Below are 56,486 nucleotides of genomic sequence, written 5' to 3' on the forward strand. Positions count from 1 at the left end.
TGCATCCGTAGCTCAGCTGGATAGAGTACTCGGCTACGAACCGAGCGGTCGGAGGTTCGAATCCTCCCGGATGCACCATCTTCTCCTTCTTTGTTTATTCCTTCGACGTTCCGTCAGCAATCACACTCTCAGTCAGCGACAAAAATCGCCTTTTACGATAAAGTAATGCTTTGTTAATCGTTTAGCGAGAGCACGATGTACGCACAGTATGACGGTCTGATCTTCGATATGGATGGCACCATCCTTGATACCGAACCTACGCATCGTCAAGCCTGGACTGACGTTCTGGGCCGCTACGGTATGCGTTTCGACCTTCAGGCGATGATTGCCCTTAACGGATCCCCAACCTGGCGTATTGCACAGGCCGTGATTGAAATGAATCAGGCTGATCTCGACCCGCACCTGCTCGCCCGTGAAAAAACCGATGCAGTAAAAGCCATGCTTTTAGATACTGTACGCCCGCTGCCGCTGATTGATGTCGTGAAAGCGTGGCACGGACGTCGCCCGATGTCGGTGGGGACGGGCAGCGAAAGCGCGATTGCAGAGGCGTTGCTCAATCATCTTGGCCTGCGCCACTATTTTTCTGCCGTTGTTGCTGCCGATCATGTTAAAAATCACAAGCCCGCACCGGACACCTTCCTGCTCTGCGCAGAATTAATGGGCGTCCCGGCGGCAAAATGCGTCGTGTTTGAAGATGCTGATTTCGGTATTCAGGCCGCTCGTGATGCTGGAATGGCCGCGGTGGATGTGCGCTTACTGTGAGTGACGTACTGTCACTTGCTTCATTATTCGCCAGCAGTTTTTTAAGTGCTACGCTCTTACCGGGAAATTCGGAAGTGGTGCTGGTGGCGATGCTGTTGTCCGGCGTGAGTCAGCCCTGGTTGCTCGTGTTAATAGCAACAATGGGTAATAGCCTTGGAGGGCTGACTAACGTTATTCTTGGGCGTTCCTTTCCGCTGCGCGAAAAATCGCGCTGGCAGGAAAAGGCAGTCGGCTGGCTAAAACGCTATGGCGCTGCCACGCTGTTATTAAGCTGGATGCCTGTAATAGGTGATTTACTGTGTCTGCTGGCGGGATGGATGCGCATCTCCTGGGGACCAGTGCTCTTTTTTTTGTGCCTTGGCAAGGCGTTGCGATATGTCCTCGTGGCATGGGCAACTCTGCAGGGTATGACGTGGTGGCACTAATTGGTGGAATGAATACGCGACCTTCAATCGTCAACCATTACAATTATGCTGAGTAACATTACTTTGACAGGCGGGAGGTCAATTTGATCCCGGACGTATCTCAGGCGCTGGCCTGGCTGGAAAACCACCCTCAGGCATTGAAGGGTATTCAGCGTGGTCTTGAGCGTGAAACGCTGCGCGTTAACGCGGACGGCAGTTTAGCGACGACGGGTCACCCGAAGGCGTTAGGCTCGGCGCTGACACATAAATGGATCACAACCGATTTCGCTGAAGCGCTGCTGGAGTTCATCACTCCGGTGGAGGGTGATATTGATCATATGCTGGCGATCTTGCGCGACATTCATCGCTATACCGCGCGCAACCTGGGCGATGAGCGTATGTGGCCCCTCAGCATGCCGTGTTATATCGAGCAAGGTCAGGAGATCGAGCTGGCTCAATATGGCACCTCAAATATTGGCCGGCTCAAAACGCTCTATCGTGAGGGGCTGAAAAACCGCTATGGCGCGTTAATGCAGACCATCTCTGGTGTGCATTACAACTTCTCTTTGCCTATGGCGTTCTGGCAGGCGAAATGTGATGAAACGGATAAGGACGCGATCTCTGCGGGCTACTTCCGCCTGATCCGCAACTATTATCGCTTCGGCTGGGTGATTCCGTACCTGTTTGGTGCGTCGCCTGCCATTTGCTCATCGTTCCTGCAGGGAAAACCGACTACGCTGCCGTTCGAGAAAACCGAGTGCGGGATGTACTATCTGCCGTACGCGACTTCCCTGCGCCTGAGCGATCTTGGTTATACCAATAAATCGCAAAGCAATCTCGGTATTACGTTTAACGAATTGCACGAATATGTGGCAGGATTGAAGCGGGCGATCAAAACCCCGTCGGAAGAGTACGAGAAAATCGGCCTCGAGAAAGACGGCAAGCGTCTGCAAATCAACAGCAATGTGCTGCAGATTGAGAATGAACTGTACGCGCCAATTCGTCCTAAGCGCGTGACGCGTAGCGGTGAAACTCCGTCGGATGCTCTGCAGCGCGGCGGGATCGAATACATTGAAGTGCGCTCGCTGGATATCAACCCGTTCTCACCGATTGGTGTTGATGAGCAGCAGATTCGCTTCCTGGATCTGTTTATGGTCTGGTGCGTTCTGGCTGATGCGCCAGAAATGAGTTCAGACGAGCTGCTTTGTACCCGTACAAACTGGAACCGCGTAATTCTGGAAGGCCGTAAACCGGGTCTGACGCTGGGCATTGGCTGCGAAACAGCACAGTTCCCGCTGACGAAAGTCGGTAAAGATCTGTTCCGTGACCTTAAACGTGTTGCCCGGACAATGGACAGCATCGACGGTGGCGACGCATATCAACAGATCTGCGACCAACTGGTGGAATGTTTTGATAATCCGGAACTGACGTTCTCAGCACGCATTCTGCGCTCAATGATTGATCAAGGTATTGGTGGCACGGGGCGTTCACTCGGAGCAGAATACCGTGAGATGTTGATGCAGGAGCCGTTAGAAGTGCTGAGTGAAGCAGATTTTGCTGCGGAGCGTGATGCGTCTGTTGTGCGTCAGAAAGAGGTTGAAGCGGCGGATACCGAGTCGTTTGAGGCGTTTCTGGCGAAGCAGGCTTAAGCAGAAAAGAAAAAGGCCACATCGCTGTGGCCAAAATATACATCTCTGAATTCAGGGATGATGATAACAAATGCGCGTCTTTCATATACTCAGACGCGCATTCTGTAGAAGAGTTCAGTTTATTTTAAAAAAAATCACTATCGGAGGTGACGTATGCCGTTATTAGATAGCTTTACTGTCGACCATACCCGTATGGAAGCACCTGCTGTACGTGTGGCGAAGACCATGCACACTCCGCACGGCGACACGATCACCGTATTCGATCTGCGTTTCTGCGTGCCAAACAAAGAAGTGATGCCAGAGAAAGGTATTCACACTCTGGAGCATCTGTTCGCTGGTTTTATGCGTGACCACCTGAACGGTAACGGCGTTGAGATCATTGATATCTCTCCGATGGGCTGCCGTACTGGCTTCTACATGAGTCTGATTGGTCAGCCTGAAGAGAAACGCGTCGCAGATGCCTGGAAAGCAGCCATGGAAGATGTGCTGAAGGTAAAAGAGCAGAACCAAATCCCTGAGCTGAACATTTACCAGTGTGGTACTTACCAGATGCACTCTCTGGAGGAAGCACAGGAAATTGCGCGTCACATCATCGAGCGTGATGTTCGTGTGAACAGCAATGAAGAGCTGGCTCTGCCGAAAGAAAAACTGCAGGAACTGCACATCTAGTGCACTTTTTCCCTCTCCCGTTGGGAGAGGGGAGAGTGAGGGTTGTTTAACCCCATGACCACAACCTCAACATTCACCTTTACTCATCGTCCACTCGTTCCTTTTGCCCATGATTATGTTCATGGCGACAGCGAACCCTGGCATGAGCATGACTGCGCGCAACTGCTGCATACTCTGAGCGGGGTGGTGCGGGTTGATACCGCATCCGGCTGTTGGGTGGTTCCTCCTGGCCGCGGCGTCTGGCTGCCAGCGGGGACGCGTCATTCGCTTCGTATCACCGGTAACGTTGCAGCGCGCACGCTGTTTATCGAGCCGCTGGCGCGTGCCGATCTCCCTGCAGCGTGCCAGATCGTGCAGATCTCCCCACTGTTGCGCGAACTGATCCTCGCCTCTCTCTCACTGCCTGAATCTTACTCACCAGGGAGTCGTGATGAGCGCGTGTATGAACTCATTCTGGATGAAATTCGCATCATGCCTGTGCTGCCATTTCATCTGCCTGAGCCGGAGAGCGCCCCGTTACGCCACCTGTGCCAGCAGATCCGTCAGACGCCAGGGGATCGCTGGAACAGCCTTCAGGCCGCGAGTTCGCTTGGAATGAGCGAGCGCACGATGAACCGGCATTTTCAGCAGCAGACAGGATTACGCTACGTTGAGTGGCTGAGAAGGGCTCGTTTGCTGGAGGCGTTAGTGCGGCTGGCACAGGGCCAGCCGGTGCTACGCGTGGCACTGGAGCTGGGTTACGGCAGTCACAGTGCCTTTACGGCGATGTTTCGTCGGGTGATGGGCGTCTCTCCCAGCGATTACTTTAAAAACGACTGACGGCGTTAAAGAGTGCCTGAAGCGACGCACGCGCCACGTCGCTGTCAATGCCCACGCCCCAGCGGCTGGTGCCGTCCTGGAACAGGCAGCGGATATAGGCCACCGAGCGGCTGTCGCTGCGTTCGCCTAACGTATGCTCGTGATAATCCTTAATTACAAACGGGGCGTTGACCCAGCGGCTTAAGCCCTGAGCGGCGGCGGAGAGCAGACCGTTACCCTGGCCCTCCAGCTGGCGTGTTCCCCCTTGCGTGGCGATGCTTGCCGTTAAGCGCAACTGCCCGTCCTGCTGGCTGTCGCTGCGGTACGATTGCAGAGCAAATTGTGGCGTTGCCACCAGGCCGTAACGGGTACGGAACAGTTGCCACAGTGCATTTTGCGTCATCTCTTTTCCGTGGCGATCCGTTTCCTGCTGTACGTGCTGGCTGAAATCCTGCTGCAGCGCGCGGGGTAATTTCAGACCATGGTTCTGTTCAATAAGCCACGCGCTGCCGCTTTTCCCGGACTGGCTGTTCACACGGATCACCGCTTCGTAGGTGCAGCCGATATCCTGCGGGTCCACTGGCAGGTAAGGCATCTCCCAGCGTTCGCCAGGCTTGCGGGCATCAAAGCCTTTTTTGATCGCGTCCTGATGTGAGCCGGAGAAGGCGGTGTAGGCCAGCCGTCCTGCCCATGGATGGCGCGGGTGCACCGGAAGTTGGTTGCAGGTTTCGACCACTTCCACCACCCGATTCATCTCGCTAAAGTCGAGATTCGGGCTAACGCCCTGACTGTAGAGATTCATCGCCAGCGTCACCAGACAGACGTTCCCCGTACGTTCCCCATTGCCAAACAGACACCCTTCTACCCGGTCGGCACCGGCCATCACGGCCAGCTCGGCGCTGGCGACACCCGTACCGCGGTCGTTATGCGGATGGACGCTGATGCAGACGTCGCTGCGGCGGCTGAAGTGGCGACAGAAATACTCAATCTGATCGGCATAGACGTTCGGCGTGCTGACTTCGACAGTCGCGGGTAAGTTGATCACCATTGGTCGCTCATTGCAGGGCTGCCAGATCTCTGCCACGGCTTCACAAATCTCCAGCGCAAACTCCGGCTCGGTAAAGCAGAAGGTTTCCGGGGAGTATTCGTACTGCCAGCGGGTTTCCGGGGTCTCTTCGCAGAGCTTGCGGATAAGCCGCGTGGAGCGTGTTGCCAGCTCAACGATTTGCGCTTTCTCCATACCAAACACCAGGCGGCGGAACAGCGGGGCGGTCGCGTTATACAGATGGACGGTGGCCCGTTTCGCGCCGCGTAACGATTCAAAGGTGCGGATGATCAGGTCTTCCCGTGCCTGGGTTAACACCTGAATGGTGACGTCATCCGGGATGCGGTTCTCTTCAATCAACTGGCGAACAAAGTTGAAATCCGTCTGCGAGGCGGAAGGGAAGGCGACTTCAATTTCTTTAAACCCGCAGTTCAGCAGCAATTCCCAGAATTGCAGCTTGCGGGGGCTGTCCATGGGCTCGGCCAGGGCCTGGTTACCGTCACGTAAATCGGTGGAAAGCCAGCGTGGCGCACGAGTAATACGTTGCTCCGGCCAGCGACGATCGGGCAGTGAAAGGGTTGGGTAAGGCTGGTATTTGTCGGCGGGTGTATTCAGCATGATGCGCTCCTGTTGTCTTTTCACTATCGTGAATGGATTTCAGGAGCGCTGCTTTATCGAAACTGACAATGACTGTCGCGTTTTGGACAACGCGCTTTAGTGCGCGCCACCGCCTCCACCACCGGCACCAAACGGTGGACGGGCAAACCACACCAGACCCAGCAGGACGAGGAAGATCCCGGCCGACACCCAGAAAATCTCGTTTGCGGAGATAATCAGCCCCTGGCTGGTGATCTGCTGGGCGATCCAGCCGGATGCCTGCTGTTCCGTCATTCCCATTCCCTGAAGCTGGGCATACATCTGCTGAGAATTAGGGTTGAACGGGTTCACCGCTTCAGTGAGCTGAGCGTGGTGCATCGACTCACGGTTAGTCCACAGCGTCGTGGTGATCGACGTCCCGATGGAGCCTGCCAGCGTACGTGTAAAGTTCGACAAGCTCGATGCTGCCGCCATGCGCTCAGGCGGTAAACCGGAAAGCGTGATGGTGGTCAGAGGCATAAAGAAACAGGCCACGGCAAAGCCCTGGATAAACTGCGGCCACGCAGAGGCGCCAAAGTCCATTCCCGGTTCGAACGTATACGCGCGCCAGTAGAAGCACACGGCGTACATGATGAAGCTGAAGGTTACCAGCCTGCGCATGTCGAGCTTGTGGGCGAAACGGCCAATGATTGGCGACAACAGGACCGGAATCAATCCAACTGGCGCAGAGGCAAGACCCGCCCAGGTTGCTGTGTAGCCATATACCTCCTGCAATAGCTGCGGCAGCAGAACAATAGCGCCGAAGTAGAGCATGTAGGCGAGGCTAATACACAGACAGCCTATGGTGAAGTTTCGCGACTTAAACAGCGACAAGTCGACTATCGGGTTATCGTCGGTTAACTCCCAGACAATCAGGAAGCTCAGCGACACCACCGCGACAATCGTCAGGATGATGATCTCCCGGGAGTTGAACCAGTCCAGCTCTTTGCCCTGGTCGAGCATGACCTGCAGGCTACCGATGCCGAGGATCAATAACGCCAGGCCGACGCTGTCAATACGCCGCTGTTCGGTTCGCGTTTCCCTGCCACGTAGCGACTGCAACGTCATCATGACCACCACGGCGCCAATCGGTACGTTGATAAAGAAGATCCAGCCCCAGTGATAGTTGTCGCTGATATAGCCGCCTAAGATCGGCCCGCAAATCGGCGCGACGATCACGGTCATTGACCACAGCGCCAGCGCGATGGAGCGTTTGGCGGGTGGGTAGTTGTTCAGCAGTAAACTCTGTGACAAGGGAATTAACGGCCCGGCCACAATCCCCTGAATGACGCGGAAGAAAATCAGCATCGTCAGGCTGGTGGACATACCACACGCCCAGGAGGCGAGAACAAAGGCGATTGTCGACCACAGGAATAGCTTAACTTCACCGACGCGCTTCGCCAGCCAGCCGGTAATGGGGATTGAGATGGCGTTTGCCACCCCAAACGAGGTAATCACCCAGGTCCCCTGGCTCAGTGACGAGCCAAGGTTACCGGCGATAGTCGGGATCGCCACGTTTGCGATGGTGGAGTCCAGCACCTGCATGAATGTCGCCAGCGACAGCGCAATGGTCATAATGATCAGTTGCGCACCTTCCAGCGGTTTTTGCGGCTTTTGCTGTTGCATAACGCTCACCTTCGGATTAACCAGCGTTTGCCTTCACGATGTCATCGATCAGCTTGTTGACCGGATCGAGGCTAATTTCACGGGCGTTACTTTCATAAGCCGGGCTGCTACGCACCTGGCTTGCCAGGATTTGACCTTCACGGTTGGCGGTATCCACCGTCACCAGCGTCGAGAGGCCGATACGCAGCGGGTGATCTGCGAGCTGTTTTGGATCCAGCTCAATACGTACAGGCAAGCGCTGAACCACTTTGATCCAGTTACCGGTGGCATTCTGTGCTGGCAGCAGGGAGAAGGCACTGCCGGTCCCCATATCCAGACCCACCACTTTCCCGGTGTACTTGACGTCATCGCCGTAAATATCGCTGATAACTGTCGCTGCCTGGCCGATACGCATATGGGCAAGCTGCGTCTCTTTAAAGTTGGCATCGACCCACAGATTGTCTGCCGGAACAACGGCCATCAGCGGCGTGGTTGGGCTAATCTGCGCCCCAGGCTGTACGGAACGGCGGGAGACATAGCCGGTCATCGGGCTGACGATTTTAGTACGCTGCAGGGCAAGCCAGGTGTTACGCACTTCGGTCGCTGCCTGTTGCACGGCAGGCTGGTTTTCCAGGCGGGTCCCCAGCACCATCGCCTGGTTGGCGTTGTACTGTTGAATAGCCACATCCAGCTGTGCCTGAGCACTGGCAACGGCATCGCGTGCGTGTTGCAGCTCTTCACGGCCAATCAGGTTGGCAGTACCGAGCGGAACACGGCGGTTCAGGTCGCTCTGCGCCTGGGCCAGTGCCGTTTTCTGCACGTCAATGTTGGCCTGAAGCTGTTTGCTGTTGATCATCAACTGGCGAGTCTGACGGACACTGGAGGCCAGTGCCGTCTGTGCCTTTTCAAACGCCTGCTGAGCGTCGGTTGGATCCAGCGTGACCAACACATCGCCTTTTTGCACAAAGTCGGTGTTATCAGCCCAGACTTTCGTCACGCTGCCCGACACCTGCGCCATAATCTGTACCTGGTTCCCTGCCACGTAGGCGTCGTCTGTCTCTTCAGCATGACGCAATACTAAAAACCAATAGATCCCATATGCCACGGCAATAATGATAAAGAGCAAGGTCAACAGAAGAAGGGCGCTCTTACGTTTGCCTTTCTTATTGGCCGGTTGCTGCGGGGTAGTGCTCTCCGCATTTGCGCTCATTGTTGTTCTCCACGATCTTCTTATTTTCACATCGGCTGAGCCGACCTGTTGTCAGAAAGGCCAGCAGTGTGACGTGCTGGCCTGTCAGTTTTCATTTTTAAATCTGGATGTTCGAGCGTGTCGTCGCGTTAGCGCAGCGCCTCAAGAATAGCGCCGTCTTCATCCATCTGGTCCAGACGGGTAAGCAGCTTGCGAGTGATGTGCTCAAGCTGGTCACGCTCGGTGGTGCTGAGGGCAGACCAGAGTTTATGCAGGCAATTGTGCTGAGGTGGCAGCACCTCTTGCAGGAACTGGTGACCTTTATCGGTCAGTTGCAGATGCAGGCAGCGGCGATCGTTGTCGCTTTCACGGCGCTCAATCCAGCCGCGTTTTTCCAGCTCATCAGCAATACGGGTCGCATTGGTACGGGAGGAACCCAGTGCGCAGCTCAGCTCGGAAGGCTGAATACTGTGGTTTTCCTGAGACTCCAGAGTAATCAACGCCATAAACAACGTCTCGTTAATCCCTTGAGCTTTCAGCATTTTATTACGGTTTTCCAGTAGCTTACCCTGCATGTGCATGCACAGGCGAGTCAGCAGGATTTCCTGATACGGGAAGTCCTCATGGCGACTGGCGCGGAATTTAAGCATTTGTTCAATGGGCGTAAACGAACTATCCATTTGGGCATAACCTCATTAATTACAGCCGATATAGTAACGATGGTGACAAATAATGTAAATGAATTATTTGTGCGGTTATATCCGCCAAATTTATGTCACCATCAGAAAGCGCCGGGTAAGTCCGTGACCCGGTGAGCACAGAAAGCGTAGGGTGTGAACCCGCTGAAGAGAGGATGTGAGGACGGGGGTCTGAACTATTCATGCCGATTGTAAATATGTCACCCACATTAAAATTTCTGGGATAAATGATTACGTTTACATTAACAGACTGAAGGGCCTCTTTACACCCTAAGAGGCCCAACGCAATGTAAAACTTAGTTAATCGCATCCTGACGATGGTAGCCGCGCCACCATACAAGCAGGTTGAGCGTGGCGACGATGGCCCCAATTCCGCATACGCCTGACCAACCTGCATGCTGCCATGCCGAGGCTGAAATTAATGAACCTGCTGCGCCACCAATAAAGTAGCTGGTCATGTATCCGGCTGTGAGGCGGTTACGTGCCTCTGGTTTCACGCGATAAATCACAGTCTGATTGGTGATGTGAACGCCCTGCACGGTGAGGTCGAGCACCAGAATACCGACGATCAGCGCCAGTACCGAGACGTGTCCATACCAAATCGCCGCCCAGGAGAGCAGAAGTAAAATCAGCCCTGCGGAGGTGGTCAGATGGGATTTGCCCTTGTCGGCGAGCCCGCCAGCGGGACGCGCACCCAGAGCGCCAGCGGCGCCAGCCAGACCGAACAGACCAATCGTCGCTTCAGAATAGTTAAACGGTGGCGCGGCCAGCAGAAAGGCCATCGACGTCCACAAAATACTGAAATTGGCGAAGGTGAAACATCCCAGTAGGGCGCGAGTGCGCAGGAGTTTATCCTGCGTAAACAGACTGAAAACAGAGGCCAGAAGCTGCGGATAATTCAGGTGGTTCTCCTGCTTCACCTTCGGCAGGCCGCGCCACAGCGCCAGCGCCATCACGACCATCAATACGCTCGCCACCCAGTAAACAGTGCGCCAGCCACCAAGGCTTGCCAGCAACCCTGCAACGGTACGTGCCAGTAAAATCCCCAGCAGCAAGCCACTCATGATGGTGCCCACCACTTTGCCACGCTTTTCGGGGGAGGCAAGAGTAGCAGCGAGCGGGACCAGAATTTGTGCCACGACAGAAAACAGCCCCGTGAGCGCGGTGCCGATAATCATCATTGTTAATGACTGGCTACTGGCGGTGATTAGCATCCCACCGGCGGCCAGCAGGGTCATGGAGACAATCAACATCCGGCGCTCAAACATATCCCCCAGCGGTACCAGGAATAGCAGCCCGGCGGCATAGCCGAGTTGTGCAGCGGTGACGATAAAGCCTGCAGAGCTGGCAGAGAGATTGAACGCACGGGCGATGGTATCCAGCAGAGGTTGTGCGTAATAGTTGCTGGCGACAGCCAGACCCGTTGCCACGGACATTAAAAGGATGAGTGCGGGGCTAAGCCCTTGAGTTGTTTTGGTCATTGGTTTCAGGAATCATTAGTTGAGTGATTATTTTTCCGGAAACCATCATACCCAATGATTGTGAAAGTTGGGGGAGTGTTGGGTGTTGTATTGTGCGGTTTAGGTTCCCTCTCCGGGTGGAGAGGGAATTCGGAATATTACTTCTGCGCCTCGAGCGCCTCTTTCACCCAGCCGTCGAACTGCTGCTGGTGGGCTTTGATCCAGCCGTCCACATGACCTTTGATATCAGCCTCTGACGATTTACCTGCATGCATCATGGCATTCTGGGCGTTGATGTCAGCCAGCGGCAGTTTCATCACTGCGAACAGCTTCGCTGCCGCCGGGTTTTTCTCCGCCCAGGCTTTGTTGGCAACGATATGCATGGTGTTCACCGGGAAGCCGTAGTTCATACCATTCGGCAGTTTAGTGTCGATATCTTTCTGCTCACCCGGCAGGGAGGAGAACGGTACCTGCAGCCACACCACGTCTTTACCCGGTTTCAGCACGTCACTGACCCAGTACGGGGTCCAGGTGTAGTAGATAACCGGCTTGCCCTCTTTGAAACGGGCAATAGTGTCGGCCATCATCGCCGAGTAGTTACCGTGGCTCACATCGACCGTTTTTGCCAGATCATAGGCTTTGTTCTGGTGGTTAATGACCGCTTCACAACCCCAGCCCGGTGAGCAGCCCATCATGTCGGCTTTGCCGTCACCGTTGGTGTCGAACAGTTTGGCGATCTTCGGATCTTTCAGCTGTTCAATGTTGGTGATGTGATACTTATCGGCGGTTTTCTTGTCGATCAGATAACCCTGTGCCGCACCGGTCACCAAGGTGCCCTCGCGGTAAAATTTCTTGTCACCTCCGGCGGCGGCATACATATCATCATGCAGTGGCTGCCAGTTGACGGCGGTAAAGGTGGCATCGCCGGAGGCGATCGAGGTGTAGCCAACGTTGTAATCCACTTCGCTGGCGGTATTCACCGTATAGCCCAGTTTCTCCAGCGCACGGCTGACAATCTGGGTCTGGAAGGACTCTTCCGAAATGGTGCTCTGAACCGGTTGCACGGTAATGCCTTTGCCCGGCAGGTCGGCCGCATAGGTGCCGGTGGAGACAAGGGTGGCAAACGCTGTGGCAAAAAGTACGCTATGTCGCATCGTTGTTCCTTATTTTATGAATGGGCGGGTGAGTAACCCGACAGGGCCGGTGGTATACCAGCGACGGTTGCCGCGACTGCGTGAATCACGACCGACAGCCTGCGTCAGGCGGTCAAGAATAATGGCGAGGATCACAATCCCGACACCGCCGACAGTCGCCAGCCCCATATCGAGACGGCCAATACCGCGCAGGACCATCTGCCCCAGACCGCCAACGGCGATCATTGAGGCGATCACTACCATCGACAGGGCCAGCATCAGCGTCTGGTTTACGCCCGCCATGATGGTCGGCATCGCCAGCGGGAGCTGTACTTTAAACAGCATCTGACGCGGGCTGGCGCCGAAAGAGCGTGACGCTTCGATAAGGTCGGCAGGAACCTGATTAATCCCCAGAATGGTCAGACGAATAATCGGCGGCAGGGCGAAGATAATCGTCACCACCACGCCCGGTACGTTACCGATGCCGAACAGCATCACGATAGGCACCAGGTAGACGAACGCAGGTGTCGTCTGCATCGCATCCAGCAGTGGACGAATGATCTTTGCCTCCCGTGGACTGCGCGCCAGCCAGATCCCCATCGGCAAACCGATGACAATGCAGAAGAGCAGGGCGGTCAGCACCAGTGCCAGGGTGATCATCGCCTGCGACCACGCACCGATGGCGCCAATCGCAATCAACGAGATCAGCGTGGCGATCCCCATACCAGCACTACCAAACTGCCAGGCTATCAGGGAAAACAGCACAATCGCCACTGGCGCGGGCATACCCAGCATCAACTGCTGGAAGCCGTTGAGAATGTAATCTACCGGGACGCGGATCCCCTGGAAGAGCGGACGGAAATGGGTGACCACCCAGTCGATCCCTTCCGTCACCCAGCTATCCAGCGGGATCAGCGTCTTGTGGAACGGGTCCATGATGTTGAAGTGTTCTGGCGCCGGTGCCGGCGCGCTATTGAGCCAGTCTGCCGCGCCGCCACCATCAACAGGTGCTGGCGTGGAACCCCACGCATCGGCAGATTGTGCAGCGCTGTCTGCTGCTTCAGTGGTGCCCCACGGGTTTGATTGATCAGCCATTGTTTGCCCCCTCGCGATCTAAAGCCTGCAGCAACATGCGTTTTGAGATGATGCCGACGTACTGTTGTTCTTCACCAATAACCGGCACGGCACACGGTGCCTGGCCGACGTGAGAGAGCAACTCGCTGAGTGGTGTTTCGGCATCGACGGCAAGCGGAGTGTCGATTAACGCCGCATCAATTCCCTGGTTTTCGCTCAGGGCGGTTTTCAGGGAGTCGATGGACACAACGCCGATAAATTTATTGCCGCGTTCAACCAGATAACCGTATTCCCGGTCTTCATCCTGCAACAGCTTCAGTGCGGAGCGTGGGCCGAATCCAGGCGTTTTACGAATAATGCCGTTCGGTGTACGACGGGCAATATCTTTGGCGCTAAAGACCTGGCTAATATCCACACCGCGGAAGAAGGTTCGCACATAATCATTCGCCGGATTATTAAGAATTTCATCCGGTGTGCCGACCTGTACGACTTCGCCATTTTGCATAATGGCAATACGATCGCCAATACGCATTGCTTCATCGAGATCGTGGGAAATAAAGACAATTGTACGTTGATGTTTGGCCTGTAATTTTACCAGCTCATCCTGCATCTCGGTGCGAATTAACGGATCAAGCGCTGAGAAGGCTTCATCCATTAATAATATGTCTGGATTAATGGCTAATGCGCGGGCTAATCCCACGCGCTGACGCATACCGCCGGAGAGTTCATCCGGGTACGCATGAGCATAATTTTCCAGCCCTACCTGACGCAGTGCATCAAGGGCTTTTTCCTGGCGTTCATGGGCGGTCACACCCGCCAGTTCCATGCCAAAGGCGGTATTATCCAGTACCGTCATATGTGGCATCAGCGCGAAGGACTGGAATACCATCGCAATCTTCTTTCTGCGCACCTCGCGAAGCTCAGCGTCTGATATTCTGGCGATATCTACGCCGTCAATCAGCACCTGTCCGCGGGTGGGTTCAATCAGGCGATTGAGAAGGCGAACCATAGTGGATTTACCCGAGCCGGATAACCCCATGATGACGAAAATCTCGCCTTCTTCAATGGCCAGACTGGCGTCTTTAACGCCAAGCGATAGCCCTGTTTTTTCCAGAATTTGCTCTTTCGAAAGTCCTTTTTCGATATATTTGAAAGCACGCTGTGGATGCTCGCCAAATACTTTATAAAGATTTTTCACTTCTAATTTAATTGCCATGCAATAGAGAGTGTCCTGTTATTTGTTTATGTCGATATGATTACCATGGTAAATAGTTAACTGGCATAACCCTAACATACTGAGAATCTGAGACAACCCTGGGTTTGCTTATGGCATGAATTTTGCCGTAAGTGAAATGGCTGAATTTCCCATGAGCAAAGGGCTGAGCGTGATTTGAGTTTTTCTTAACTTTTTGTTGCAGCATCGGGGAATTTCGCCTGAACTGGACCTGTTCAGGCGAATATGACATGGACTTTACAGTGTAGTTGCTATGCAAATACTGGGGAGAAAAATGTCTGTTTATATTAAATTAACGAACGTTAGTGGTGATTAAAAATCCCAGTCCTCATCTTCGGTCTCTACTGCTTTACCCATTACATACGAGGAGCCCGATCCGGAAAAGAAATCGTGGTTTTCGTCAGCATTGGGTGACAGCGCGGCCAGGATCGCCGGGTTCACTTCCGCCATCTCTGGTGGGAATAACGCGTCGTAACCAAGATTCATCAGCGCTTTGTTGGCGTTGTAGCAGAGGAACGCTTTCACGTCTTCCTCCCAGCCGGTTCCGGCATACAGTTCCTCGGTATAGCTCAGCTCGTTATCGTACAAATCCATCAGTAAATCGAGCGCGAAGCCTTTGAGTTCCTCGCGCTTTTGCTCGCTGACTTTCTCCAGTCCTTTCTGATACTTGTAGCCAATGTAATACCCATGCACCGCTTCATCGCGGATGATCAGGCGAATCAAATCAGCGGTATTGGTCAGCTTGCCCCGGCTGGACCAGTACATCGGCAGCCAGAAGCCGGAATAGAAAAGAAAAGATTCCAGAAACACACTGGCGATCTTCTTCTTCAGCGGCTCATCAGCCTGATAATACGCCAGCACCAGATTCGCCTTGCGTTGTAATGACTCGCTCTCTTCGCTCCAGGTGTATGCCGCATCCACATCTTTGGTCTGGCACAGCGTGGAGAAAATCGAGCTGTAGGAGCGAGCATGCACCGCCTCCATAAAGCTGATGTTCGACATCACCGCCTCTTCATGTGGCGTCAGCGCGTCGGGCATCAGCGCAGGCGCGCCCACGGTGTTCTGGATAGTGTCCAGCAGCGTGAGCCCGGTAAAGACGCGGATTGTCAGCTGCTGTTCGGCGTGGTTCAGTGTTTGCCAGGCCGGGATATCGTTGGAGAGCGGCACTTTTTCCGGCAGCCAGAAGTTGCTGGTGAGCCGGTTCCACACCTCCAGATCTTTATCGTCCTGAATTTTATTCCAGTTAACGGCACTCACGCGTGATAGTTTCATCCTTTCTCCTTACAGCGCGCAGGATACGCAGCCTTCGATTTCGGTGCCTTCCAGCGCAAGCTGACGCAGGCGAATGTAGTACAGCGTCTTGATGCCTTTCTTCCAGGCATAGATCTGTGCCTTGTTGATATCGCGGGTGGTGGCGGTATCCGGGAAGAAGAGCGTCAGTGACAACCCCTGGTCCACGTGTTTTGTTGCCTCGGCGTAGGTGTCGATAATCTTTTCCGGCCCGATTTCATAGGCGTCCTGGTATAGCGCCAGATTGTCGTTGGTCATAAACGGGGCAGGGTAATAAACGCGCCCGGTTTTGCCTTCTTTGCGGATCTCTATTTTCGACACAATCGGGTGAATACTCGACGTGGCATGGTTGATATAAGAGATCGAGCCGGTCGGTGGCACCGCCTGCATGTTCTGGTTGTAGATGCCGTACCGCATTACGTCATCACGCAGGTGTTGCCACATCGCGCGCGTGGGCAGGGTGATCCCGGAACGGTCAAACAGCTGGCGTACTTTCCCGGTTTTTGGCTGCCAGTCGCCTTCCAGATACTGGCTGAAATACTCGCCACTGGCGTAGCGCGACTGCTCAAAACCAGCGAAGCGCTGGTTGCGCTCGCGCGCCAGCATCATTGAGGTATGCAGCGCATGCCAGGTGACGGTGTAAAAATAGAGGTTGGTGAAATCCAGCCCTTCCGGGCTGCCATAGGCGATGCCTTCCCGTGCCAGATAACCGTGCAGGTTCATCTGCCCAAGACCGATGGCATGCGACGCGGTATTTCCCGCTTCAACAGAAGGCACGCTGCGGATGTGGCTCATGTCCGACACCGCCGTCAGCCCGCGAATGGCGGTTTCAACCGTGCGGCCAAAATCCGGGGAATCCATGGTGTGGGCAATATTCAGCGACCCGAGATTGCAGGAGATATCTTTGCCGATATCCACGTAGTCCAGGTTTTCATCGTAGGCCGACGCGCTGTTGACCTGCAAAATCTCCGAGCACAGGTTGCTCATGTTAATGCGACCGGCAATCGGGTTGGCGCGGTTCACCGTGTCTTCATACATGATGTACGGATAGCCGGACTCAAACTGGATCTCCGCCAGCGTCTGGAAGAAATCGCGGGCGTTGATGTAGGTTTTACGAATGCGCTCATCGGCCACCAGGTCGTCATACAGCGCACTGATAGCGACATCACCGAACGCTTTCCCGTAGATACGTTCGATATCGTAAGGTGAGAACAGCGCCATGTTGGCATTCGCTTTGGCGAGGGCGAAGGTGATATCCGGGATCACCACGCCGAGCGACAGCGTTTTGATGCGGATTTTTTCATCGGCGTTTTCGCGTTTGGTGTCGAGAAAACGCAGAATATCCGGATGGTGCGCGTGCAGATACACCGCGCCTGCCCCCTGGCGTGCGCCAAGCTGGTTGGCATAGGAGAAGGCATCTTCCAGCATTTTCATCACCGGGATCACGCCGGAGGACTGGTTTTCAATGCGCTTAATTGGCGCACCGGCTTCACGCAGGTTAGAGAGTAAAAACGCCACGCCGCCGCCACGTTTGGAAAGTTGCAGCGCCGAATTCACCGCGCGACCAATCGACTCCATATTGTCTTCAATACGCAGCAGGAAGCAGGAAACCAGCTCGCCGCGCTGGGCTTTACCACAGTTAAGGAAGGTCGGCGTGGCGGGCTGGAAGCGGCCGGAGAGGATCTCCGCCATCAGCCGTTCAGCCAGTGCTTCATCGCCCTGGGCCAGCGTCAGCGCTACCATCACCACGCGGTCTTCAAAACTTTCGAGATAGCGTTTACCGTCGAACGTTTTCAGCGTGTAGCTGGTGTAATACTTCCACGCCCCGAGGAAGGTCTGAAAACGAAAACCGCTGGCGTGCGCGCGTTCAAACAACCTCACCACAAAGGCGCGATCGTAGCGGGTGAGGACGCGTTCTTCGTAATAGCCTTCATTGACCAGAAAGTCGAGCCGCGCATTCTGGCTTTCAAACGTTATGCTATTGGGGCGGACGTGGGCGGTGAAAAAGGCGTCCACTGCCTCATGGTCTTTGCCAAACTGGATGCGCCCCTCGCGGTCATAGAGGTTAAGCATCGCGTTTAATGCGTGGTAATCCGGTGTCGCCTGAATTACCCGTTCTGCGGTTGTCGTTGCCAAAATTCCTTCACTCCTTTACGCACGTTCTCTACGTCCTGCTGTGTCCCCATCAGTTCGAAACGATAGAGATACGGCACGCCGCATTTTTGAGAGATAACATCCCCGGCGCGACCAAAGGCGTCGCCGAAATTGCGATTACCCGCCGCGATCACGCCGCGAATATGCTGTCGGTTATGGGGATCGTTAAGAAAGCGGATCACCTGGCGGGGAACTGCCCCCGCCGTACCGCCGCCGCCATAGCTGGGCACCACCAGTATGTAAGGTTCCTCTACCTGGATCCGCTCCCGCTCGTTCAGCGGAATGCGGGTCGCAGGCAGCCCGAGGCGCTCGATAAAGCGGAGCGTGTTTTCCGAGCTGCTGGAGAAGAAGACCAGCCCACTCATGCCCTGACGGCCTGAGCGGCGAGGCGGTTGATCATATCCGGACGGAAACCTGACCAACTGGTTTCCCCGGCAACCACCACCGGGAGCTGGCGAAAACCCTGCGCGCGCAGGATATCGGCTGCTTCTGGCTGCTGGTCGATATTCACCACCTCAAATGCCACCCCGCGGCTTTCCATCGCACGTTTAGTCGCATGGCACTGAACGCAATCGTTACGAGTGTAAATAATAATGCTCATGATTCGTATTTCCATTTAAAATGAGAGCACGGCGCGAATGTACGCGTCAGGACTGTGTGTCTTGCTAAAAGGAATACTAGATGTAGTTATCTTAAGTTTCAACCATACAAGATATGGGAAATTTAGATTGGTTTTGCCCCGATGATGAGCACAACGGGGCAGGGCAGGCTGTGCGGGTTTTTCAGGCGGGGTTACTTACGCAGGTTAAGCAAGGCACCCACAAAGATACCGACGGCGGCTACGGTACCCAGCGTACAGAGCGGTCTTTCACGAACAAAGGTGCTTGCACAGCTGACTGCATCACAGGCCGCCTGAGTCGTACGTGAACGGCCGTTCATCCGCGCGCGGGTTTCACGGAGCAGAGACTGAGCCTTACGTTTTGCGGCATCCGCTTCGTCCTTCGCGTCAGTTCCCCAGGATTTCAGTACCTCTTCCAGTGAGTCAGCTAATTGGCTGACATCATTACGAATATCCTGAGCGTCGTCGTTAATATCGTTTCGGTTCGGTCTGTTAAACATACGATCCTCCGTAATTTTGTGTTCCCGTTTAGTTTAGTTCAGAAATGTAATATCTGAAGTGCATCACGCGTTATCAGGCAGTTTATGGAATATTCTGAAAGCCCTGCTAATGCTGAATACTGTAAGGTTGCCGGGCAGGAAAAGATAACGAGGAAAAGATATGTATTTACGACCTGATGAGGTGGCGCGCGTTCTTGAAAAAGAGGGATTCACCATGGATGAGGTGACATCAAAAGCGTATGGATATCGCCGTGGCGAGAATTATGTTTACGTTAATCGTGAAGCCAGAATGGGACGTACCGCGCTCATTATTCACCCGACACTGAAAGACAGAAGTTTGTCATTTGCTGAGCCAGCCTCGGATATTAAAACCTGCGATCATTATCAGCAATTTCCGCTCTATTTAGGCGGCGAGACGCATGAACATTATGGTATTCCGCATGGCTTCAGTTCGCGTATGGCACTGGAGCGGTTTTTGAAGGGACTGTTTGGCGACGTACAGTAAATCAGCGACTGGCGTGCGCCAGTCGCCTCACATTACGCTTTAGCCTGACTGTACTGGCTGACCTTGAACAGGCGGCGACAGTAGTCGAGAAAATAGCCGTACACCGCACCCATCAGCATTGAAATCACAATATTCGAACTGACCGCCGCGACGATCTGGTGCCAGTCTGCGCCGACTGTCAGCAGAATAGCCACGTAAACCGGGGACTGGAACGTCACATACGCCAGAATGTCAGCCAGGTTTTTGACCCAGCCAGCGGGGCTGATACGGCGTGCAAGGCGCATGACTGCATCGCGGTATAATCCATAAGGCCAGGCAATAATAATGTTAACCGGAATTGCCACCAGACGAGATGAAAGTGACTGCTCGAAGGTCATTCCGGAGAGGAATATTTCAATCAGCATGTTCACGACAGAACAGTAGACAACCATCGCGAAAGTATCCGCTACCGCATGGCGAAGGCGTGATTGCGGTGAGAACATGTCTGAACTCCTTGAGAAGAACACAATAAAAACGATTTTCCCGCAGCGATTAGTGCTTTAGGTTGGTTTGTTTGACGTGTATAGCGTATATCTCTGTGTTTGAACTAACAACTAGTGATTAATTTTTATTTAATCTCGTTTTGTCCACAAAATTCTCTAAAATTGATTGTTTTTTGTTCGGTTCGGTATTTTCTGTCTCTGTGGGTTGTTTTTATATAAAAATCAAATAGTTGATTTTGACATCTCAGATGGGGGAGTCAGTTACTTCTTATGTCGAGTTATATGCTGTGATTTGTTTTAAGGTTGACCATTTGTATTGATTATGTGAATGCAGGCGGGCGTATCCCGTACGCGGCATCGGATATTATTAATGACGTTATCTAAAAATATTTACATTATTGTCAGGAAAGTCCTGTGGGTAGATATTTAGACAGAAATGAATTATTCTGACTGTGATTTCTCTATTTACCCCAAAGAAAAGGTTTTCAAATAATATGTCTTTGACGTTACAGAATCTTAATAATATCCGAACTCTGCGCGCCATGGCGCGTGAATTATCCCTGGACGTTCTTGAGGAAATGCTGGAAAAGGTCAGGGTCGTTGCTGAAGAGAAACGTAATGAGCTGGCGGAATTAGAGTTGCAGCGTACTGAGCAGCAGGAAAAAATTAACGCTCTGCTGGAACTGATGAAAGCCGATGGTATTTCACCGACTGACCTGCTGGGTTCAGATCTGGCGCAGGCAGGAAAGACGGCGAAAAAACGTAAAGCGCGTGAAGCAAAATATCGCTTTATTGACCAGAACGGTGAAGAAAAAACGTGGACTGGCCAGGGCCGTACACCGAAGCCAATTGCCAGTGCACTGGCAAACGGTAAATCACTGGATGATTTTCTGATCTAATCCATGAGCCGGACGGATCACTCCGTCCGGTTGTCTGTTTAGCAGACGCCGAAATCACCGTCTTCGGTATACAGAGTCAGATCGCTGGCTTTCAGGGTATATTTCTCGCCTTGTTCATTGCTGGCCTGTACAGCCACAATGCTTTCACCCTCAACTTCAATGACTTTCAGTTTCGGGCCGCCATTACGCGGTTGCACATAATCACCGACAGAAAACATATTACCTCCTCATCGTTTTAGCGAACTTCACCTTAGCCCACGCGCGCAGCCGGGTACAGTGTAATTCACGGATTACTGCTTATGAGGTACGTCGGTTCCATGGCATCACCTTCAGCAGTCGTGCCATACCGCAAAAACCGGTCAGTCCTGCGAACAGCAGCCCGGCTCCCACAAAACCGCTGAGCAGGAAAAAGCTGCTCGAAACGCTATAGCCCAGCACCACGCCACAGAGAATCAACAGCCCGGCGGCAATTTGCACCTGGCGCATCAGCGGGAGCGGCTGCGATTTGTCCTCGACAGTCAGCAGTCCGGCCTGCTTCCAGCCCTGAATGCCACCCTCGACGACAAATGCCTGAGCGGGGGCAGCAGCCTGTGCAAGGCGGTCAGCATTCCCGGACGTCCGGGCACCGGACTGACAGTGAAAAATCACGGTTTCACCCGCCTGTGTAGTCAGTCCGCCGGGTAAGGTATCCAGCGGTACGCACTGCGCAGCCGGAATATGCTCACGGGCATACTCATCGGCATCACGAATATCAATCAGTTTTGCACCTTCAGCAATGCGCGAATTGGCCTGCTGCGGTGAAAGAAGAGGAAGTGACATAGCGACTCCTTACGGGCAATAAAGGGTTTTCAGGGTGCTGATAAGCTGATGCACAGCATTGTTTTTAATGAAATAGAGAATGCGCTGCGCTTCGCGGCTGCTGTCGATAAGACCTTCTTCACGCATACGCGCCAGATGCTGCGACGTGGCGGAGGGGCTAAGTCCCGTTGCACGAGCCAGTTCCCCCGCACTGGTGCCGGGTGCACCACACAGCGTGCAGAGGATCAGCAGCCGACGCGGGTTGCTCATCGCTTTTAAGAGTCCTGCGGCCTGCTCAGCGCTGGCCTGAAGTTGTTCGAGTTCAGTCATGATATTTTAGCGTTTACTTAATTAAGTAAATGCTAAACTAATTTATCGCTTCGCGCCACAAGAGATCGCTATAGATGTGGGTCAGCACCCCCGCAGGGCCAAATTGTTGTTTGATCCAGCGCGTGACCTGGCCGGTCGCCGCATGCTGCGTGGCGAGCAGCATGCGTGAGTCCTGACGTGGATTATTAATGCGTCGGGTGACCAACAACCCTTCTTCCACCGCCTCGCGGGCCATATATTCGGGTAAGAACCCGATCCCTTCCCCCAGGATCTGACACTGACATTTGGTGTTGAAATCCGGCACCAGAATCGCTTCCTGGCCGTGTAATAGCCAGCCGACCTTCTTGTTAATGGTATGGGCGGTATCTTCCACCATGATGTTGGGGTACAGGCGTAGCTGGCTCTCTGCTATTGGTTCCGGGACGAAGGCCAGCGGATGTTCCGGCGCGATGGCGAATACCCAGCGGATAGCGCCAATCTCGGTGTAATCAATACCACCGCCGTCGAGCAGTGTGTCCGGCGCACCAATGGCAATATTGGCCTGGTTGTTGATGATGGAGTCCCAGACGCCGTTATACACCTCGGTCGTCACGGTTATCTGGCAGGTGGGAAACTGCTTTTTCAGCACCTGCAGCAGCCGCGCGGTATGGCGTGGGGTGTATAAAAGCTGATTGATACAGATGCGTACTCGCGCTTCAATGCCCTGAGAAATGGTGTCTATCCCGCGTTTGATGGCATAAAAATCATTCAGCAGATCAGTGGCTTTGCGATAAAAGTAAAAACCGGACTCGGTCAGCTCAATGCTGCGCGTGTTGCGCACAAACAGCACAACGTCTAAGCCGGTCTCCATCCGCTTGATGGTGTAACTGATGGCCGAGGTGGTGACGCCCAGCTCGGTAGCGGCCTTGCTGAAACTGCCGAAGCGTGCGGCGGTGGTAAAGGCCAGCAGGTTCTCTTCGGTAAAGATAGAATTCATATCACTGCTCCTGTGAGTCATCAGTTTTGAACATATTTTAACAGCGTTGTTACAACGCATTTGAAGCCGATCACAGTTCTGACTTTTTGCTGTAAGTCGCGCAGAGCAAGGCTTTGTCAGGCATAAGCAGAATGCAGCCTTACGCGTTAAAAAGCGCGAAAACATAAGGAAAAGAGTGCACGGCCGCACGTTTTGGTTGAATTGTTGAATTTAACTCAATAATGAATTGACTGTCGATGAATCATTTTTAAGCGGATTCTTTTCTGAAAAGCCTGTTGCTATTCTCAGTTCATCAGCAATACATCATCGGGAGTCTGAATATGTCTGCAAATGAACTGGTTACTGAATTTTTGCTGGCGGCAGAGCAGGGCGATATTGAAGGGTTAAAAAATTGTCTCGCAAATGGGGTGGATATTAACGCCACCAACCGCCAGAAAAGAACCGCCATTATTATTGCCAGCCTGAATAAACACTATGCGTGTGTTGAGTTATTAATTACCGCCGGCGCGGATATTGATAAACAAGACCAGACCTGTTTTAACCCCTTCCTGATTAGCTGCCTGACAAACGATTTAACCCTGCTGCGCATCGTGCTTCCGGCAAATCCGGATCTCGACCGTCTGACGCGTTTCGGTGGTGTGGGCATTACACCCGCCAGCGAAAAAGGGCACGTGGAAATTGTGCGCGAATTGCTGGAGAAAACCGATATTAACGTTAACCACACCAACTTTGTTGGCTGGACACCGCTGCTGGAAGCCATCGTGTTAAACGACGGCGGCGCGAAGCAGCAGGAAATTGTGAAGCTGCTGCTGAATCACGGCGCGAACCCGCATATGACCGATAAATACGGAAAAACGCCGCTCGAACTGGCGCGGGAAAAAGGCTTCAACGCGATCGCTGACCTGCTGATGGCGGCGGGCGCGTAACCTATCCGGCCAGCCTTACCGGCTGGCAACCCTGACATTAAGCATTTTACCGGCGTGCATTTCGCACGACGGCGGCCCCCTTTTATCCTCTTTCAGGAGAAAATAATGCCAACAAAAATCGTCATAAAAAAGAATACCTACTTCGATTCGGTTTCATTAATGTCCGTTTCCACCAAAGCCAATAAATTGCCGGGTGTTGAGCAGGCCTTTGTGGCCATGGCGACGGAGATGAATAAAGGTGTCTTAAAAAATCTCGGATTATTAACGCCGGAATTAGCCGATGCCAAAAACGGCGACCTGATGATCGTTATTAAAGGCGATGCGGCAAATGATGAAACGCTGGCGGCCATTGAAGCTCTGTTCACGCGTAAAGAGAGCGCGGGATCCCATGAAGCGCGCTATGCGACGATTGCCAGCGCCAGCACGCACCGTCCGGATAGCAATCTGGCGGTGATTTCAGTCAATGGTACGTTTGCCGCCCGCGAAGCGCGCCAGGCGCTGGAGAACGATCTCAACGTGATGTTGTTTTCCGATAACGTATCACTCGACGACGAGCTGGCGCTGAAGCAACTGGCGCACCAGAAAGGGCTACTGATGATGGGACCGGACTGCGGCACCGCCATTATCAACGGTGCGGGGTTGTGCTTCGCCAACGCGGTGCGCCGCGGGCCGATTGGTATTGTCGGTGCATCCGGTACCGGCAGCCAGGAGCTGAGCGTGCGCATTCACGAATTCGGCGGCGGTGTGTCACAACTGATTGGCACCGGCGGGCGCGATCTCAGCGAGAAAATCGGTGGCATGATGATGCTCGATGCCATTGAGATGCTGGAAGCGGACGACGCCACGCAGGTGATTGCACTCATCTCCAAACCGCCTGCGCCAGCGGTCGCTGAAAAGGTGTTGGCCCGCGCGCGCGCCTGCCGTAAGCCTGTGGTTGTCTGTTTCCTGGGTCGCAATGACCCACCTGCCGATGAAGACGGGCTGCAGTTTGCCCGTGGCACTAAAGAAGCGGCCCTGAAAGCTGTCCTGCTCACCGGCATCAAAAAAGAGTCGCTTGATCTGCACCCTCTCAACTGGCCGCTGATCGAAGAGGTGCGTGACCGCCTGACTCCACAGCAGAAGTACATTCGCGGCCTGTTCTGCGGCGGCACGCTGTGCGATGAAGCCATGTTTGCCGCGCTGGAGAAATTCGACAACGTCTACAGCAACATTCAGCCGGATCCAACAAAGCGCCTGAGCGACATCAACGTCAGTAAAGCCCACACCTTCCTCGACTTTGGTGACGACGATTTCACCAACGGCAAACCGCACCCGATGATCGACCCAACTAACCGCATCAGCCGTCTGTTGCAGGAAGCGCGCGATCCGGAGGTGGGGGTGATCGTCATGGATTTCGTGCTGGGCTTTGGCGCACACGACGATCCGGTCGGGGTGATGCTCGACGCCATTAAAGAGGCTAAGGCGATGGCGAAAGCCGACAACCGACCGCTGGAAATTCTGGGTTACGTGCTGGGCACTGACCAGGATCCGCAGTCGCTGGCGCAGCAGTGCCAGCTTCTGACCGATGCAGGTGTGATCTGGGCCAGCAGCAGCACCAATACCGGATTACTGGCGCGTGAATTTGTCTGCAAAGGGGAGAAAGCATAATGACGACTTTATTTAACCAGCCGCTGAACGTGATTAACGTCGGTATTGCGATGTTCAGTGACGACCTCAAAAAACAGCACGTGCCCGTCACCCAACTCGACTGGACGCCGCCGGGGCAGGGCAATATGCAGGTGGTGGAAGCGCTGGATCAGCTGGCGAGTAAACCACTGGCGGAAAAAATTGCCGCGGCCAACACCCTCGCCCTCGAGCGCATTATTCAGTCCCATCCGGTGCTGGTGGGTTACGGCCAGGCGATCAACGTCGTACCAGGCATGACCCGCACCACTATTTTGCATGCCGGTCCGCCGGTGACGTGGGAAAACATGTGTGGCGCGATGAAAGGGGCGGTAACCGGCGCGCTGGTGTTTGAAGGGCTGGCAAAAGATATCCGCGACGCCGAGCGCGTGGCGGCTTCCGGAGAAATCACCTTCTCGCCATGCCACGAGCACGACTGCGTGGGCTCCATGGCTGGCGTCACTTCGGCATCGATGTTTATGCACATCGTCGAAAACAAAACCTACGGCAACCGCGCGTTCACTAACCTCAGCGAGCAGATGGCGAAAATCCTGCGCATGGGGGCCAACGACCAGAGCGTGATTGACCGCCTGAACTGGATGCGTGACGTTCTCGGGCCGATGCTGCGCGACGCCATGAACATCATCGGTGAAATCGATCTGCGCTTGATGCTGGCACAGGCACTGCACATGGGCGACGAATGCCACAACCGCAACAACGCGGGCACCACGCTGCTGATCCAGGCGCTGACACCGGGGCTGATCCAGGCGGGCTACCCGGTGGAACAGCAGCGCGAGGTCTTTGAGTTTGTTGCCAGCAGCGACTACTTCTCCGGCCCGACGTGGATGGCAATGTGTAAAGCCGCGCTGGACGCTGCTCACGGCATTGAATACAGCACTGTAGTGACCACCATGGCGCGTAACGGCTATGAATTCGGCCTGCGTATTTCCGGCCTGCCCGGACAATGGTTTACCGGCCCGGCGCAGCAGGTCATTGGCCCGATGTTCGCAGGCTACAAACCGGAAGACTCCGGGCTGGATATCGGCGACAGCGCCATCACCGAAACCTACGGCATTGGCGGCTTTGCGATGGCAACCGCCCCGGCGATTGTGGCGCTGGTGGGCGGTACGGTGGAGGAAGCCATCGACTTCTCTCGCCAGATGCGCGAAATCACCCTTGGTGAAAACCCGAATGTCACCATTCCGCTGCTGTCGTTTATGGGCATTCCTACTGCCATCGACATCACCAGAGTGGCAGGCAGCGGCATTCTGCCGGTGATCAATACCGCGATTGCCCACAAGGACGCCGGTATCGGCATGATTGGGGCGGGCATCGTTCACCCGCCGTTTAGCTGTTTTGAAAAGGCGCTGTTGACCTTCCGCGATCGCTACTTTTTATAAGGCATGCATCCATGAAAAACATGAAACTGGAGTGGAAAAGAGGTGACTGGGCGGCCTATTTCGGGCTCATGACCAACAACCTGACCAATTTGCTGACCATGATGGGGTTGCTCATTTTTGTCGTCGGCATCCCGAAGGAGATTGTTTATGGACGCATCGCGCCAGCCTTCGGGCTGGCGGTACTGGTGGCGAGCGTCTGCTATGCGTGGTTTGGCCTGCAGATGGCCCGCCAGACCGGGCGTACTGACGTCACTGCGCTGCCGTCCGGCCCGAGCGCACCGTCAATTTTTACTGTGACCTTCCTGGTATTAATGCCGGTTTATCAGCAGACCGGTGATGCGGAATTTGCCATCCAGATCGGTCTGGTGTGGTGTTTCGTGGAAGCGATGATCCTGGCGGGTGGTTCATTTTTAGGGGAAACCATCCGCAAGATGATCCCGCGTACCGTGCTGCTGTCGTGTCTGTCTGGTTTAGGGTTGCTGCTGCTGGCGATGAACCCGATGCTGCAGGCATTTGAGGCGCCAACGGTGTCATTCATCGTGCTGCTGCTGATCTTCATCAACTGGTTTGGTAAAAAGCCGATCTTCGCCCGCATCCCGACAGGCCTGTTGCTGTTGGTTGCCGGTACGGCGCTGGCATGGATCTCTGGCCTGCAAAGCCCGGAAGCGATCAAGGCATCGATGTCATCGTTCGGCTTTAACCCGCCGTCCGTGCATATTGAAGGCTTTATGCAGGGCCTGCCACACGCGCTGCCGTACCTTGCCTCGGCGGTTCCTCTGGGGCTGGCAAACTACATCTTTGACCTGGAGAACATCGAAAGTGCTCACGCTGCAGGGGATGAATACCCGACCCGCAAAGTGATGCTGGCAAACGGTCTGGCATCAATGCTTGGTTGCCTGATGGGTAACCCGTTCCCGGTGACTGTCTATGTTGGCCATGCGGGCTGGAAAGCGATGGGGGCCAGCATCGGCTATACGCTGGCGTCGGGTGTGACCATGTTCATCGTGCCACTGTTCGGGCTGGGGGCGTTTATGCTCGCCATCATTCCGATGACCGCCATCGTGCCGATTCTGGTGTTTATCGGCGTGGTGACCGCCAACCAGGTGGTGAGGGAAACGCCCAAAGTGGAAGTGCCCGTGATTTTCATCTGTCTGTTCCCGTGGATCGCCAACTGGGCGCTGACCATGATGAACAGCGTGATGGGGGCGGCGGGCACCAGTGCGGCGAAAATCGGTACCGATGTACTGCACAGCAAAGGCATCTACTACGAAGGGCTGGTGCATCTGGGGAATGGCGCACCGCTTGCCAGCATGCTGTGGGGTTGTATCGCCATCTTCGCCATCATCAATAAACCACTGCGTGGTGCCGTTGCGGCGGCTGTCGGTGCGTTGCTGGCGCTGTTTGGGGTGATCCACGCCCCTGTGGTGGGCTTTGCCGAAGGCAGTTCGCTGATGTTCGTCACGGCGTATCTGATGATGGGTGGCATGTTTGTGGTGAAACACTTCCTTGATAGCCGCGAAGTTGCGAGCGTTGAGTCAGGCACCGTTGCGAAGGAAAACTCATGAAAGAGCTTATGGTCGTTGCCATTGGCGGCAACAGCATTATCAAAGATAACGCCAGCCAGTCGATTGAACATCAGGCGCTGGCGGTCAAAGCAGTGGCAGAGTCGGTGCTGGAGATGCTGGCATCCGACTACGACATTGTGCTCACGCACGGAAACGGCCCTCAGGTGGGGCTGGATCTGCGTCGCGCCGAAATCGCCCACGAGCGGGAAGGGCTGCCCCTGACCCCGCTGGCGAATTGTGTGGCGGATACGCAGGGCGGCATCGGCTACCTGATCCAGCAGGCGCTCAATAACCGCCTGGCCACACGCGGGGAGCAAAAAGCGGTAACAGTCGTCACTCAGGTTGAGGTGGATAAAAATGACCCGGGCTTCACCCATCCAACGAAACCCATCGGTGCATTCTTTAGCGACGCGCAGCGCGATGAGCTGCAACGGGCTCACCCGGACTGGCATTTTATTGAGGACTCTGGCCGGGGGTATCGCCGCGTGGTGGCATCTCCGCAACCGTTACGGATTGTCGAAGCCGATGCCATCAAGACGCTGACGCAGAAAGGCTTTGTGGTGATTGGCGCGGGTGGCGGCGGTATTCCGGTGGTTCGCACACCTGAAGGTGATTATCAGAGCGTCGACGCGGTGATTGATAAGGATCTCTCCACCGCATTGCTGGCACGCGAGATCCACGCTGATGTGCTGGTGATCACCACCGGCGTGGAAAAAGTGTGTATCAACTTCGGTAAGCCAAATCAGCAGGCGCTGGACACCGTCAATGTGGCGCAGATGTCGCGGTACAGGGATGAAGGGCACTTCCCGGCGGGTAGCATGCTCCCCAAAATCATCGCCTCGCTGGAATTTTTAAACCACGGCGGCAAGCGCGTGATCATCACATCGCCGGACAGCCTGCCTGCGGCGCTGCGCGGTGAAACCGGCACCCATATTGTTAATGAAGGAAGATAAGATGAGTGAAAACAAAAGCCGACGCGAGTTTATCAGCCAGAGCGGCAAAATGGTCACCGCCTGCGCGCTGTTTGGTGCGACCGGATCTGTCGCGTATGCTGCGGATACCGCGAAGCCAACCTGCGAGACGGGCAAACCGATGAACATCACCGCAAAACACTATTATCTGGATAATGTGCTACTGGAAGCCGGGTTCAATTTCGACGGTGGCGTGGCGACCAGCACCCGTACCGAGCTGAAAACGCTGGAAATTAAAGACGGGAAGATCGTCACCCTGCGGGCTAACAAAAGCCACGCTGATGCCACGCTGCCGCACTACGATGCGGGCAGCAAACTGATGCTGCCGGCGATGCGCGACATGCACATCCATCTGGATAAAACCTTTTACGGCGGTCCGTGGCGCTCCCTTAACCGCCCGGCGGGCACCACCATTCAGGATATGATCCGCCTTGAGCAGAAGCTGCTGCTGGAGTTACAGCCGTATACGCAGGAGCGGGCCGAAAAGCTGATCGACCTGATCCAGTCGAAAGGCTCGACCATTGCCCGTAGCCACTGCAACATTGAGCCGGTTTCCGGCCTGAAAAACCTGGAAAATTTGCAGGCGGTCTTAGCGCGCCGCAAGCCCGGTTTTGACTGTGAAATCGTCGCCTTCCCGCAACACGGCCTGCTGCTATCGAACTCTGAAAAACTGATGCGCGAGGCGATGCAGGCGGGGGCGCACTACGTAGGTGGACTCGATCCCACCAACGTGGATGGCGCGATGGAGAAATCCCTCGACACTATGTTCCAGATCGCACTGGATTATGACAAAGGGGTGGACATTCACCTGCACGAAACCAGCCCGGCGGGTGTGGCAGCGGTAAATTACATGGTGGAAACCGTGGAGAAAACGCCAGAGCTGAAGGGCAAACTGACCATCAGCCATGCTTTCGCTCTGGCTATGCTCAACGAACAGCAGGTGGATGAGATCGCCACCCGTATGGCAGCGCAGCAGGTGACCATCGCCTCTACCGTGCCGATTGGTACTTTACATATGCCGCTAAAGCAGTTGCGGGATAAAGGCGTGTTTGTGATGACGGGTACCGACAGCGTAATCGACCACTGGTCGCCGTATGGCCTGGGGGACATGCTGGAAAAAGCCAACCTTTACGCTCAGCTTTATATTCGACCAAACGAGCAGACGCTCTCCCGCGCGCTCGGTATTGCCACCGGCGACGTGCTGCCGCTGAACGACAAAGGTGAGCGCGTGTGGCCGAAAGCGCAGGACGACGCCAGCTTTGTGCTGGTAGACGCTTCCTGTTCCGCCGAAGCCGTGGCGCGTATTTCCCCGCGCACCGCGACGTTCCATAATGGCAACCTCGTTTGGGGCTCGGTGGGCTAATGTGGTGCCGGGTGGCGGCTTCGCCTTACCCGGCCTACTGAAACCCTCAAATCGTAGGCCGGGTAAGCGCAGCGCCACCCGGCAATGTTTTATACTGGGAGGCACATTCTTAAAGAGGGATCTGCCATGGCACAAAACATCTACGACAACCCGGCGTTTTTCGAAGGCTACGCCCAGCTTCCGCGCTCGGTGCAGGGGCTGGATGGCGCACCGGAGTGGCCTGCGTTAAAAAGCATGCTGCCGGAGTTAACCGGCAAATCGGTTATTGATCTCGGTTGCGGATACGGCTGGTTCTGCCGCGCGGCGCGTGAGCTGGGCGCGTCTGACGTAATGGGCGTTGATATCTCAGAAAAGATGCTCGCTCGTGCGGCGGAGTTGACCCACGATGACGGGATTCGCTATCAACGCAGCGATCTGGAATCTATCAAGCTCAACGAGAACAGCCTCGATCTGGTCTATAGCTCCCTGGCGCTGCACTACCTGCCAGAGCTGGACACCCTGTTTGCTAAGGTTCAACGCGCGCTCAAACCCGGCGGCAGTCTGGTCTTTTCGATGGAGCACCCCATTTACACCTGCGCCACGCGTCAGGGCTGGCTGACCGACGATAACGGAGAGCGGTTCTGGGGCGTGAACCATTATCAGGACGAGAGCCAGCGCGTCAGCAACTGGCTGGCAGACGGGGTGATTAAATATCACCGCACGCTGGGCACTACGCTTAACGCGTTGATCAAGGCCGGATTAACCATAAACGAAGTCAACGAATGGGGGCCAACGCAGGCACAGATTGATGCCTGGCCTGCACTGGCCGAAGAGGCGGAACGTCCGATGCTGGTACTCATTTCCGCCCGAAAGGCTCAATAACCCACCTTATACACCCGCCCGCTCTGCACGCCTTCCACGCTGCGGCGATAGGCCTGGGCGACGGTCGCGGCGGGCACGCTTTCAAAGCCCGGGAAGAAACCGTCGTAGGTTTCGGCAGATTCGGTGAGAACCGTTGGGCTAATCAGATTGATGCGGATCCCGCGCGGCAGTTCACAGGCTGCGGCGCGAACAAACCCTTCCAGCGCGGCATTTACCGTGGTGGCGTTTACCCCCTGGGCAATCGGCTCGTGCGCTACAATTCCGCTGATTAGCGTAATTGATCCACCTTCGTTCAGGTAATGCTGGCCGGTCAGCGCCAGGCGCACCTGTCCGAGCAGTTTATCCTGCAGACCCTGGTTGAAATCACTGTCTTTCATCGTGGCGAGCGGACCGAAGTACAAACCCCCGCTGGCAGAGACAATGGCATCCACCGGGCCGATTGTCTCAAACAGCGCCTGCACGCTCGCCTGGGAAGTGATATCCACCTGATAGTCACCCTGCGTGCGACCTACGCGGATTACCTCGTGACGACGACTCAACTCTTCCGTTACTGCCCGACCGACTGTACCGCTGGCACCAATAATGACAATTTTCATCGCAGACTCCTTAATGTTGTGAGCCTTCATTCTTTAATAAATAAAAATGCAGATAAACTGGGCTAAAGTTAGAAGATTACTAACCAGGAGTTTGGAATTTGGATAAGCTTCGCAGCATGGAAACCTTTATTGCCGTGGTTGAAAGCGGCAGTTTCACCGGCGCGGCGGCACGGCTGGAGATGTCGGCGGTAATGGTGGGCAAGTATATTGCGCTGCTGGAGTCTCAACTTGGTACGCGTCTTCTGGAGCGTAATACACGACGCCAGAGCCTGACCGACGCAGGACGGGTCTATTTCGACGAGGCGAAGCGGGTACTGGAGCAGGTTGCCATCGCCGAAAGCGCGGTTGAACGCCTGCGTGCGGCACCTGCTGGCACGCTGCGGGTAACGGCCCCCACGTCCTTTGGCGGTTGCGTGATTGCACCGCTCACCGCCACCTTTTTGCAACGCTACCCGGAAGTGCGCGTGGAGCTGGATCTGACCAACCGGATGGTGGATCTGGTGGAGGAGGGTGTCGATCTGGCCATCCGCATTGGCGATATTCGCAACGACGACCTGGTCGCGAAATACCTCTGTCCTTATCGGATGGTGATCTGCGCCGCGCCTGATTATCTGGCGCACTACGGTACGCCACAAACGCCTGCCGATCTGGTGGATCATCTTTGCCTGTCCCACAGCGTGTGGACTGCACGCAATGAATGGCGGCTGCCGGGTGTCGAAGGGGAGGTGCGCTGGAAGCGTGATGCCATCCTAAGATGCAACGACGGCTACGGGCTGCGGATGGCTGCAAGAGCCGGGGCCGGGCTGTTATTACAACCGGAAGTGCTGGTCGCGGAAGAGCTGGAAAGTGGCCGGCTGGTGCGGGTGCTGGAGGATTACATTCCAGAGCCAAGACCGGTGCATTTGTTGTGGCGTCAGGATTTACGTCCGCTTCCTAAGCTAACAGAATTTATCGCCCATATTCTGCTAAGATTGGGCACAATATAATAAAAGAAGGTAAGCAAAGAATGTCTGTGAATAAACTCGCCAGCAGTGCGCAGGGCCTGCAATCATCTGCCATCCGTGAATTATTAAAACATAGCAAAATGGCAGGGGTCATTTCGCTGGGCGGGGGTATTCCTAACCCTGCATTGTTCGATCATGAAGGCCTGAAAATGGCCGCTGATGCCGTATTATCCCAGCATTTTGGCGAAGCTTTCCAGTACGGTCTGACCGAAGGTGTTCCTGGGCTACGTGAAGAAATTCAGCGCATTTGTGAAGGGCGCGGGATCCGCTGTAAGGCGGATGATGTGGTCGTTACCTCTGGTTCACAGCAATCACTTGACGTGCTGGCGCGTGCATTAATTAACCCGGGCGATACCGTCGTCGTCGAGCGTCCAACGTATCTTGCCGCACTGCAGGTATTTGGCCTTGCGCAGGCACATTTTGAATCCGTGGGTACCGATGCTGACGGAATGAAAGTGGATGAGCTCGAAGCGCTGGTGGCCAATAAAACCATTAAAGCGGTTTATATTGTGCCGACATTTGGTAACCCGGGTGGGGTAACGCTTTCTGAACCGCGTCGTAAACAGCTTGTGGAATTATCGAAGCGCTATGACTTCGTCATTATTGAAGACGATCCGTACAGCGAAATTAATTACACCGATGAAGTTTTCCGCCCGTTAATTGCCCACGCCAAAGATATCGGTAACGAAGAGAACGTGGTGTATACCTCAACCTTCTCTAAAATTCTTGCGCCAGGCACCCGCGTGGGTTGGGTGCTGGTACCGGAGTGGCTGAAGCGCGCGGTGGTGAATCTCAAGCAAACCACCGATCTGCACACCAGCACGCTGTCACAGCTGATGACGTACGAATACCTGAAAACCGGTCGTCTTGCCGATCAGATTAAAATGATCCGCGAAGCCTATCGCCAGAAATATCAGACGTTCGCAACAGAACTGGAAACCGAGCTGGGCGATGTGATGTCATTCCACAAGCCGAAGGGCGGCATGTTCCTGTGGGCGACTATGAAAAATGGGAGTAATACCACTCGCTGGCTGGAAAAAACGTTAAGTAACGGCGTAGTATTTGTGCCGGGCGAATTTTTCTACTGCAATGAGCCAGACCATTCGACGCTGCGTATGTCGTTTGTCACGCCAACGGATGAAGAGCTGAAAGAGGCGGTTCAACGCCTGAAAAAATCGCTGTAAAAGACCTGCGCATAATGGCGTTCCTGCCGTTATGCGCAATATACTTGCAGCGCGGCCAGAGCCGCTTTCTTCCATGGTGATCTCCATGTTTGAATTTCTGATCGGTGTCGTTACGCACACGCCCGTCTGGGTGTGGGTGCTTTTTGTCTTTCTCATCTCTCGCGGTATCAAAGCCCGCAAGCCCACCACCGTTACGCTGGAGAGGCTTGCCATCATTCCGGCGATCTTTCTTATCTGGGATATTTACGATCTGGTGGTCTACCGCACGCTGAGCCCAGGAACCGTTGCCTTGTGGATTGCCGGGATCCTTGCCGGATCTGCGCTGGGATATGCCCTGATCAGGCAGACAGTTATCACCCGCGCAGATGCGCCGCGCAGCCTTTTCCGCCAGGCTGATTACACCGCGCTGCCGTTTATGATGCTGGCGTTTGGGGTGAAGTATGTGCTGGGCGTAATGAGCGCGGTCTCTCCGCAGACAATGCAGCAGCCCGCCATGAGCGCGCTGGCGATCGTCTCCGGCGGTGTGTTTGCGGGCGTCTTTATTGGGAAGTTTGCTCACTATGTTGGGGTGTATAACGCCCGGGTTCAGGCCTGAATTTACAGTAGCCCTTTTTGCGTGAAGGTAATGCGCGTGGCTTCGTTGAGATCCAGCGTTTTTAACGATTCCGGATTAACCCAGGCGATCTCCTGAAACTCTTCATTAAACGTGACTTCCCGGTTGGCGCTGATGCAGTCGAAGATCAGATAGATCATGTAAATCTCCTCTGTGGTGCCATCGGCGTAGGTTTTCACCCTGATGTCATCGCGAAAAGCCCATGGCGAGACCGAGACGATCTCCAGTGCGTTGCCCAGCTCTTCGCGGATCTCACGGCGTAATGCCTGTTCCATGGTTTCGCCCGGCTCCATTCCGCCACCGGAGAGAGCCCACTGGCCGGGGAACACGCCGCGATCGTCGGCCATTTTGCACAGCAGGTAGGCCCCGTCGTTCTGGATGATGGGGCAGACAATGGTTCGTTGGCGCATGATTTCTTCCTGAAAAATGAATTTGGGCTACTTTAGCAGATTGGGGGTGAGGGTTATGTTAGAGGTGTTCGATTCTCGCTCCCTGGTTTTCTGCGTTTTGTTGCAGATTCAGCCAGAATTCAATGCTGGTATCGAATGCGTTTGCCAGTCTTAAGGCCAAATCCACGGTGAGTTTGATTTTATTGCTTAACAGCGCGCTGGCAGTGGTGTGATCGGTGTTTATTCTCTCTGCCAGTTCTGAGATGCCGAGACTGAGTGGCTTAAGATAATCGTGCAGCAACACTTCGCCTGGTGTGGTTGAGATGCGTAGTTTTTGCTGATTATTCATAATTAACGTCCTGTTTATAAATATAAAATGAGTGCGGTTTGATGCCCTCACCCCGACCTTGCAGGATCGGTCTCTTCCACCAATGCTTCGCAATAGCGTTGGCAGTTGTCGGCAAGTTCAGTGAAGTCGGTATTGTGGCCAAAGGGGGTCGTGAAAAGTGCGTTACTGGTGGTCATATGACAGTTTCCATTAAGTGATTAAGACCCTGCCAGAGAAATGCCAATTTCCCGGGTGGCAGGACTGAACGGAGTTGGCATTACCGGCCTTAATGGACACCGGCGCGTCTTGCGACGCCCCCGTCCAGCCCACCATTGAAATGTAGCCAGACGCACGGCGCAACAAGAGCTCACGCCGCCATTAAGTTTAACCGGGATGCCAATCCCGACGCCAGATTTTGCTGGCGTGGAAGGAACATACGCCCGATTAACCCTAATAAAAAGCAGGCTACCCAGAAGAAGTTAAATCCTGCGAGGCGGCTTCAGAAAATGATGTAAGGCGTTTCATCACCGCTCTCGCAGCGCCTCTTTTGCGCGGTTAAACGGCTTGATCAGATAATCCAGCACCGTTTTCTCTCCGGTCTTAATGTCCACCGTCGCAATCATCCCCGGTACAATCGAGAAGTGCCTGCCTGCTTTATTCACCAGGTAGTCCTGGCTGGTGCGGATAAACACCCGGTAATAGAACACCTCCGGCTTGGCTTCGTCCTGGATGGTGTCAGGGGAAATGGTCTCCACCACCCCGTGCAGCCCGCCGTAAATGGCGTAATCATAGGCAGTGATTTTGACCAGCGCCTCCTGGTTCGGGTGGATAAAGGCGATATCGCGCGGCGAGAGGCGGGTTTCAATCAGCAGGTGATCGTCCACCGGCACAATCTCCATCAACTCACCGTTGGGCGGGATCACACCGCCGATGGTGGTGACCTTGATGTTTTTCACGATCCCGCGAACCGGGGATTTTACGGTCAGACGGGTGACGGAATCCTGTCGGCCTTTAAGAATGGCGGAGACCATATCCACCTCCGCATTGGCCTTGGATAACGCCTCGCGGGCCTGAACGTAATACTGTGAGCGCACGTCGGTGAGCTTCAGTTCGAGATCGCTTTTCTGCCGCTGCAGCCGTAGCACCTCTACGTGGCTGGCAGCGCCGGTTTTCACCAGACGTTGGGTTATTGCCAGCTCTTTATTCGCCAGGTCTAACGCGGCGCGTAACTCTCGCTGGGTGTCATCCAGTTGTGCGCGGCGGGAGTTGTAGAGTCGTGTTTCATCGGCAATCAGATCCGGCCATTTTGCCAGCGAAGGGGGAAACTTCAGCGGGAGATCGTTCACCTCAGCGTACAGTCGCGCGCTGGAGGCCAGTGAAGCGCGGTAGCGCGCCGCACTTTCGCCGACGTTCGATTCGGAACGCGTCGGATCAAGGCGGGCAAGCACCTGCCCGGCCTGTACCTGATCCCCTTCGTGGACGTTCAGTTCGGTGAGGATCCCGCCGTCCAGCGACTGCAATACCTGCTCGCGCGAGCTGGGGATCACTTTACCCGAGCCGGTTGACACCTCATCCAGCACGCCGAACCACGCCCAGACGCCCAGGACGACAAACATCAGCAGCGAGAAGATCACGATCCGTCGCGCACCGGTGTAGCCGCTTTCGGAGTCGAGGGCGTTATCCAGATCGTCCATTGCCGCCACGTCACGCTGACTGATTTTCATTTTTCCACTCCCGTCCTGTTGCTGCCTGCTGTTGCTGCTGCATACGGCTGTTGTTCAGCGCCTGGGCTTTTGGTGCATCCATCACCAGCATTCCCTCTTTGAGCACCACCACCCGCTCCACCAGTTCCAGCACCGGTACGCGGTGCGTGGCGACGATGAGGGTGCGATGCCCTAGCCAGTCGCCGAGACGCTGGATAAATTCCCGCTCGGTGTGCTCGTCCAGCGACGCGGTGGGTTCATCCATCAGCACAATATTCGGATCGCGCAGGAGCATACGCGCCAGCAAAATCGACTGGCGTTGTCCGCCGGATAATCCCACGCCGTTTTCCATGATCGGGTAATCCAGCCCCTTGGGCAGCTTCTGCACAAAACCTGCTGCACCGGTCAGGTCCAGCGCCTCGAAAATCTCGTCGTCGGTGGCGCGCGGCATGCCGAGGGTGATGTTTTCGCGCAGGGTACCGTAAAACAGCCGCGCGTTCTGGGTCATAAAACCGACGTTGCGACGAACGTCGGCGATGTCGAGATGCGGCAGGCTGAAGTTATCAAGCCGCAGCTCACCAGCCGCCAGGTCCATTCCGCCCGCCATGGCCTGTAGCAGGGTCGATTTACCCGCGCCATTGCGCCCGAGGATCGCCACTTTCTCACCCGGACTGATCTCCAGTCGGTTAATGCGCAGCGCCATGCGCGGATCGTCCGGCTGATAACGGAACTGCGCCTGCTCGAACAAGTAGTGACCGCGCAGCACGTCCTGGCGGATCGGCGTCTCTTCGCGCTGGTTCTCGGTAGGCAACTGCATAATGCTGTCCAGCCCCTCTTTGGCCGCTTTTACCTGCTGCCAGCGGGCCAGCACGCCGCACAGCGTCGCCATGGGGGCGATCATGCGAGAGGCCAGCATAGACGCCGCGACCACGGAACCGGTGGTCAGGGTGCCGTCGATCACCATCGGCGCACCGACCACGATCACCCCGGCGTAGACCAGGCTCTGAATGGTCATCCCCCAGCTGATCAGGTTCTGCGTCAGTTCCCGGGTGCGCAGGCCGGATTCCGCGGTGATCTGGATATAACTGTTCCACTGCTGCAAAAAGCGGTTTTCCGCCTGCATCAGCTTGATGTCCTCCAGCCCTTGCACGCTCTCCACCAGCACCGCATTGCGCAGGGTCGATTCATGGGCCGACTGTTTCGCCAGCTCTGCCAGCTTCTTCTGCAGCAGCAGACCGGGCAGAACCATGATCACCGCCGCCACCGGCGCGATCCACGCCAGTTGCGGGGCGATGATCGCCAGCACCACCACAAACAGTAAGAAGAACGGCAGGTCGACAATCGTAGAAATGGTGGAGGAGGTTACCATCTCGCGGATCTGCTCCAGCTCGCGTAGCTGGGAGATAAAGCTGCCGGTGGAGCGGGGGATCGCGCTGTTGCGCAGTCGCAGGGCGTGGCCGAAGACGCGATCCGAGACACGTAGATCTGAACGCTTGCCCAGCAGATCCATAATGTGTCCGCGCGCCACGCGCAGCACAAAGCCAAACAGGGTGGCGATCAACACCCCAATCGTCAGGACGTAAAGCGTCGGGTAGGACTGGGCGGGGATCACCCGGTCGTAGACCTGCATGGAAAAGACGATCCCGGAGAGCGACAGCACGTTGATAAACAGCGCGGCCAGCATCACCCAGCTGTAGGGGCGCAAGTCGCGCATCACCAGCCGGTAGAGCCAGTCCGGACGGTATTTTGATATATACGCGTCCACGCGGCTGTCCTTCAGCGCGGCGAGTGGACGCAGGGCAATGACGTGACGGATAGCGGGCAGCATCGCCGTCATCGACAGCCGGTTGGTGTAAGTCTCATCGTCGAAAAAGCTGACCTCCAGCGTATCGTCCCCGTCGAAATGCTCGATCACGCCGATCCTGCCGTCATTCATCGCCACCGCCACCGGCAGGCGCCAGCTGTTGATAGCCTCCTGGCCGCCGGTAAGCAACTGAAACGATAGCCCCGCTTCACGGGCCAACTGGGTGAGGGCGGGTACCATCGGTTTTCCTTTCAGCCACGGAGCGCCTGCGATCAGCGCGCCGGGAGAGCAGGCGACACGGTAGCGCGTGGCGACAAAACCAAAGGCCTGCGCCCACTGCGCCAGCGCCTTATCTGTCATCGTTTCGCCCTGCGGGATTTCGCGTTGCTTCATGGCTGGATCTCCACGGTCTGGATGGTGCGGTTATCAAGATCGAACGCGTGACGCAATTGCCCGGTGTTATAGAGGCAGTTGAGCTGCAGTTGATGCAGCTGGCCAAGAGTCTGCTGCTGGGTGAACCGCGCCTGATAGACCTCTTGCTCGGCGTTGAGCACATCAAGCAGCGGGCGTGAGCCGAGATCGAGATATTGCTGCTGGTACAGCTCGCGGGTGCGGGCGCTGAGGGCTTCCTGACGGCCCTGGATTTGCAGCGTGCTTTGCAGGCTCATCACCTGGCTGCGGGCTTCCAGCAGTTTCTGGCGGACATCAAGACGCGTGCGCTGAATGGTAGATTGCGCCGCGTCTACTGCGTGTCCGGCGGCATTACGCCGGGCGGTGAGGCCACCGCCCTGATAGAGCGGCATCTGCACTTTCACCCACGCGGAATACTGGGTGCGATCCCGTGTTTCGCTCCCCGCATAGCGATCGTTCATGTAATGGCGCACTTCTGGCTCCAGCGAGACAGTCGGCGTCATTTGTGCTTCGGCGTAGTCAAGGTTCGCCTGGGCAACGTTAGCCTGTGCCCATGCGGCAAGTACCGCGGGAACCAGACGGTCGTCCGGCTCGGCAATATCGCAGCTCCGACCCAGCTTTTGCGGAAAATCATTGCTGATATCGTTCAGGCTGTTCCAGCCGAGAAAACTCATCAGCGTGGCGCGGGCGCTGTCGAGACTGGCCTGATACTGCATCAACTGGGCGCGCGCACCTTCAATACGCGCATCGGTCTGTACGACGTCAGAGAGCGACGTGGCCCCTTCGTCGTTACGCTGGCGGGTCAGTGTGCCAATGGAGGAGAGAGCCTCAAGCTGCTCTTTCGCGGTGTCGACCATCTGCTGCCAGGTTTGTACCTGCACCATGGCGACAGCGGTATCGTGGGCGATGGTGTCGATGCTGACCAGCACGTTGGCTTGCTGCTGGGCAACTCCGGCATTCTCGGCTCGTACCTGACTTGCCACCTTGCCAAAATCGTAAAGCATTTGTGAGAGGGAGAGCACCATCGATGGCGTAAAGCCGTTCTGGTCGCCGTCATGGGAATAACCGTTGTCCACACCGGCATTAATCTGCGGATAGTATTTTGATTTAGCGACGTCCACCTCTTCGCTCTGTTCATAGAGTTTCCCCACGGCTTCGCTGATGGCCGGGTGCCAGGTGACGGCACGGTTGACGGCTTCGCCAAGCTGCAATGAACCGGGCGCGGCTTTACCGGCCACAGGGGCCACGCGACCATTGAGTGAGGGGAGTTCCTGCGTTTCGCGGAGTTGTCCGGTATTGATGGTTGCCGCCGGGTTCGCGCTGAGAGCGGGCACAGATATCAGGCAGCACGAGAGCCACCAGTAAGGCATCTTCATTCCCATGTCATGTCCCTAATAAAATATGTACAGCTTTATTATTTATGCCCGGGCGCTGTGCGCCCGGGTCATCTCTTGCAGGTGCTATCAGGTAATGATGTGTTGCTGGTTAACAAGCTCGTCGTAGGTGGTCTGCACGTTATCAAGCGTAACGAGTGCAGTATTAGTGTAGGTGGACCCTGCACCATCACGGTCGATGGAGATCACGGTATTGCCATTACTATTAGTGACATGCAGATAATTCCCCAACGAGGCGGTATTGCCGTCCCAGCCCACGAGCAGATCGCCAATGTCGATCTTGTCTCCCTGCGCCAGCGAGAAGCCGGTCCAGTGATCGCCCGCGGTGCTGCTGACGTTGCCTGCCGTGGCATTGCCTGCCGTATTGTCCAGCACCTGATAAATCAGCGTATCGCCGTAGGCCGTACCGGTGATGGCGTCGTTATGTTCCGAGCTGATGAACTGCGGCGCCATATTGATGGTCAGTGTGGCGCTGTCCGTGTTGCCGTTGGCATCGGTCAGGGTGTAGTTGAAGGTCTCCTTCGAGGTCATGGTTGAGAGTGAGATCCCGCTGTTGAGGGTATAGGTGTAATGGCCGTCTGCGCCGATCGCCAGGGTGCCGTGATGACCGGTGATGTTCACCGTGGCGCTGCCGGTATACGGATCCAACGTGGTGGTCACGCCGTTGTAGCCGGTCACGCTCAGGCGGGTATCTACCGAGTGCAGCTGATCCAGCACGCCGCCGGAATCGGTACCGTCGAAGATATTGCCGTTGACGGTGTGGGTGCCGGTGACGTCGAAATCACTCAGCGAGTAGGTGGTGCCATTCACGCTTGGGGTAATGGTGATAGTCCCGACGCTGAGCCCCGGTACGCTGCCGGTATAGCTCAGCGTATAGGTTCCGGCGTTGAGATCCAGCCCGGTCAGTGGGACGTCAATATTGCCGCCCAGCAAAGAGCCACCGCTGAAGGAGCCGGTACGAATAGCGCCCGAGCTGTCACTGAGCGTCCAGTTTACCGTCAGCCCACCCAACGCCAACCCCGAATCGACATGGAAGTGCAGTGACGCGTTGTGCAGCGCGGTGTTCGGGTCTACCACAAAGGTCCCGCTACCCGTGCCCTGGGTTGACGAGAACAACGCTGTCGTCCAGCTGGCGGTGCCCACGGTAGTGTCGGAGTAGGTCGACGTGTGGTGCACCGAGGTGAGATCCATCACGGTGCTGACATCGTTGACCGCATCCATCGCCTGAGCGGTTGGGGTGATGTTAAGCGATGCCGTATCCTTCGAGCCGTCAAGCGCGGTCACAGTGTAGACGAAGGTATCTGGCGTGCTGATATGATCTGCGCCCACACCGGCTCTCAGGGTATAGGTATACTGGCCGGACGAATTAATGGTCAGCGTGCCGTATTCACCCTGAATGTCGGTTGTGCCGCTGCTGTTGACTGCCACGCCGTTCACTTCCGTGACCACCGTGCCTGCCGGCACAGGGTCATTCGCCAGCACATCGCCCGTGGTCGTTTCACTGATGCTCGCCACGCTGTAGACATGATCCTGCAGGACACTCAGCGTGTAGCCTGTCAGGACCGCGATCCCGGATGCGGTATTCAGCAGGAACAGATACTCCCCGGCGGGTAGATTCAGCGTCAACTGAGATGACGTCCCCCCCAGCAGCGGGGCGCGCAGCCAGCCTGGCTCAACGCGGACCTGCTCGAAGGTCTGGGTCGCGTTGTTGAACTTATAGACGTACAGATCAAACACCGACGCCAGGGCCACGCCACCCACGGAGGCCTGGATGGTCATGGTGCGGGTGGTACCTTCCTCGACGTTATAGATAATCGGGTTGGTCATATCGTCCAGCAGATTAAGTCCCAGCGTACTGCCAAGATTTACCCCCACCACGGTAAAACCACCCTGAGACGAAGTCCCGTTATTGATTTCACTCACGGTGGTGTCAAAGGTCAGCGAGGCCGTGTCGTCCACTGCCACAATACCGTTGACGACGGTACCGGCTCCCAGGGACAGCACCAGGTTCGCCGACGCGCTGACGCCGTTATAGGTGATGGTGTAGCTGAAGCTCTCCGTCCGGCCAATGACCGACGCGCTGGTGTCGGTCAGGTTGTAGGTGTAGCTGCCGTCGCGGTTGATGGTCAGCGTACCGTACTGGCCCTGAATCACCGTGCCGTCAGCCGTAACGTTGGTCGTGGTTCCCTGCGCGTTAGTGACGGCCGTGATCGTCGCCCCTGCCGGGGCATTGTCGCTGCCTGCGGTTGGGTCAACGTCGGTGATCACGTTCCCATTCAGGCTGGTGTCGCCCGTCACAGTACCCGGGCCGGTCTCTTTCACCGCCACATCCAGACTGGTGTAAGAGCCGGTTGCCAGCAGGTTGGTGTTATAGCTCAGGACACGATAGTCACCGTCAGCCAGCCCGGTCAGGTTCAGTGATACGCCGGTGGCCCCGAGGGTCAACAGATCGGCAAACTGCGGTTGTCCGGTGTCGACGACGGTGGTCCAGGTGCTGCCGTTCCAGTGTTGAACCACCAGCTCCAGGGTATTCAGTAGCGTAAGTACCGCACCTGTTGCATTAGCGTTCACCACGATATCTGCGCTGCCGCCACTGCCTACGGTGAAGTTCACCTGGGCGGTGTCATTCCCCAGTAATGTCAGGACGTTACCCACGGCGCCAACCAGCAGGAAGCCGTAATCGCTGTACTGACTGTTGGTGACGGTTGCGGTGGTGCTGAGGTTCAGCTCTTCGACGTTATTGCTGGCGGAGAGCGGCACCACCGGCGCAAGGGCTGAGCCCGGCAGTGAGGTGTTACCTGCGACGTCGGTGGCGGTGATCTGCAGCGTCTGGCCTTCGGTCTGTTTGTTAATGAAGGTGTAGCTGTACGTGCCGTTGCTGTCCGCAATGGCGGTCACTGTCGAGCCGTCTGCAAGGCGGATAGCGACGGTGCTGCCAGCTTCCGCATTCCCGGTCAGGACGCTACCGTCGGCGTTAAAGGTCCCTGTCGGTGCCGTTGGGGCGGTTGTATCGACGATAATTGTCGTCACAGCTGAAGCCACGCTGGTGTTGCCCGCCGCATCGGTAGCTGTGGCGGTCAAGTTATGCGTGCCTTGCGCCAGCGTGGTAGTGGTTTGTAGCAGGGTCCAGTTGCCACTGGCATCGGCGGTTACTGTGCCTACCAGGGTGATGCCATCGTAAATTCGAACCGTTGCATTCGCTTCGGCAGTCCCGGTCAGCGCTGGACGCGTGTCGTTGGTCGGATTCGTACCGGTCACCGGACCGGTAACGCTGCCGACATCATCAATCACTGAACTGATGACTGGCGCACCTGGCGCAGCGGTATCGACGTTAATCACATACCCGGCGGTTGGCGCGCTGGCGTTGCCCACCGCATCGGTGGCGGTAAAGGTCAGCGTGTGTGCACCGTTGCTCAGCGCAGGAGATGGCGTAAAGCTCCAGTTCCCACCGGTTGCGGTCACGCTGCCTATCTGTACGCCGTTATCAAAGATTTTCACCGTCGATCCGGCTTCTGCTGTACCGCTGAGTGTGGGTTGCGCGTCGTTGGTGATCCCACCGTTGGCGACTGGCGTCGCTGCATTGCCCACGTCATCCTGGATGCTGGTCAGCACCGGCAGCGCAGGCGGCGTGGTGTCAATTGTCAGGCTGAAACTTGTCGACGAGACGCTGGTGTTGCCAGCCGCATCCGTGGCCTGCGCGGTGAAGCTGTGCGGACCTGCTGTCAATGTGGTGGTGAGCAGGATGCTCCAGTTGCCGCTGGCATCCGCAGTGCCTGTTCCGACAAGTGTCGCGCCTTCAAAGATTTTCACGGTGGCAAACGGTTCGCTGGTTCCGACAAGCCGCGGTACGGTGTCGTCGGTGCTTTGCCCGGACGTGAGCGGGCCGGTGATTGTGCCCACGTCGTCTATCGCCTGGCTGATAACCGGCGCGTTTGGTGCCGCGGTATCAACGATCAGGGTAAAGTCCGGCGAGGTCGGGCTGATGTTGCCCGCCGCATCGGTGACGGTGGCGGTCCAGGTATGGCTTCCGTTGACCAGTGGCGTTGACGGCGTAAAGCTCCATGCGCCGGTACCGTCCGCCAGTGCGGTGCCGACTGGCTGCCCGTTTTCATAAATGGTCACCGTCGCGTTGGCGGTCGCGGTGCCGTTCAGCGTCGGCGTGGTGTCGTCTGTACTCTGCCCGGAAGAGAGCGGAGTTTGTATGCTGCCCACGTTGTCACCTGCGGTCGAAATAACCGGAGCCGATGGCACGGCCGTATCCACGGTCAGGTTAAACGGAGCCGTCGTGCTGCCAGTGTTGCCAGCCGTGTCGGTCGCGTTGAAGGTGATAGCATGTGGCCCATCGCTCAAATCGGTACCTGGGGTAAAGGTCCAGTTGCCCTGGGCATTCACCACCGCGGTACCAACTTCGTTGCCATCGACAATCACATGGATGGTGGAACCTACTTCGCCTGTGCCATTGAAGGTCGGACGTGCGTCGTTGGTGCTGTTGCCCGTCGCGAGCGTACCGGTGGCAGGACCGACATCGTCGATGACGCTGGTGACCACTGGTACACCGGGGCCTGAAGTATCCACAGTAAAGGCGAAGACCGACGAGTTAGCCGAGGCGTTGCCTGCCACATCCGTTGCATAAGCGCGAAGGGAGTAGCTGCCATCACCCAGCGGCGTACTCGGGGTAAAGGACCAGTTCCCGCTTCCATCAACGGTAGCCAGGCCAATCTGCGTACCGTTATTCATGATGTGGATGGTGCTGCCCACCTGTCCGGTACCGCTAATCGTCGGCGTGTTGTCGTTGGTGACCTGCCCACTGGTAAGGTTGCCCGTGACACCGCCCGGGACGTTGTCATTCACATTATCCAGTGTCGGAACCGTCGGTGCTGTCAGGTCAACCATCACGCTCCAGGGGGCAGAGACTGCGCTGACGTTGCCCTGCGGATCGGTCGCCTGGACGGTGAAGCTGTGCGAGCCTTCGGTGAGCGCGGTGTCAGGGGTAAACGTCCATGCGCCGGTACCGTCAGCCGTTACCACGGCAATCTGGGTGCCACCGTCGAAAATCGTCACCACGCTGTTTGCTTCTGCGGTGCCTGAAAGGGTTGGCGTGGCATCGTTGGTCGGATCGCCGCTGATCACTGTGGTGGCGGCGTTACCGACATTATCCGTGACGTTAGTGATGACCGGTGTGGTGGAAACAGTATCTACCACGACGGTGAACCCGGTCGATGGGCCGCTCTGATTCCCGGCCGGATCGGTCTCGCGGATGGTCAGGACGTTATTGCCCTCCGCCAGGGGCGACGTTGTGTAGCTCCAGGTTCCCGTATTGCCAACCACCACGCTGCCCAGCAGCGTTCCGTTGCTGTAGACAGAGATGGTGTCGCCTGCTGTACCCGTACCGGTGAGGGTGGGTTGGTTATCGTTAGTGGTCTGGCCGCTGGTCAGCGGACCCGTGCCGGGACCTATATCATCAAGCACCGAGCCAATGGTGGGGGTACCCGGCGCAGTGAGGTCGACGGTCACGGTGGCGGCCGGAGAGCGACCGCTGGTCAGGCCATTGAGGGTCGCGGTTACCTCAAAGGTATGCAGCCCTTCACCCAGCGCGGACGGCGTATAGCTCCAGTTGCCGCTGCCGTCGGCGGTGACCGTCGACACGGGCGTCACGCCACCGTCCAGGTAGATGGTAATCAGGCTGCCGGCTTCGGCCGTGCCGGTAAGCGTTGGCGTTGTATCGTTGGTGGTTTTATCTTTCACGTCGCCGGTGACAGGGGCAACGTCATCGTTGATCGCCGTAATGACCGGTATCTGAGGCAGATCGAGCGGTGAATCGGTGACGATAAACGTCGCGCCAGGGCTGCTGTTACCTGCGGCATCGGTGGTGGTTACGGTCAGCGTGGCGGGATCCAGTTGCGCGGGGCTCAGTGCAATAGAAAAGCTGCCATCGCCTGCGACAACGCCAGTACCAATGACCACACTACCGTCTTTCACAGTAATGATACTTCCTGCCTCACCGGTACCGGTCAGCGGTGTCCCTTCTGCTGCCAGGTTCATATTGATCGGATCTGGCGGCGCGACAGTATCCACAGTGACGCTGAGTGGCGCTGAACTTCCGGAGAGATTACCTGCCGGATCGCTGGATGAGACGGTGAAGGTATGTGGGCCGTCGGACAGCGTGCTCCCGGCGGTCCAGCTCCAGCTACCATCCGGTTGTAGGGTCACTGGAACCAGCGACGGAGTACCGTCGACGGAGACGATAACGGTGGTTCCCGGTTCGCTGGTCCCGGTGAGGGTCGGCGTTCCGTCATTGGTGTAGAGCACACTGCCTGAAAGAGAGCTGGGAGTGATGGCATCTATCTGCGGTATTTCAGGTGCAGTGGTATCCAGCGTGACGTCAAAGACCGGGCTAAGGGCGCTAACGTTACCTGCCGCGTCAACGCCCGCTACGGTGATATGCAGCGGACCGTCGTTTTGTGGTGGCAGAGTGAAGGACCATTCTCCGGTGCCGTTCACCGTCACGCGTCCCAACTCGACGCCGTTGTTGTAGACGATCACCGTCTCGCCGATTTCGCCAGTACCACCGACCGTCGGCGTCGAATCCGCGGTATAACCATCATCCAGTGCGCCGCCCACGGCACCTATCACCGGCGTAGCTGGTGCTACGGTATCCACAGTGATCGTTATCCCCGGCGATGAACCAGAGACGTTGCCCGCTTCGTCGGTAGCGGTAGCGGTATATTCGTGGTCCCCCTCAGCAATATTACTGCCAGGGCGCCAGCTCCAGTTGCCGTTGCTGTCTACCGTGGCGGTGCCGACGACCGACGCCGCGCCGCCATTTACGCTGTCATAAATGGTGATAACGTCGTTTGCCGTCCCGGTACCGCTCAGAACCGGACGGGGATCGTTGGTCGTTCCGCCATCGGCAACAGGTCCGGTTATTTGGGTGACGCTGTCGGTAATGACCGGTGCCACAGGCGTAGCCGGCGCGTCGGTGTCAATGGTGATGGTGACCGGTTGGGATGGCGCGCTTTCATTGCCCGTACCGTCCATGTTGGTTACGGTCAGCGTAATGTCATAGGTGCCGTTAGGCAGCGGGCTGGCTGGCGTCCAGCTCCAGTTGCCGGAGCCGTCCACAACAACATCATCGAGTTTGACGCCGCCGTTGTAGATGGTCACGGTATCGCCCGGATTACCGGTACCGCTCAGGGTTGGCGTGGTGTCGCGAGTGGTTTCGCCCGGGTTCAGCGGCGTTTGTATTGCACCGCCGTCAGGGTTGACGGTGATCGCCGGGGTATCTGGCGTGGCAGGTGCCACGGTATCTACCGTCAGTACAAATGGGCTGGAGACGGTGGTATTGCCCGCGGCATCCATGGCATGCACCGTTAGCGAATGCGGGCCGTCGGTGAGCGGGGTAACGGGGGTAAAACTCCAGCCGCCATTGCCGTCGAGGATGGCGGTGCCGAGCAGGGTTGTGCCGTCATAGACGGTGATCACTGCATCAGCAGGGGCGGAGCCCTGAAGCAGCGGTTGGGTGTCATCTGTGGTATCACCGCTGCTGAGTGGGCCCTGAACGCCGCCGACATCATCGAGCACGCTGGCGATGGTCGCTGCCAGTGGTGGGGTGGTATCAACAGTAAAGGTGAAACCGCCTGAGGCGAGACTGGTGTTACCCGCCGCGTCGGTGGCGACGACGGTAAAGGTATGGGGGCCGCTGACAAGAGGCGTAGTGAGGGTATAGCTCCACGCGCCGTTGCTGTCCGCCACTACCGTGTCAACATCTGTACCATCCAGACGGATGGTGACGGTTGAGCCCGGCTCTGCGGTACCGTTGAGCGTCGGCATTGTGTCGTTGGTGGTATCGTTGGGGGTGAGTGTACCGAGGCGCTCGGGCACATCATCTATCACCTGGGTAATAACCGGAGCAGCAGGCGCGACGCTGTCAATCGTGATACCCCAGGTGTTGGATACGCCACTGGTGTTACCTGCCGCGTCGGTCGAGACTGCGGTCAGGGTGTGCTGACCCTCACTAATGGGACTGGAAGGGGTAAAGATCCACGCCCCGCCGCCATCGGCGACGGTGGTACCCAGAGCAACCCCATCCACCCGGATAGTCACCGTAGCATTGGGTTCAGCAGTACCACTGAGCGTTGGGGTGGCGTCATTGGTCGTGGCATTTGGGCCGAGCGAGCCAGTAATTCCTCCGGGAACATCGTCCACGACTTGTGAAATCACCGGGGCGTCAGGTGCAGTCCCGTCGACGTTAATTGTCCACGCGGCTGAGATTCCGCTCTGGTTTCCGGCGGGATCCGTTGCCGTTGCCGTTAGCACATACGTGCCATCGACCAGCGGTGAAGGTGGGGTGAAGCTCCACAGGCCGGATTGCGGAACAACCACCGTGCCGAGGATATCGCTGCCGTTAGAAATCGTGATGGTTGAGCCAGACTCGCCCGTACCGTTAATGGTTGGGGCCCGGTCATTGGTGAGCCCGCTCTGGCCTACAGGTCCGGTAGTGGCCTGCACGTCGTCAATCACCGATACGATGACCGGGGTCTGCGGCGGGGTAATGTCCGGTGCAGCCGCGGAGGTGGTTGGACTGGTGTTGCCTGCCGTGTCGGTGGCGTCAGCGGTCAGGACTTCACCGTTGAGCTTCGGTGGGTTCAGCGTCACGCTAAAGTTGCCCTGGCTATCGGCCACCACTGGAGTACCAACTATAGCATCGCCTTCACGAATGGTCACCGTGCTGCCCGGTTCCGCGGTGCCGCTGATGGTGGTGCCATCATTCGACACGACCACGTTTTCAGGAGCGAGTGGTGGTGTGGTGTCCACGGTGAAGTTAACTGGCTGCGAAATCGCGCTCTGGTTTCCGGCTGCATCGGTTTCACTGACAGTAATCGAGTGCGTCCCTTCCGGGAGCGGGCTATTGAGTGTGATGCTCCAGGTACCGTTGGGGAGCACCGTCGTTGTCCCAATCTCCACGCCGTTATCGTAGAGGGTGATCTTTCCACCGGGCTCGCCCGTTCCTGCCAGGAGCGGCTGCGTTGCATCGGTCAGCGTGCCCGAAGTGATAGTCCCTCTGACAGAGCCCGTGTCGTCGGTCAGCAGAATCGCGGTCGGTGTATTCGGAGGCGTCAAATCGACTGTGAGGGTGAAAACCGGTGAAGCGGGTCCGGTATTGCCGGCAGCGTCGGTTGCCCGCACGGTGATTTGGTGAGTACTTTCACTGAGGTTAACAGACGGGGTGAAGGTCCAGGTGCCGTTACTGGCGACAACTGCAGTACCAATGGCGATACTGCCGTCATAAATCGTTACGGTGGAGCCGGGTTCAGCGGTGCCAGTAAGCTGCGGGCGCTGATCGTTGGTGCTGCCGCCGTTACTGACTGCCCCCGTCTGCGGGTCAATATCGTCCGTTACGTTGGTGATTGCCGGGGCATCGGGGGCGGTAATATCTGGTGCTGTCGCATTTGTCCCCTGGCTGGTATTTCCTGCTGCATCCGTCGCTGTAGCAGTGACGTGCTCGCCGTTGGTTAGCGGTGTTCCGAGATTAACAGTAAACGAGCCGTCACTGCCGGTTTTACCTGTGCCAATCACATTGCCGTTAGTATCTTTCAGGGTGATTGTACTGCCTGGTTCTGCGGTACCGGTGACGGTTTTGCCGTCCGATGAAAACTGTAGACTGGAAGGCGCATTCGGCGGCGTCGTATCCGGGTCGGCAGGGTCTGTGGGCGTGGTGGGGTTAGTACCGCTGTTATTATCACCGTCACCATTACCACCGCCGCCGCCGCCACCACCGGTGCTTGCCACCGCCGCGATACCGCCCGCTGCGACAATGCCACCCAGTGCCCATGGCCAGATGGCGGCACCACCGGCATCACTTCCTGATGCGGCAAGCAACACGTCCGTAGAGGCAATCGATTCGTACGTGGCGGCTCCGGTAGGGTCTTCAATCCACCATAGTGCACCCTCACTGTCCTGAAGGACCAGCTGGCTCGCCCCTTGCTCATCGGTGACGTAGAAATTCTTAACGGTAATCACCTCGCCGGAGTGTAGCGTGATCATCAGATCGTTACCGCTGCGGGCGAAATCGGCGACATTGGCTCGCTCAACCTGAAGCTCAACAATAGAGGTGTGGTTCAGCGTAACCTGGGTGCCTTCCGTTGTGGTTTCAACGCCCGTAAGTTTCGATATAACAGAGATTTGGCTCATTTAGTGATGACTCCAGCTGAGTTGTCGTTAACGGCGAGCCATCTCTGTGAAGGGTAAAGCGCGCCCCCGGCGGAGTTACTGTTATTTAAACAGCGCTCACCGTATTTTTTTTCAGCGCGAACGATGCCCGCCAGAATACAGAGTGGCAACATCAGAACGAATCTATTTATTTAAGAAAATTATCAATAACGCGATTTTGTCTTTTATATAACCTTGTAATTAATAGAGGAATTAATCCGGGATAGTATAAAAATGATATAGTCAGAAAAATATGGATATGCAAATTAAGATTCTTTAAACATGAAGGGGAGAAGTTGTAGGGATATTGTTTTGTTAATTCTAACTATAAATTTAAATTCGCAACATGTTGTTTTTAATGTATTTTACTTTATTTTTAAATGGTATTTAAAAAGTATGTATGGTGTTGCTCAATAATTGGTAGGTGACTTTTTTAATCGTATTTAAAAGGTTGTTGTTTATGGTTTCTTAATGGTGATTTAAGTTATGGTAACATTTTTGATGTAGGATATATTATATTTGATGATATTTAAAAAATATTCTTTTATATGATTAAATTTCTGCTAATGAGAGAGGGTAATAGAATGAGGTGATCATTAAATGATCAGATCTATATTGGTACGGGATGCGTTATATGCATGATTTTGTTGCAGCAAAAATATCCTCAGGAGTATGAATAAAAAGCGCCACTCATGCGTTTACTGACGTCATCCTCTCTCATCCAGGAGTTTTTTATGAACACGACCTCTCTTCGTTTGATCCCGGTACTGATTTTTTCGCTGCTGTCTCCACTGGCGCTGGCAATGGGTGATAATAGTACCGAGAGCAAAACGCCTGACTGCCCATCAGGGCAGGTGTATGACAGTGCAACTCAGAAATGTGTGCCGGACAAGAGCAGCAGCCTGAGCGATCAGGACAAAACCAACTATGCATGCCATCTTGCTAAGAAAGGGGAGTATCAGGCGGCGCTGAATCTCCTTGATTCGCTGAAAAATGGCAATACGGCTGAAGCGTGGAACTATCGCGGGTATGCCACACGCAAACTGGGACGTACCGATGAGGGTATCGGCTATTACCAGCGCGCGCTGGCGATTGCCCCTGATTATGCCAAAGCCCGTGAATACCTGGGTGAGGCATGGATGGTCAAAGGACGGCCTGACCTCGCGAAAGAACAGTTGAAGGTAATAGCAGGCATATGTGGCCAGTCCTGCGAGGAGTACCGCGATCTGCAGGCTGCCATCAACGGACAGCCGGAATCCTGAGTTTCTCGTGGAGGGAAAACACATCGCTACCAGTGAGGTTCGTCAACAGTTAGCGGCACACCTGTCGCGTCTCTGGCGCTATGGGCTGGTGTTGTCGCGAAACAGGGATATCGCCGAAGAGCTGGTTCAGTCCACCTGCGTGCGTGCGCTCGAAAGGAGCAGCCAGTATACGCCCGGCACGCGCATCGACAGGTGGCTGTTTGCGATATTGCACTCCATCTGGATCTCTGAGCTTCGGGCACGACATGTCCGTCAGGGACAGGGGTTTGTCACCAGTGACGAACTTCTGGCACCAGACACCCGCGAGCAGGATGAAACACGCCTGCATTACCTGAAGGTGATGCAGCGCGTCAATGCGCTACCGGAAGCCCAGCGCAACACGGTTTTTTTGGTTTATGTCGAAGGTTTTACCTATCAGGAGGCAGCGGACACCCTGGCGGTGCCGATTGGCACTGTAATGAGCCGACTGGCGACAGCGCGGGCAACACTTGCGAGGTCCGCTGATGCAATGCCTCCGGTAAAGGAGAAGCGCTCTTGAATTCGCACCGTTTTACGCCGCCCTATAACGACGATGCTATCGTGGCATGGATAGATGGCGAGATGTGCCGTACAGACGCACAACAATTTGAAGAACAGATGAGAAGTGATGAACGCCTCTCCGGGCGAACCGCTGAGCTAATGAATAGCAACCAGGACTACCCCGGGGCGTTTGCTTCTCTACTGGATGACGCACCCCTTGAGAAGATGCAGGCGCGTCTGGCGGCACTTCCCGAACCACACTCTTCCTCTCCGGCGGGCGTAAGCAGACGCGCACTGATTGCAGCGTCGGTCAGTTTTTTGATGGTCGGTTCCGGGCTGGGGTATCTGCTGAGACCCGCTTCTGCCCCTGATGATGAAAACGCCCATATTCGTGACCTCGAAGCGCAATACATGTCTTTGTACAGCGTTGAAACACTGCTGGATATGGACAGCGCACTGCCTGTTCTGCAACGCGGCCTGGAACGGGCCGCACAGGATATCGGCATGAAATTGCAGATGTCGCAGCTTACTCTGCAGGGGGCAGAACTCAAAATGGTACGCATGCTGCGCTATGAAACCACTTCTATCGCGCAGATTGCCTGGATCAACGCCGACTACGGCCCGATGGCACTCTGTATCTCTCCTGTCGATGAGAAGACGACGGCTTCTCTTCAACAGGAGCAGCGGCACAGTATGAACCTGGTGTGGTGGCAGGATGCGGGCTATCAGTTTGTCCTGATAGGCCGAAACCCGCTGTCTCACTTGCAGAGTAACGCAGAACAGTTGCAACGCCTGATCTCAGGATGAGGGAATAGTGTTCGTCTGAATCGCAATAGCGATGGCAATACGATCGTCAACGACCAGGGCAAATTTATCCATCCCGTAGGATGCACGGGAAATCGCTGTGGTGGCATTCAGCGTGAGGGCTTGCGCATGCGGGTCTTCCACAACGGCTTCCAGAATCACTGGGCGGGCAATGTTTCGCACGGTCAGCGTGCCGAACACTCTGAATCGTCCTGCGCCCTGGGCGACCACGCGAGAGCTGACAAACTCAATCGTCGGGTAGCGTTCAGATTCAAAAAACATGTCGCTTTTCAGCTGCCAGGTGAGCAGCTTGTTTGAGGCCACCAGGGTTGCCACGGGAATAGTGACGTGAATATGGTCATCGACATCGTTATTCGGATTAAGCGTCACGGCACCCGTCACGCCACTGAATGTCGCCCAGGAGAGGATACCGCCGAAAGCACGCCAGGATAGCCGAATGGCGGTGTTGTTGGTGTCGATGATGTAGCTCTGCGGGACGGCTAACGCCCACGGGCAGACCAAAATAAGCAATATAAGCAGGCGTCGTAGCATCTCAGGATCTCTTTAGGGGGCGCTGGGAGTAAACGCGTCACACCAGGGATCTATTCGGCTTTTATGCGTCAGGATTTTTAATGATATCAACCGAGATTTCGACGGCGGTAACCTGGCCACGGTTTTCCAGCCAGTGAACCGTATTGTGATCCTCCGGCCAGCCGACACCGGGACCGTAATCGGTGGCGATCCCATTACGATGGTCGGTGATTGTTCCCTCCAGGATAAACACGGTACCGGGGCGATCGATATGATCATGCACCGGGCCAAAGACCGCGCCGGGAGCGAGTGTCACCCTGCGCATCCGAAGCTGTCGCCCGTCCATGCCTGCGATCTCCGGGCCCAGATCGACGATGGAGAGTAGTTCAATGGTGACGCCCTGGGTTTCTGGTGCGATTTCTTTGTGGCTCATGATGGTGCCCCCCTGTGACAAGTTTAGTCTTCAGGAAGCAAAGTAGGTGGGAATAAAAAAGGCCGCGTTTGCGGCCTTTCGAAGGGGTTATTCAGTGACTTTCTTTTCCAGCTCGCTGGCACCTTCTTTGGTTTTGTTCCAGCCTTTCTCAGCACCTTCTTTGGTGGCATCCCACCCTTTCTCGGTGCCTTCTTTGGCTTTATGCCAGGCTTTCTGGGAATCTTCGCTGACCTTGCTGCCAAAGCTTTCGCTTTTACCTTCTGCAGCATGTTTCTGTTTCAGCTTCAGCTCTTCACCTTTGTTCTGCTCTTCGTGCAGTTTTTGCTTCGCCTCGTTGGCGTTTGCGTTCGCCGCAGCGACGGTATCGTCAGTTGCATGTGTGGTCGCAGCAAATACTGGGGAAGCCAGCAGAACGGCAGATAATGCGATAATTGTTTTTTTCATAATATCCTCATTTAACGTTATCGGTTATGAGCGTGATTCAGCATGGCACAGACGAAGCGGGGTGGCTTTAGGAAAAAACTGTAATGAGATCAACGAGCCCTGACGCGGGGTATTTCGCATGAGGATTATCCAAAGGATAAAACACCTATTTCAGCGAGGGCGGCGAGGGTCAGGAGAATGAAGAGAATAACGGTTATGGGTCTGTACATAGTGGGGTTCCTTCCGGGTTGGGGTGGCTATTCCGTAGCGCTGGGTGATGCTTTTTAATTTTTCATAGGGGAAGGGAGGTGTCGTTGATGTTGGTCAATATGAGGGGCTAATTGGCCGGCCAGGTGGATAGCGTCATGTATTTTTTCAGCCCGATGTCTCGTTTCACGTCTTTCGGCACTGAATCAAAAGGTGATCTCCTCCGGGGACATAATCAGTATGTCGGGAGATCTCTAAAAGTGAATGGTACGTTTTGCAGGGATACTTACACTCGCACCGGCGGCCACCGTTAACCGTGCCGGTAGCGGCCACAGCCTGCAAACGCTGCGTGAGATTATCGACGTGAAAAAGTGGGAAATTAACCAGGCTGCCGGGCGTTATATCCGCTCGCATGAGGAGGTGCAGCGCATCAGCATCCGCGACCGATTAAATGATTTTATGCAGACGCACGGCGCAGAGCTGGCCTCTGCCCTTGCACAGTAGCAGATGAATTATTCTGGGTAACATTCTGCCGCTCAGCGTTGCGCCATGCAAAACTCGGTCGACTATCTGTGTGATGCACTGCAGGCCTGGCTGGCCACCGGTGAAACAATTAATTATTCGGCGCAGGATAATGAAATTTTAACGACCATCGGATTCAGGCCTGATGCGGTTTCGCGCGATGATAATCGTGAAAAATGCAGACCCGTGCAGTAGTCCTCTCAAAATCCCCGAAAATCTCGCCATTTTTACGTAAAAAAGCCATGTATGCATAAGGTGCATGGTTTTGCATGCGTTTTACCGACACTGGCTCCCCTGCCAGCGCCAGCACTGGCGCGCCCAGAGGCCGCTAATGCACCTGCATTAAAAGCGACCCCTTAAGCGGGCAGGCGTGGCGGGGAGAGCATTGCGCGCCAGATGTGATGTATGTTTTTAATGGCTTTGTTGAATAAATCAGATTTCGGGTAAGTCTCCCCCGTAGCGGGTTGTGTTTTCAGGCAATACGCACGCTTTC

At 55.7% G+C, this 56,486-nt stretch carries 48 protein-coding genes, 1 tRNA gene and 1 pseudogene; 22 read left to right on the plus strand and 28 right to left on the minus strand.

Annotated elements, in window-relative coordinates; all coding sequences use genetic code 11:
• The first annotated feature begins 1 nt into the window (after position 1).
• From V6E55_RS11460 to V6E55_RS11485, 6 genes are all read left to right on the plus strand, one after another.
• Positions 2-78 (plus strand) — tRNA-Arg (locus tag V6E55_RS11460).
• A 117-nt stretch (positions 79-195) separates the two neighbouring features.
• Positions 196-762, plus strand: a complete 567-nt coding sequence (gene yqaB / locus V6E55_RS11465; RefSeq protein WP_028016807.1) for a fructose-1-phosphate/6-phosphogluconate phosphatase — start codon at positions 196-198, stop codon at positions 760-762.
• Positions 759-1,187 carry a YqaA family protein gene (locus V6E55_RS11470; protein ID WP_316942841.1) on the plus strand — a complete coding sequence of 143 codons (429 nt, stop codon included), beginning with the start codon at positions 759-761 and terminating at the stop codon, positions 1,185-1,187. Before yqaB ends, V6E55_RS11470 begins: the two co-directional genes overlap by 4 nt.
• A gap of 83 nt (positions 1,188-1,270) precedes the next feature.
• On the plus strand, positions 1,271-2,815 hold the full coding sequence (gshA, locus tag V6E55_RS11475) for a glutamate--cysteine ligase (RefSeq protein ID WP_236920499.1): 1,545 nt from the start codon (positions 1,271-1,273) through the stop codon (positions 2,813-2,815).
• A 153-nt stretch (positions 2,816-2,968) separates the two neighbouring features.
• Positions 2,969-3,484: an S-ribosylhomocysteine lyase gene (luxS, locus tag V6E55_RS11480; RefSeq protein WP_114978667.1), complete on the plus strand. Its 516-nt coding sequence runs from the start codon at positions 2,969-2,971 to the stop codon at positions 3,482-3,484.
• 54 nt (positions 3,485-3,538) lie between these two features.
• Positions 3,539-4,303 (plus strand): AraC family transcriptional regulator, encoded by a 765-nt coding sequence (locus V6E55_RS11485; protein ID WP_316942842.1) that lies wholly within the window; start codon positions 3,539-3,541, stop codon positions 4,301-4,303.
• Here V6E55_RS11485 and leuA read toward each other — a convergent pair.
• From leuA to V6E55_RS11550, 13 genes are all read right to left on the minus strand, one after another.
• Positions 4,290-5,945 (minus strand): 2-isopropylmalate synthase, encoded by a 1,656-nt coding sequence (gene leuA, locus V6E55_RS11490; RefSeq protein ID WP_316942843.1) that lies wholly within the window; start codon positions 5,943-5,945, stop codon positions 4,290-4,292. The genes V6E55_RS11485 and leuA overlap by 14 nt on opposite strands.
• 96 nt (positions 5,946-6,041) lie before the next feature.
• Positions 6,042-7,589 carry a multidrug efflux MFS transporter permease subunit EmrB gene (emrB, locus tag V6E55_RS11495; protein WP_114978670.1) on the minus strand — a complete coding sequence of 516 codons (1,548 nt, stop codon included), beginning with the start codon at positions 7,587-7,589 and terminating at the stop codon, positions 6,042-6,044.
• Between the two features lie 16 nt (positions 7,590-7,605).
• Positions 7,606-8,778, minus strand: a complete 1,173-nt coding sequence (gene emrA / locus V6E55_RS11500; protein ID WP_236920502.1) for a multidrug efflux MFS transporter periplasmic adaptor subunit EmrA — start codon at positions 8,776-8,778, stop codon at positions 7,606-7,608.
• A gap of 128 nt (positions 8,779-8,906) precedes the next feature.
• Complete coding sequence (gene mprA / locus V6E55_RS11505; RefSeq protein WP_028016801.1) at positions 8,907-9,437, minus strand: transcriptional repressor MprA; 531 nt, start codon at positions 9,435-9,437, stop codon at positions 8,907-8,909.
• Between the two features lie 314 nt (positions 9,438-9,751).
• Positions 9,752-10,936, minus strand: coding sequence for an MFS transporter (locus V6E55_RS11510; RefSeq protein WP_316942845.1), 1,185 nt, complete (start codon positions 10,934-10,936; stop codon positions 9,752-9,754).
• 137 nt (positions 10,937-11,073) lie between these two features.
• The gene (proX, locus tag V6E55_RS11515; protein ID WP_236920503.1) at positions 11,074-12,069 is read right to left on the minus strand and encodes a glycine betaine/L-proline ABC transporter substrate-binding protein ProX; all 996 of its coding nucleotides are present in this window, start codon (positions 12,067-12,069) and stop codon (positions 11,074-11,076) included.
• 9 nt (positions 12,070-12,078) lie between these two features.
• Positions 12,079-13,143, minus strand: coding sequence for a glycine betaine/L-proline ABC transporter permease ProW (proW, locus tag V6E55_RS11520; RefSeq protein ID WP_316942846.1), 1,065 nt, complete (start codon positions 13,141-13,143; stop codon positions 12,079-12,081).
• Positions 13,136-14,338 (minus strand): glycine betaine/L-proline ABC transporter ATP-binding protein ProV, encoded by a 1,203-nt coding sequence (proV, locus tag V6E55_RS11525; RefSeq protein WP_114978675.1) that lies wholly within the window; start codon positions 14,336-14,338, stop codon positions 13,136-13,138. Before proV ends, proW begins: the two co-directional genes overlap by 8 nt.
• A 330-nt stretch (positions 14,339-14,668) precedes the next feature.
• The gene (nrdF, locus tag V6E55_RS11530; protein WP_316942847.1) at positions 14,669-15,628 is read right to left on the minus strand and encodes a class 1b ribonucleoside-diphosphate reductase subunit beta; all 960 of its coding nucleotides are present in this window, start codon (positions 15,626-15,628) and stop codon (positions 14,669-14,671) included.
• Positions 15,629-15,637: 9 nt separating this feature from the next.
• The gene (gene nrdE / locus V6E55_RS11535) at positions 15,638-17,782 is read right to left on the minus strand and encodes a class 1b ribonucleoside-diphosphate reductase subunit alpha (protein WP_316942848.1); all 2,145 of its coding nucleotides are present in this window, start codon (positions 17,780-17,782) and stop codon (positions 15,638-15,640) included.
• Positions 17,755-18,165 carry a class Ib ribonucleoside-diphosphate reductase assembly flavoprotein NrdI gene (nrdI, locus tag V6E55_RS11540; protein ID WP_114978678.1) on the minus strand — a complete coding sequence of 137 codons (411 nt, stop codon included), beginning with the start codon at positions 18,163-18,165 and terminating at the stop codon, positions 17,755-17,757. Before nrdI ends, nrdE begins: the two co-directional genes overlap by 28 nt.
• Complete coding sequence (nrdH, locus tag V6E55_RS11545) at positions 18,162-18,401, minus strand: glutaredoxin-like protein NrdH (RefSeq protein WP_316942849.1); 240 nt, start codon at positions 18,399-18,401, stop codon at positions 18,162-18,164. Before nrdH ends, nrdI begins: the two co-directional genes overlap by 4 nt.
• Before the next feature lie 191 nt (positions 18,402-18,592).
• Positions 18,593-18,919 carry a DUF883 domain-containing protein gene (locus V6E55_RS11550; RefSeq protein ID WP_129995118.1) on the minus strand — a complete coding sequence of 109 codons (327 nt, stop codon included), beginning with the start codon at positions 18,917-18,919 and terminating at the stop codon, positions 18,593-18,595.
• A gap of 160 nt (positions 18,920-19,079) precedes the next feature.
• Between V6E55_RS11550 and V6E55_RS11555 the strand changes: the two genes are divergently transcribed.
• Positions 19,080-19,424 carry a DUF2002 family protein gene (locus V6E55_RS11555; RefSeq protein WP_006811693.1) on the plus strand — a complete coding sequence of 115 codons (345 nt, stop codon included), beginning with the start codon at positions 19,080-19,082 and terminating at the stop codon, positions 19,422-19,424.
• Positions 19,425-19,456: 32 nt separating this feature from the next.
• On the opposite strand, the gene alaE is transcribed toward V6E55_RS11555, so the two are convergent.
• The gene (alaE, locus tag V6E55_RS11560) at positions 19,457-19,906 is read right to left on the minus strand and encodes an L-alanine exporter AlaE (RefSeq protein ID WP_316942850.1); all 450 of its coding nucleotides are present in this window, start codon (positions 19,904-19,906) and stop codon (positions 19,457-19,459) included.
• A gap of 494 nt (positions 19,907-20,400) precedes the next feature.
• Here alaE and stpA point away from each other — a divergent pair, with 494 nt between their 5' ends.
• The gene (stpA, locus tag V6E55_RS11565) at positions 20,401-20,805 is read left to right on the plus strand and encodes a DNA-binding protein StpA (protein ID WP_114978682.1); all 405 of its coding nucleotides are present in this window, start codon (positions 20,401-20,403) and stop codon (positions 20,803-20,805) included.
• Between the two features lie 38 nt (positions 20,806-20,843).
• Here the strand turns inward: stpA and V6E55_RS11570 are convergent, their stop codons facing one another.
• The 4 genes from V6E55_RS11570 to V6E55_RS11585 form a co-directional block, all read right to left on the minus strand.
• The gene (locus tag V6E55_RS11570; protein ID WP_316942851.1) at positions 20,844-21,023 is read right to left on the minus strand and encodes a hypothetical protein; all 180 of its coding nucleotides are present in this window, start codon (positions 21,021-21,023) and stop codon (positions 20,844-20,846) included.
• Positions 21,024-21,102: 79 nt separating this feature from the next.
• Positions 21,103-21,624: a rhodanese family protein gene (locus V6E55_RS11575; RefSeq protein ID WP_316942852.1), complete on the minus strand. Its 522-nt coding sequence runs from the start codon at positions 21,622-21,624 to the stop codon at positions 21,103-21,105.
• 9 nt (positions 21,625-21,633) lie between these two features.
• On the minus strand, positions 21,634-21,933 hold the full coding sequence (locus tag V6E55_RS11580) for an ArsR/SmtB family transcription factor (protein ID WP_316942853.1): 300 nt from the start codon (positions 21,931-21,933) through the stop codon (positions 21,634-21,636).
• A gap of 37 nt (positions 21,934-21,970) precedes the next feature.
• A complete protein-coding gene (locus V6E55_RS11585; RefSeq protein WP_114978685.1) occupies positions 21,971-22,909 on the minus strand; it encodes a LysR substrate-binding domain-containing protein in 939 nt (312 codons plus the stop codon).
• Positions 22,910-23,229: 320 nt separating this feature from the next.
• Between V6E55_RS11585 and V6E55_RS11590 the strand changes: the two genes are divergently transcribed.
• The 7 genes from V6E55_RS11590 (at position 23,230) to V6E55_RS11620 (ending at position 31,657) form a co-directional block, all read left to right on the plus strand.
• Complete coding sequence (locus V6E55_RS11590; protein WP_316942854.1) at positions 23,230-23,835, plus strand: ankyrin repeat domain-containing protein; 606 nt, start codon at positions 23,230-23,232, stop codon at positions 23,833-23,835.
• 105 nt (positions 23,836-23,940) lie between these two features.
• Positions 23,941-25,482 carry an acyl-CoA synthetase FdrA gene (fdrA, locus tag V6E55_RS11595; protein ID WP_316942855.1) on the plus strand — a complete coding sequence of 514 codons (1,542 nt, stop codon included), beginning with the start codon at positions 23,941-23,943 and terminating at the stop codon, positions 25,480-25,482.
• Positions 25,482-26,897, plus strand: a complete 1,416-nt coding sequence (locus tag V6E55_RS11600) for a DUF1116 domain-containing protein (RefSeq protein ID WP_316942856.1) — start codon at positions 25,482-25,484, stop codon at positions 26,895-26,897. Before fdrA ends, V6E55_RS11600 begins: the two co-directional genes overlap by 1 nt.
• An 11-nt stretch (positions 26,898-26,908) precedes the next feature.
• Entirely contained in the window at positions 26,909-28,462 is a 1,554-nt protein-coding gene (locus tag V6E55_RS11605) for a xanthine permease (RefSeq protein WP_129995121.1), read from the plus strand.
• On the plus strand, positions 28,459-29,415 hold the full coding sequence (locus V6E55_RS11610; RefSeq protein ID WP_114978690.1) for a carbamate kinase family protein: 957 nt from the start codon (positions 28,459-28,461) through the stop codon (positions 29,413-29,415). The genes V6E55_RS11605 and V6E55_RS11610 overlap by 4 nt, the downstream gene beginning before the upstream one ends.
• Before the next feature lies 1 nt (position 29,416).
• Entirely contained in the window at positions 29,417-30,796 is a 1,380-nt protein-coding gene (locus V6E55_RS11615) for an amidohydrolase family protein (RefSeq protein WP_316942857.1), read from the plus strand.
• A 126-nt stretch (positions 30,797-30,922) separates the two neighbouring features.
• Positions 30,923-31,657: a class I SAM-dependent methyltransferase gene (locus V6E55_RS11620; RefSeq protein ID WP_316942858.1), complete on the plus strand. Its 735-nt coding sequence runs from the start codon at positions 30,923-30,925 to the stop codon at positions 31,655-31,657.
• Here V6E55_RS11620 and V6E55_RS11625 read toward each other — a convergent pair.
• Positions 31,651-32,253, minus strand: coding sequence for a short chain dehydrogenase (locus tag V6E55_RS11625; RefSeq protein WP_316942859.1), 603 nt, complete (start codon positions 32,251-32,253; stop codon positions 31,651-31,653). The genes V6E55_RS11620 and V6E55_RS11625 overlap by 7 nt on opposite strands.
• 98 nt (positions 32,254-32,351) lie before the next feature.
• Between V6E55_RS11625 and V6E55_RS11630 the strand changes: the two genes are divergently transcribed.
• The 3 genes from V6E55_RS11630 to V6E55_RS11640 all read left to right on the plus strand — a co-directional run bounded on the left by V6E55_RS11630 (position 32,352) and on the right by V6E55_RS11640 (position 35,036).
• A complete protein-coding gene (locus V6E55_RS11630; RefSeq protein WP_236920518.1) occupies positions 32,352-33,239 on the plus strand; it encodes a LysR family transcriptional regulator in 888 nt (295 codons plus the stop codon).
• 20 nt (positions 33,240-33,259) lie between these two features.
• Positions 33,260-34,441: an aminotransferase-like domain-containing protein gene (locus V6E55_RS11635; RefSeq protein WP_316942861.1), complete on the plus strand. Its 1,182-nt coding sequence runs from the start codon at positions 33,260-33,262 to the stop codon at positions 34,439-34,441.
• Positions 34,442-34,526: 85 nt separating this feature from the next.
• The gene (locus V6E55_RS11640) at positions 34,527-35,036 is read left to right on the plus strand and encodes a DUF6622 family protein (RefSeq protein ID WP_316942862.1); all 510 of its coding nucleotides are present in this window, start codon (positions 34,527-34,529) and stop codon (positions 35,034-35,036) included.
• Positions 35,037-35,038: 2 nt separating this feature from the next.
• Here V6E55_RS11640 and nudI read toward each other — a convergent pair whose 3' ends face one another.
• The 6 genes from nudI to V6E55_RS11670 form a co-directional block, all read right to left on the minus strand.
• Positions 35,039-35,464: a nucleoside triphosphatase NudI gene (gene nudI, locus V6E55_RS11645; RefSeq protein ID WP_316942863.1), complete on the minus strand. Its 426-nt coding sequence runs from the start codon at positions 35,462-35,464 to the stop codon at positions 35,039-35,041.
• Between the two features lie 58 nt (positions 35,465-35,522).
• Positions 35,523-35,792: a HigA family addiction module antitoxin gene (locus V6E55_RS11650; RefSeq protein ID WP_316942875.1), complete on the minus strand. Its 270-nt coding sequence runs from the start codon at positions 35,790-35,792 to the stop codon at positions 35,523-35,525.
• A 503-nt stretch (positions 35,793-36,295) separates the two neighbouring features.
• Complete coding sequence (locus tag V6E55_RS11655) at positions 36,296-37,465, minus strand: HlyD family efflux transporter periplasmic adaptor subunit (RefSeq protein ID WP_108091060.1); 1,170 nt, start codon at positions 37,463-37,465, stop codon at positions 36,296-36,298.
• A 10-nt stretch (positions 37,466-37,475) separates the two neighbouring features.
• The gene (locus tag V6E55_RS11660) at positions 37,476-39,671 is read right to left on the minus strand and encodes a type I secretion system permease/ATPase (protein ID WP_316942864.1); all 2,196 of its coding nucleotides are present in this window, start codon (positions 39,669-39,671) and stop codon (positions 37,476-37,478) included.
• A complete protein-coding gene (locus tag V6E55_RS11665; protein ID WP_316942865.1) occupies positions 39,668-41,071 on the minus strand; it encodes a TolC family outer membrane protein in 1,404 nt (467 codons plus the stop codon). Before V6E55_RS11665 ends, V6E55_RS11660 begins: the two co-directional genes overlap by 4 nt.
• 81 nt (positions 41,072-41,152) lie before the next feature.
• A complete protein-coding gene (locus V6E55_RS11670) occupies positions 41,153-51,274 on the minus strand; it encodes a BapA/Bap/LapF family large adhesin (protein ID WP_316942866.1) in 10,122 nt (3,373 codons plus the stop codon).
• 752 nt (positions 51,275-52,026) lie between these two features.
• Between V6E55_RS11670 and V6E55_RS11675 the strand changes: the two genes are divergently transcribed.
• Genes V6E55_RS11675 through V6E55_RS11685 form a run of 3 tightly spaced genes read left to right on the plus strand, consistent with a single transcriptional unit; the run spans position 52,027 to position 53,880 of the window.
• Positions 52,027-52,554: a tetratricopeptide repeat protein gene (locus tag V6E55_RS11675; RefSeq protein ID WP_316942867.1), complete on the plus strand. Its 528-nt coding sequence runs from the start codon at positions 52,027-52,029 to the stop codon at positions 52,552-52,554.
• A 7-nt stretch (positions 52,555-52,561) separates the two neighbouring features.
• A complete protein-coding gene (locus tag V6E55_RS11680) occupies positions 52,562-53,092 on the plus strand; it encodes a sigma-70 family RNA polymerase sigma factor (RefSeq protein WP_129995136.1) in 531 nt (176 codons plus the stop codon).
• Positions 53,089-53,880 (plus strand): anti-sigma factor family protein, encoded by a 792-nt coding sequence (locus V6E55_RS11685; RefSeq protein ID WP_316942868.1) that lies wholly within the window; start codon positions 53,089-53,091, stop codon positions 53,878-53,880. The genes V6E55_RS11680 and V6E55_RS11685 overlap by 4 nt, the downstream gene beginning before the upstream one ends.
• Here the strand turns inward: V6E55_RS11685 and V6E55_RS11690 are convergent.
• The 3 genes from V6E55_RS11690 to V6E55_RS11700 form a co-directional block, all read right to left on the minus strand.
• Complete coding sequence (locus V6E55_RS11690; protein ID WP_316942870.1) at positions 53,872-54,429, minus strand: YceI family protein; 558 nt, start codon at positions 54,427-54,429, stop codon at positions 53,872-53,874. The genes V6E55_RS11685 and V6E55_RS11690 overlap by 9 nt on opposite strands.
• A 61-nt stretch (positions 54,430-54,490) precedes the next feature.
• The gene (locus V6E55_RS11695; RefSeq protein WP_316942871.1) at positions 54,491-54,841 is read right to left on the minus strand and encodes a cupin domain-containing protein; all 351 of its coding nucleotides are present in this window, start codon (positions 54,839-54,841) and stop codon (positions 54,491-54,493) included.
• An 87-nt stretch (positions 54,842-54,928) separates the two neighbouring features.
• Positions 54,929-55,285 carry a hypothetical protein gene (locus V6E55_RS11700; protein ID WP_114978707.1) on the minus strand — a complete coding sequence of 119 codons (357 nt, stop codon included), beginning with the start codon at positions 55,283-55,285 and terminating at the stop codon, positions 54,929-54,931.
• A 522-nt stretch (positions 55,286-55,807) separates the two neighbouring features.
• Between V6E55_RS11700 and V6E55_RS11705 the strand changes: the two are divergent.
• Positions 55,808-56,188, plus strand: a pseudogene (locus tag V6E55_RS11705) (phage polarity suppression protein); the annotation flags it as partial.
• Between the last annotated feature and the right edge of the window lie 298 nt (positions 56,189-56,486).

Origin of the sequence: Enterobacter sp. 342 (assembly GCF_036663495.1) — a bacterium.
GTDB lineage: Bacteria > Pseudomonadota > Gammaproteobacteria > Enterobacterales > Enterobacteriaceae > Enterobacter.

Coding starts and splice junctions, on each gene's coding strand:
- V6E55_RS11650 (WP_316942875.1), bottom strand. CDS start 35,792: ATGAATAATCAGCAAAAACTACGCATCTCAACCACACCAGGCGAAGTG.
- proX (WP_236920503.1), bottom strand. CDS start 12,069: ATGCGACATAGCGTACTTTTTGCCACAGCGTTTGCCACCCTTGTCTCC.
- nrdI (WP_114978678.1), bottom strand. CDS start 18,165: ATGAGTGGGCTGGTCTTCTTCTCCAGCAGCTCGGAAAACACGCTCCGC.
- emrB (WP_114978670.1), bottom strand. CDS start 7,589: ATGCAACAGCAAAAGCCGCAAAAACCGCTGGAAGGTGCGCAACTGATC.
- V6E55_RS11655 (WP_108091060.1), bottom strand. CDS start 37,465: ATGGACGATCTGGATAACGCCCTCGACTCCGAAAGCGGCTACACCGGT.
- V6E55_RS11605 (WP_129995121.1), top strand. CDS start 26,909: ATGAAAAACATGAAACTGGAGTGGAAAAGAGGTGACTGGGCGGCCTAT.
- proW (WP_316942846.1), bottom strand. CDS start 13,143: ATGGCTGATCAATCAAACCCGTGGGGCACCACTGAAGCAGCAGACAGC.
- luxS (WP_114978667.1), top strand. CDS start 2,969: ATGCCGTTATTAGATAGCTTTACTGTCGACCATACCCGTATGGAAGCA.
- V6E55_RS11690 (WP_316942870.1), bottom strand. CDS start 54,429: ATGCTACGACGCCTGCTTATATTGCTTATTTTGGTCTGCCCGTGGGCG.
- V6E55_RS11610 (WP_114978690.1), top strand. CDS start 28,459: ATGAAAGAGCTTATGGTCGTTGCCATTGGCGGCAACAGCATTATCAAA.
- V6E55_RS11570 (WP_316942851.1), bottom strand. CDS start 21,023: ATGTTTTCTGTCGGTGATTATGTGCAACCGCGTAATGGCGGCCCGAAA.
- V6E55_RS11620 (WP_316942858.1), top strand. CDS start 30,923: ATGGCACAAAACATCTACGACAACCCGGCGTTTTTCGAAGGCTACGCC.
- V6E55_RS11700 (WP_114978707.1), bottom strand. CDS start 55,285: ATGAAAAAAACAATTATCGCATTATCTGCCGTTCTGCTGGCTTCCCCA.
- proV (WP_114978675.1), bottom strand. CDS start 14,338: ATGGCAATTAAATTAGAAGTGAAAAATCTTTATAAAGTATTTGGCGAG.
- V6E55_RS11580 (WP_316942853.1), bottom strand. CDS start 21,933: ATGACTGAACTCGAACAACTTCAGGCCAGCGCTGAGCAGGCCGCAGGA.
- V6E55_RS11600 (WP_316942856.1), top strand. CDS start 25,482: ATGACGACTTTATTTAACCAGCCGCTGAACGTGATTAACGTCGGTATT.
- mprA (WP_028016801.1), bottom strand. CDS start 9,437: ATGGATAGTTCGTTTACGCCCATTGAACAAATGCTTAAATTCCGCGCC.
- V6E55_RS11615 (WP_316942857.1), top strand. CDS start 29,417: ATGAGTGAAAACAAAAGCCGACGCGAGTTTATCAGCCAGAGCGGCAAA.
- V6E55_RS11665 (WP_316942865.1), bottom strand. CDS start 41,071: ATGGGAATGAAGATGCCTTACTGGTGGCTCTCGTGCTGCCTGATATCT.
- V6E55_RS11485 (WP_316942842.1), top strand. CDS start 3,539: ATGACCACAACCTCAACATTCACCTTTACTCATCGTCCACTCGTTCCT.
- V6E55_RS11640 (WP_316942862.1), top strand. CDS start 34,527: ATGTTTGAATTTCTGATCGGTGTCGTTACGCACACGCCCGTCTGGGTG.
- V6E55_RS11625 (WP_316942859.1), bottom strand. CDS start 32,253: ATGAAAATTGTCATTATTGGTGCCAGCGGTACAGTCGGTCGGGCAGTA.
- V6E55_RS11555 (WP_006811693.1), top strand. CDS start 19,080: ATGTATTTACGACCTGATGAGGTGGCGCGCGTTCTTGAAAAAGAGGGA.
- V6E55_RS11575 (WP_316942852.1), bottom strand. CDS start 21,624: ATGTCACTTCCTCTTCTTTCACCGCAGCAGGCCAATTCGCGCATTGCT.
- yqaB (WP_028016807.1), top strand. CDS start 196: ATGTACGCACAGTATGACGGTCTGATCTTCGATATGGATGGCACCATC.
- nudI (WP_316942863.1), bottom strand. CDS start 35,464: ATGCGCCAACGAACCATTGTCTGCCCCATCATCCAGAACGACGGGGCC.
- V6E55_RS11550 (WP_129995118.1), bottom strand. CDS start 18,919: ATGTTTAACAGACCGAACCGAAACGATATTAACGACGACGCTCAGGAT.
- V6E55_RS11585 (WP_114978685.1), bottom strand. CDS start 22,909: ATGAATTCTATCTTTACCGAAGAGAACCTGCTGGCCTTTACCACCGCC.
- fdrA (WP_316942855.1), top strand. CDS start 23,941: ATGCCAACAAAAATCGTCATAAAAAAGAATACCTACTTCGATTCGGTT.
- V6E55_RS11695 (WP_316942871.1), bottom strand. CDS start 54,841: ATGAGCCACAAAGAAATCGCACCAGAAACCCAGGGCGTCACCATTGAA.
- nrdF (WP_316942847.1), bottom strand. CDS start 15,628: ATGAAACTATCACGCGTGAGTGCCGTTAACTGGAATAAAATTCAGGAC.
- stpA (WP_114978682.1), top strand. CDS start 20,401: ATGTCTTTGACGTTACAGAATCTTAATAATATCCGAACTCTGCGCGCC.
- nrdH (WP_316942849.1), bottom strand. CDS start 18,401: ATGAGCATTATTATTTACACTCGTAACGATTGCGTTCAGTGCCATGCG.
- V6E55_RS11660 (WP_316942864.1), bottom strand. CDS start 39,671: ATGAAGCAACGCGAAATCCCGCAGGGCGAAACGATGACAGATAAGGCG.
- V6E55_RS11635 (WP_316942861.1), top strand. CDS start 33,260: ATGTCTGTGAATAAACTCGCCAGCAGTGCGCAGGGCCTGCAATCATCT.
- V6E55_RS11675 (WP_316942867.1), top strand. CDS start 52,027: ATGAACACGACCTCTCTTCGTTTGATCCCGGTACTGATTTTTTCGCTG.
- V6E55_RS11510 (WP_316942845.1), bottom strand. CDS start 10,936: ATGACCAAAACAACTCAAGGGCTTAGCCCCGCACTCATCCTTTTAATG.
- leuA (WP_316942843.1), bottom strand. CDS start 5,945: ATGCTGAATACACCCGCCGACAAATACCAGCCTTACCCAACCCTTTCA.
- emrA (WP_236920502.1), bottom strand. CDS start 8,778: ATGAGCGCAAATGCGGAGAGCACTACCCCGCAGCAACCGGCCAATAAG.
- alaE (WP_316942850.1), bottom strand. CDS start 19,906: ATGTTCTCACCGCAATCACGCCTTCGCCATGCGGTAGCGGATACTTTC.
- V6E55_RS11670 (WP_316942866.1), bottom strand. CDS start 51,274: ATGAGCCAAATCTCTGTTATATCGAAACTTACGGGCGTTGAAACCACA.
- V6E55_RS11590 (WP_316942854.1), top strand. CDS start 23,230: ATGTCTGCAAATGAACTGGTTACTGAATTTTTGCTGGCGGCAGAGCAG.